Origin of the sequence: Mesorhizobium sp. STM 4661 (assembly GCF_000359125.1) — a bacterium.
Classification (GTDB): domain Bacteria; phylum Pseudomonadota; class Alphaproteobacteria; order Rhizobiales; family Rhizobiaceae; genus Mesorhizobium.
On sequence record NZ_CAAF010000007.1, the window covers coordinates 1 to 51254 of the forward strand.

Consider the following 51254-nt stretch of genomic DNA (forward strand, 5'->3'; position numbering starts at 1 on the left):
TGCTGGAAGAAGCGCGGCGTCAAAATATCGAATTATTTGAAGCGCTTATCTCTTCAAGGCAGTGATCCTTCCAACACCCCTCATCCGACCGAGCTTCGCTCGGCCACCTTCTCCCACAGGGGGAGAAGGGGAAGCAGGCGCTACTTCATCACCTTGCCATCGACCCCGAACCGATAAGTCTTCGCTGGATCCGGCGTCGCGTAGAGCGTGGCGCCAGGTTCGGCGTTGTAGACGCCGAAGATGCGCACGGTAATCAGCCCGGCCTTCTCGCAATCGAGATAAAGATTGGTGTCGGCGCCGAGATGCTCGGCATGCACCACCGTTCCCTTCCAGGTGCCGGATCTCGGATCGACGGTCAGATGCTCGGGGCGGACGCCGATGGTCTTGGCCGTCTCGCCAAGCCTGGCGCCATCGACGAAATTCATCTTCGGCGAGCCGATGAAGCCGGCGACGAATTCGTTAGCCGGCGAATTGTAGAGTTCCATCGGGCCGCCGATCTGCTCGATCCTGCCGGCGTTGAGTACGACGATCTTGTCGGCCAGCGTCATCGCTTCGACCTGGTCGTGGGTGACATAGATCATCGTCGCCTTCAGCCGGCGATGCAGCTGCGCGATCTCCAGCCTGGTGTTGACGCGAAGTGCGGCATCGAGGTTGGACAATGGTTCGTCGAACAGAAAAAGCTTGGGTTCGCGCACCACGGCGCGGCCGATGGCGACGCGCTGGCGCTGGCCGCCGGAGAGTTCCGCCGGCCGCCTCGAGAGATAAGGCTCCAGCGACAGCATCGAGGAGGCGATGCCGATGCGCCGCTCGATCTCGGCCGCCGGCGTACCGGCCTGCTTCAGTCCGAGTCCCATATTGTTCCTCACCGTCAGATGCGGGTAGAGCGCATAGGTCTGGAACACCATGGCAATGCCGCGTTTGGCCGGCGGCGTGGCCGAGACGTCCTGGCCGTCGATGACGACACGGCCCGAGGTCGAATCCTCGAGCCCGGCGATGACCCTGAGCAAGGTCGACTTGCCGCAGCCGGAGGGGCCGACGAAGACGACGAATTCGCCATCCGTCACTTCGAGGTTGATGCCCTTCAGCACCTCGACCGGCCCGAAAGCCTTCTTCACGTTCTCGATGTTCAGCGAGCCCACGGCGTTCCTCCGGATTGGAATGTGGGCGCGAATGCACCCCCCTCTGGCCTGCCGGCCATCTCCCCCTCAAGGGGGGAGATTGGCAGCTTCACGGCCGCGCGCCATTTTGCGGCGCTGGAAATTGGCGAAAGCAATGCCGACAGCTGATCTCCCCCCTTGAGGGGGAGATGGCCGGCAGGCCAGAGGGGGGCGCCGTAGAGCGCAATCCCTGACGAAAATTCCCTTGTCACAGACGCACCGCCTTTCCGCTGCGCACGCTCTCGTCGGCGGCAAGGCAGACGGCGAGCGACTTCACCGCGTCGTCCATATGTCTGTTAAGATCGAGATCCTCACGGACGGCCTTCAGGACAAAAGCCTGTTCGAGGTCGCAAAGATCCTGATGGCCGGGTTCGCCTTCCATCGACAGCATTTCGTCGGGCTTGGCGAACTTGCCGTCCGCCCCGGTCGCGGCACTGTGCAGACGGATGGTCGAGGTCTTGGTGTGGGTGTCGATGTCGTCGGACCTGACACCCTCCTTCATCACGATCGACACGCAGCCATTCGGCGAGATGACATCCTTCACGAAGAAGGCCGTCTCCGAAATCATCGGACCCCAGCCGGCTTCGTACCAGCCGACCGACCCGTCATCGAACAGCACTTGCAGATGGCCGTAATTGTACATCGAAGGCGCGACCGCGTCGGTCAGCCGCAATCCCATGCCGCGCACCTCGACCGGCCTGGCGTCCGTGATCTGCAGCATCACGTCGATATAGTGCACGCCGCAATCGACGATCGGCGACGTCGTCTGCATCAATTGCTTGTGCGTCTCCCAGGTATGACCCGAGGATTGCTGGTTGAGGTTCATGCGGAACACGTAGGGGCCGCCGAGCTTGCGCGCCTCGGCGATCAGCCTGATCCAGGACGGGTGATGGCGCAGGATATAGCCGATCACCAGCTTTTTGCCATTGGCCTTGGCGGCCGCGACGACGCGCTTTGCGTCAGTGACTGTGGTTGCGAGCGGCTTTTCGACGAAGACATGGCAGCCGGCCTCGAACGCCTTCACCGCATAGTCGGCATGGCTGTCGGAATAGGTGGCGATGCAGGCGACATCGGGCTTCTCGTCGCGCAGCGCCTCGTCGAACGAGCGCCTGATGCCGTAGCCGGAAAGTCCGCCCGGCAACGGCACGTCGGAACGGTTGACGAGTGCTGCGATCTCAAAACCCGGATTGCTGTAATAGGCCAGCGCATGGCTGCGGCCCATATTGCCAAGGCCGGCGACCACGACGCGAAGGGGTTTTTGCGAACTCACTTGACGGCTCCCGACGTGATGCCGCGGATCAGTTGCCGCGAGAAGATGACGTAGAGGATCAGCACCGGCATGATCGCCAGCGAGAGTGCTGCCAGGATCGCGTTCCAGTTGGTGACGAACTGGCCGAGGAAGAGCTGCGCGCCGAGCGTCACCGTCTTGGTCTCTTCCGATGGCGCCAGGATCAGCGGGAACCATAGATCGTTCCAGATCGGGATCATGGTGAAGACGGCGACGGTTGCCATCGACGGCCGGACCAGCGGCAGCACCAGCCGGAAGAAGATCGTGTATTCGGACAGCCCGTCGATGCGGCCGGCATTCTTCAAATCGTCGGACACCTGCTTCATGAACTCCGACAGGATGAAGACGGCGAGCGGCAGGCCTTGCGCGGTGTAGACCAGGATCAGCGCCGTCAGCGTGTTGACCAGCCCGCTCGCCACCATCAATTGCAGGATGGCGACAGTGCCGAGGCGGATCGGGATCATGATGCCGAGCGCGAGATAAAGCCCCATCAGCGAATTGCCGCGAAAGCGGTATTCCGACAGCGCGAAGGCCGCCATGGCGCCGAACAGAAGCACGAAGAACAGCGAGGCGACGGTGACGACGAGACTGTTCTGGAAATAGTGGATGAAATCGCCCTGGCCGATGACGGTGGTGTAGCCGATCAGGTCGACGGTTTTTGGCGTCGGCGGCGTCAGCGGCGCGCCGAAGATGCCGGCGCGGGATTTAAACGAATTCATGATCACGATGATCACCGGGAACAGCGCGATCACCGTGTAGGTCAACAGGATCGCATGGGCGCCGATGGTGCGGGGAAGGGAGCGGGTTGCGGTGCTCATCCCAGAGTCTCCCGATTTCGCGCCAAGGCACCCCCCTCTGTCCTGCCGGACATCTCCCCCTCAAGGGGGGAGATTGGCGGCTCCAGCCCGGCGACTTCTCTTGCAACGCCGAAAAGTGGCGAAAGCAATGCGGCAGTCCGATCTCCCCCCTTGCGGGGGAGATGGCCGGTAGGCCAGAGGGGGGTGCTCAAGCTCAACATCTCGCCCCTCAGAACTGGTAGCGACGCAGGCGCGTCTGCACGAGGAACAGGTAGACGCAGACGCCGCCGAGGATGATCAGGAACATCATGGTGGCGATCGCCGCGCCCATGTTGGGATCGCCGACCTGCAGCTGGAAGCCGAAGAAGGCGCGGTAGAGGAAGGTGCCGAGGATGTCGGTCGAATAGTTCGGACCGGCGAGCGCGCCTTGCGCGGTGTAGATCAGGTCGAAGGCGTTGAAATTTCCGACGAAGGTGAGGATCGAGATGATGCCGATCGACGGCAGGATCAGCGGCAGCTTGATCTTCCAGAATTGCGACATGCCGGTGATCCCATCGCATTCGGCCGCCTCGATCACCTCCTCGGGGATGGACAGAAGTGCGGCATAGATCAGCATCATCGGGATGCCGACGAACTGCCAGACCGAGATCAGGCTGAGCGTGGTCAGCGCGTATTCTTCCTTGCCGAGCCACGGCGTGAACAGGCTCTTGAGCCCTATAAGGTCGAGCAGGTTCGGCGCCACGCCCCATAGCGGCGACAGGATCAGTTTCCAGGCGAAGCCGACGATGACGAAGGACAGGATGGTCGGCACGAAGATCGCCGTGCGGTAGAAGGCCGCGAATCTGAGCCGCGGGCTGGAAAGCAACGCCGCCAAAAGCACGCCGATCGGGTTCTGCACCAGCATGTGGATGATGAAGAACCAGACATTGTTCCCCAGCGCATTCCAGAAATTGACCGACCAGTTGGGGTCGCCGAGCAGCATGCGGAAGTTTTGCAGTCCGACGAAGACCTGCGACTGGTCGATGTTGCGGAACAGCGACAGCTGCAGCGTGCCGGCCAGCGGCAGGATCATGATCGCCGTATAGACGAGTACCGCCGGCGCCAGGAAAACGCCGATGTGCCAGCGGAACGGTCGTTTCGGTGCTGCGGCCATGAGTTCGGTCCCCGCCGATCAGGTTCTTGCAATTGCCGCCAAAGGCGCGGCGCCTCCCTCCCCCTCGAGGGGAGGGTGCCTCGCGAAGCGAGGCGGGTGGGGTCGGCCAAGGCAGCGCGCCATCATGGTCTCGACCGTGCTTTCCAGCAACAAGCAGTGGCCTGCCTCCACCGACCCCCTCTGTCGCCTTCGGCGACATCTCCCCCTCGAGGGGGGAGATAGACGCGCTCCGCCAGGCTCTTACTTGCCCGCCCTGTACCAGCTGTCGAGGCCGTCCTGCAGCTTCTTGGCGGCAGCTTCCGGCGTATCGGTGCCGTTGATGACGTTGGCCGATTCGACCCACGTCTCGTTTTCGAGGTTCGGCGTGCCGCGCGACAGGACCTGGTAGGTCGAGCGGATCGTCGACTTGCACTTGCCGCGCCAGGAAACAAATTCCTGCGCCAGCGGGTCTTCCATCTTCACCGGCGTGTTGTTCAGGCTGAAGAAGCCCGGCAGCGCGTTGGCGTAGATGGTGGCGAAGTCCGGCGAGGCGACCCAGGACAGGAAGGTTTTGGCCGCGTCGGCATTCTTCGAGGCTGCATTGAGACCCATGCCGATATCGGTGTGGTCGGAGATGTAGCAGGTGTCGCCGGCTTTCTCGACCGGCGGCGGGAAGGCGCCCATCTTGAACTGCGCCTGGGTGTTGAACAGGCTGATCTCCCACGAACCGGCCGGGTAGATGGCGGCGCGGCCGAGCGTGAACAGGTTCTGGCTGTCCGGATAGGTCTGCGCCTCGAAGCCGTCGCCGAGATACGGCTTCCACCTGGCCAGCTCTTCGTACGGCGCGACCCAGTTCTTGTCGGTCAGCTTCTGTTCGCCCTTGATCAGGGCTGCGCGGCCTTCCTCGCCCTTCCAGTAGTTCGGACCGATGTTCTGGTAGCCCATGGTCGCGGCTTCCCAGAGGTCCTTGGTGCCCATCGCCATCGGGATATAGGTGCCGTCGGCCTTGATCTTGTCGAGCGCGGCGAAGAACTCGTCGCGGGTCTCAGGCACCTTGATGCCGAGCTTGTCGAAAGCGTCCTTGTTGTAGATGAAGCCGTGGATGACCGAGGCCATCGGCACGCAGAAGCTCGTCTTGCCGTCGTCGGTCTGCCAGGCGGCCTTGGCGACGTCGGAGAAATTCTCCATGCCGGGCAGCGTCGACAGATCGGCGAGATTGCCCTTCTTGTAGAGTTCGAGCGACTTGTCGAAGGGACGGCAGGTGATCAGGTCGCCGGCAGAACCGGCGGCGAGCTTGGCGCCGAGGGCGGCGTCGTATTCGGTCGGCGCCGACGGCGCGAACACCACCTTGATGCCCGGGTTCTTGGCCTCGAAAGCCGGGATCAGCTTGTCCTTCCAGATGGCAAGGTCGTCGCCGCGCCAGCTTTCGATGTTGAGGGTTACGTCTTGGGCATAAGCAACTCCGGCGGAGCCGAGAATGCTGGTGCCGAGAAGAAGTGCCGTCAGTAGTTTCGTTGTCATGCTCAGTCTCCCTGTTGACCTTTTTCAGGTTCGGTTTTGATGAGAACAGAGGCATTGCGCCCCTTGCTCCCCTCGATCGCGGAAAGCGCCGGTCGCAGCTTGTGGCCGGTCCCTTCCAGTATCTTCTCGGCTGCATCGGCGCTGGCGGCACCGGCGGCGAGCAGAATGGCGGTCTTGACGGCGCCGCCGCTCTTTTCGAGCAGGCGCGCCGCATCGTCCCTGCCGCGCCCCGAGATGGCGGCGACGATGCGCGCCGCGCGGTCGCGCAGCTTGATGTTGTCGGCCATGAGGTTGACCATGTAGCCGTCGTGCACGTGGCCGAGATGGATGGCGGTGAGCGTCGACAGCATGTTGAGCGCGATCTTCTGGGCGGTGCCGGCGCCCATGCGCGTCGAGCCGGCGATCAGCTCCGGCGGCGTTTCGAGCAAAATGGCGACATCGGCCAGCCGCAACAGCGGCGCATCGCTGTTGTTGGCGATGGCGATGGTGGCGGCGCCGCGCCTGCGCGCCTCCTCCAGCGCCCTGACCGCATAAGGCGTCGAGCCGCTGGCCGAAACAGCGATCAGGCAATCATCCTTGCCGATGCCGGCCCCGGCGACCGCCGACACGGCTTCGCCGGCATCATCCTCCGGACCGCCGGCCAGCGTCCTGAAGGCTTCGTCGCCGCCGGCGATCAGGATGGCGATGCGGTCGCGCCTGATGCCGAAAGTGCCCGGAAGTTCCAGCGCGTCGGCCAGCGCCATCAGGCCCGAACTGCCGGCCGCCGCATAGGCGAGCTTGCCGCCGCCGTTCAGCCGGCCGGCGATGATCCCGGCCGCATCGGCTATTGCCGGAATGGCGCCGCGCACGGCCCTGGCGGCCTCGATCTGGGCATTGGCCAAAGAGGAAAGGATGGCGTCCGGGGCCTGGATGTCCAGCCCCTCGGCATTCTGGTGATGCGCTTCGGTGCGCTTCTCGGCCATACCGTTCCCTCCAATCCACAAAACAATACCAAAAAAATACCACTTGTCCACACGCATTAACGAATTTGCGGGTCGGAATTCGATGAGCCGGCGAAATGCTTAGATTTTTCAATAAAATACGCCTTAATCTTTTTGAAACGGAAATTAACTCTTGGCTATTGGTATTTTATTGGTATTATCCGACCGGAGGAGAATTCGCGTGAATTTCGTGCTCGGCATCGATGGCGGCGGCACAAGCTGCAGGGCGGCCCTTGCGACAGCGGACGGCAGCGTCGTCGGCCGCGCCAAGAGTGGTGCGGCCAACATCCGCACCGACCTCACCGGCGCCAGGGCCAACATCGTCGACGCGGCGAGGCAGGCCTTTGCGGCTGCCGGCGAGAATCCGGATCTGATCCCGCAGACGCCGGCCATTCTCGGGCTCGCCGGCGCCAATGTCGGCACCTACAGGCAGCAACTCGAAGCGATCCTGCCGTTCAGCACCAGCCGTGTCGAGACCGACGCCGAGATCGCGCTCGAAGGTGCCGTCGGATCGGGCGACGGCGCCATGGCCATCCTCGGCACCGGTACCGCCTATATGGCGCGCAAGGGTGGCAAGTCACGCGCCATCGGCGGCTGGGGTTTTCAGGTCGGCGACCAGGGCAGCGGCGCCCGCATCGGCCGCGACCTGCTTGAACAGACGCTGCTTGCCTATGACGGGATTCGCGAAGCCTCGCCGCTGACCGAGGCCATGCTCGCCATCTTCCGCAACAATCCCGAGGACGTGGTCGAGTTCACCACCAACGCCAAGCCGGGCGATTTCGGCGGCTTCGCGCCCAAGGTCTTCGACCATGCCGAAAAGGGCGACAGCGTCGCCAACTGGATCCTCGACAAGGCGGCCGCCGATGTCGAGGCAGCGCTCGGCGTGCTCGACCTCAGCGACGACGCTCCGCTTTGCCTGCTAGGCGGACTGGCGCCGCTCTACGCGCCGCGCCTGTCGGCGCGCTACCGGGCGCTCTTGAAGCCGCCGCTCGACGATGCGCTCGGTGGCGCGGTGCAAATGGCGGTTCGCATTTTCGCGAAAGCTGCGGAGGCGGCGCGATGAGCGAGGCCGCCGACCAGATCTTCGCCACGCTGAAACAATCCTCGCAAAGCGGCGCGCCACTCTATCTGCAGCTCAGGAAGAGCATCGAGGACGCGGTCAATCGCGGCCTGATCGGGCCAGGCGACGCGCTGCCCTCCGAGCGCGACATCGCCACCAAGGCCGACATTTCGCGCGTCACCGTGCGCAAGGCGGTGCAGGACCTGGTCAAGGGCGGCGTCCTCGTCCAGCGCCATGGCTCCGGCACTTTCGTTGCACCGCGCATGGAGCGCGTCGAGCAATCGCTGTCGCGGCTGACATCCTTCACCGAGGACATGGCGCGACGCGGCATGGCCGTGCGCTCGGCATGGCTCGACCGCGGCCTCTATGCACCTTCGCCCGACGAGATGATGGTGCTCGGCCTGTCGTCGGACGAACTGGTGGCGCGCGTGGCGCGCCTGCGCATCGCCAACGACACGCCGCTGGCGATCGAACGCGCGGCGCTGTCGGCAAGCGTGCTGCCCGACCCGGCGGGAATAGGCTCCTCGCTGTACGCGGCGCTGGAATTGACCGGCCACCGGCCGGTGCGGGCGGTGCAGCGCATCTCCGCCGCCAATCTCGGCGACGGCGACGCGCGCCTGCTGGAAGTGCCGCCCGGCATTGCCGGCCTGCATATCGAACGCATTTCCTATCTGGCGAGCGGCAAGGTGATCGAGTTCACCCGCTCCATCTACAGGGGCGACGCCTATGATTTCGTCGCCGAACTCCGGCTGAGCGGGCCGGGAGAAGAGGGCCGGCAATGAGCGCAACCAAAACACATATGCGGCGCGAGATAGAGGAGATCCCGGAAGCCACAGCACGCCTGCTCGACGGTTCGGCAGCGGTGCTGACCGAGGCCGGACGCGGCATCCGCGAACGGGACCCGCATTTCATCGTCACCGTTGCACGCGGCTCGTCCGACCACGCCGCCACCTTCATGAAATACGCCGTCGAGCTGACCGCCGGCCTCGCCGTTGCATCAGTCGGCCCGTCGATCGCCTCGATCTATGGCGCCAAGCTCAAGCTCGCCGGCTCGGCCTGCCTCGCCATCTCGCAGTCGGGCAAGAGCCCGGACATCGTCGCTATGGCGCAGGCGGCAAGGGCCGGTGGCGCGCTGACCGTAGCCATCACCAACACCGCCGATTCGCCGCTCGCGCGAGCCTCGGATTACGCCATCGATATCCTGGCCGGGCCGGAGCTCAGCGTCGCGGCGACCAAGACCTTCGTCAACTCGGCGGTCGCCGGCCTCGCCTTGATGGCGCACAGCACCGGCGACGACAAGCTGCTCGCCGCACTTGCCCACCTGCCGGAGCATTTCCGCAAGGCGATCGCCTGCGACTGGATGGCGCTGGCCGGTGCGCTGGAGACGCCAAGATCGCTGTTCATCCTCGGCCGCGGTCCCTCCTCGGCGATCGCCAATGAGGCGGCGCTGAAATTCAAGGAGACCTGCGCCATGCATGCCGAGGCCTATAGCGCGGCCGAAGTCATGCATGGCCCGCTGGCACTGGTCGGACCGGGCTTTCCGGTGCTGGCGCTGGCCGCCCGCGATGCTTCCGAGCCGTCGGTCGCCGAGGCCGCGGACGCTTTGGCGGGCAAGGGTGCTGCCGTCTTCGTCACCTCGGACAAGGCAAGGAGCGCCCAACCCCTGCCGCATGTCGCCACCGGCCATCCACTGACCGACCCGCTGACGCTGATCGTGTCCTTCTACGGCTTCGTAGAGGCCTTTGCCCGCCATCGCGGCCTCGACCCGGATCTGCCGCCCAATCTGCGCAAGGTGACGGAAACAGTATGAGCGAGCGTTTTGCCCTGCGCGGTGCCCGGATATTCGACGGCGACGACTGGCACGACGATGCGGCCCTTGTCGTGCGCGACGGCCTGGTCGAAGCCATCGTTCCCAATGGCGCCATTCCATCCGGTGTCTCTCGCATTGAGACCAACGGTGGCATACTAACGCCGGGGTTCGTCGACCTGCAGGTCAATGGTGGCGGCGGCGTCATGGTCAACGATCATCCCGATGTCGGCTCGATCGAAACCATTTGCCGGGCGCATGCGCCCTTCGGCACGACAGCGCTGCTGCCGACGCTGATCACCGATACGCCTGAAATCACCGCCGCGGCGGTTGCCGCAGGGGTTGAAGCCGCGCGGCAAAAGGTGCCGGGATTTCTCGGCCTGCATCTCGAAGGACCGCATCTGTCGATCGCCCGCAAGGGCGCGCATGACCCGGCGCTGATCCGGCCGATGACGGATGCCGACCAGGCGATGCTGATCGCCACGCGGCGGAAACTGCCGGTGCTGCTGACGACGATCGCGCCTGAATCCGTCGAAGCCGCCCGCGTTTCAACGCTGGCCGAGGCGGGCATCGTCGTCAGTCTCGGTCATTCCGACACCTCCTATGCCACGGCGCGCGCCTTTGCCGAGGCAGGCGCCACGATGGCCACGCATCTGTTCAACGCCATGAGCCAGATCGGCAATCGCGAGCCGGGGCTGGCGGGTGCTGCCATCGACATCGGCACCTTCCATGCCGGCATCATCGCCGACGGCATCCATGTCGATCCCGCCACCATGGCGATTGCGTTGCGCGCCAAAAAAGGACCGGGCAGGATTTTCCTCGTCACCGATGCCATGGCGACGATCGGCACCGACATGACCTCGTTCACGCTGAACGGCCGCACTGTCTACCGCAAGGACGGCAGTCTGCGGCTGGCCGACGGGACGCTGGCGGGCGCCGATCTCGACATGATCTCCGCCGTGCGCTTCGTCCACCGCGCCGTCGGGCTGGAGCTGTCGGAGGCGTTGCGCATGGCTTCGCTCTATCCGGCGCAGGCGATCGGCCAGTCGCACCGGCTCGGGCGCTTCGCCAACGGCACCGCCGCCGATATCGTCGCGCTGTCGGACGATCTCGACGTCAAGGGCGTCTGGATCGGCGGCGACAGGGTTTTTGGAGCAGACGCTGGGTAGGTTCCGCGTATTAGAGTTAGCCGGCTTTGGGCGGGCTGTAGAGATCCTTGTAGGTTTCCCGCAGCAGGTTTTTCTGCACCTTGCCCATCGTGTTGCGCGGCAGTTCGTCGACGAAGATGACCTGCTTCGGGTGCTTGTACTTAGCCACCCGTTGCGTGATAGCGCCGACGATATCGGCAGCGGTGATGGCCGAGGCTGGCGTCCGCACCACGATCGCGGTGACGCCTTCGCCGAAATCCGGGTGGGCAACGCCGATGACGGCGCTTTCGCTGACGCCGGCAAGGGCGTCGATCTCGCTCTCGACCTCTTTCGGATAGATGTTGTAGCCGCCGGAGATGATCAGGTCTTTTCCCCGCCCGACGATATGGACATAGCCGTCGGCGTCGATCAGGCCGAGATCGCCGGTGATGAAGAAGCCATCGGCGCGGAACTCGGCCCTGGTCTTTTCCGGCATGCGCCAATAGCCGGCAAAGACGTTGGGGCCTTTCACCTCGATCATGCCGACTTCGCCCTGGGCAAGCGTGCCACCGCCGTCGGGATCGGCGATGCGGAGCGCGACGCCGGGCAAGGGAAAGCCGACCGTGCCGCCGCGGCGCTCGCCATCATAAGGGTTCGACGTGTTCATGTTGGTCTCGGTCATGCCGTAGCGCTCGAGGATCGAATGGCCGGTGCGCTCACGCCAGGTCTTGTGCGTCTCGGCAAGCAGCGGCGCCGATCCGGATACGAACAGGCGGATGTTTTTTGCAGCCTGGCCGTTCAAGCCGTCCTGCTGCAACAGGCGCACATAGAAGGTCGGCACGCCCATCAGCGCGGTGGCGCGCGGCAGCAGGGAGACGATACGGGCTGGGTCGAATCTGGTTTCGAACAGCATCGAGGCGCCGGCCATCAGGATGACATTGGTCGCGACGAAGAGGCCGTGCGTATGGAAGATCGGCAGCGCGTGGATCAGCACATCCGCGCTGGTGAAGCGCCAGTGCTCGACGAGCACAAGCGCGTTGGAGGCGAGGTTTTCATGGCTGAGCATGGCGCCCTTCGAGCGACCGGTCGTGCCCGACGTGTAGAGGATCGCCGCCAGATCGTCCGGTCCGCGCACCACGTCATGAAAATCCGCCGACTGCCGCGAGGCCTGCTCCGTGAGCGAGCCTTCGCCATTGCGGCCGAGCGTCACCGTCGTGGCGCCCGATGCCTGCGCCAGCGGCTCGATATCGGCTGCTTTCAGCGGATCGCAAACGACCAGGCGTGGCTCGGCATCGCCGAAGAAATAGCCGAGCTCGGTCAGCGTGTAGGCGGTGTTGAGCGGCAGGAAGACCGCTCCGGCGCGCAGGCAAGCGAGATAGAGCAGGACCGCTTCGGGGCTCTTCTCGACCTGGACGGCGACGCGGTCGCCCGGTTCGACACCCAGTTGCAGCAGCGCGTGCGCCAATTGCGCCGACCGCGCCAGCATGTCGCCATAGGTGAGCACGCGCCCGTCATCCGTCTCCATCAAGAGCCGTTTTGGCGCCGGCATCCGGGCGCGAAACGCATCGAACAAATGATTGCTCATGTATCCCTCTAGGGTTGGGCGGATCGGCCAGGCGGCAAAAGCCGCGGCGTGGCCGGCCTTACTACGGCTTTCGGCAGCAGGCGGCGCACGGTGGGTGCGGCCGCCACATCGTTTTTGGCGGCGAAAAGCTCGTGGTTCTTCTCGATGTCGTCGAGCTTGTAGCGGTAATTGACCATCAGGCCATGCGCCTGCCGCAAGGCGCGGGGCGACAGGTCGCCGAGAAGGTTGATCCGCTCCAGCCGCGCGCCATTGCCGAGATGGAAACGCGCGACCGGGTCGATGACCTTGCCGGAAGTGGTGCGGGCCTCTAGGAAATACTGCGCCGCCAGGGCAAGCAAGACCTCGCCTGCGCGGTCGCGCTGAGCGGCGTCCGCATGCCAACCCTGGTTGGCGACGAGGTTCTGCGCCTCGGCGGCGGATGGGCCGGCCTGTTCGGCGAGCCAGCGGGCAAAACCCGGCACCGGGGACAGCGTGACGAAATCGGTCAGGCCGGGAAGGTCGCGGCGCAGATCCTCGACCACCTGCTTGATCAGGAAATTACCGAAGGAGATGCCGCGCAGGCCCTCCTGGCAATTGGAGATGGAATAGAACACCGCCGTCGTCGCCTGCCGCGGCTGCACCGGCGGCCGTTCGTCGGCAAGCAGCTCGGCGATGGTCAAGGGCATGGCGCGGGTGAGCGCTACCTCGACGAAGATCAACGGCTCGTCGCCGAGCTGCGGATGGAAGAATGCGTAGCAGAGCCGGTCGGCGGGCTCGATGCGGCGGCGCAGATCGTCCCAGGTGTGGATGGCGTGCACCGCCTCGTAGCGGATGATCTTTTCCAGGATGTTGGCCGGCGTCGACCAGTCGATCCGCCGCAGCACCAGGAAGCCGCGATTGAACCATGACGACAGAAGATGCGTGAAGTCGGCATCGACGATGGCAAGGTCGGGCGATGTTGTCAGCCGGGCAAGCAGATCCTCGCGCATGCGCACCAATGTCTCGATGCCGCCGGGCGCCAGGTTCAGGCGGCGCAGCAGCTCCTGCCTGGCCGGTTCGGCTGCGTCGTGCAAAGCAAGTGCCGTGTGATCGTCAGGCGCGTCGCGATAGGCATCCACCGCATCGGCGAGCCTGCCATGATCGGTGCCGAAACGATCGCGCAGCACATGCAGGAAGGCCAGCCGGCCGTCGGCATTGAGGGCGCGCCAGCGCTCGAGGATTTCGCGGGCATAGGCGACGCCCGATGCCTCACCCTGGCTGGAAAGCAGGCGCGTGCACAGACGCGCCAGGCTGTCGGCCGAGACCGGCTCGTCACCGCGAACGAGGTTCAGCATCATCCGGCCGCGATCGGCGATGGTGTTCAGGAGATCGGCGAAGAAGAGGCTGCGATTCATCGATCCGACCGTCGAAGAGGAGCCTGCGGGAGGGTCCGGAGAGGCATGAGGACGAGACAGAGAATATGGGACAGTCTTTCATGAGCACAAGCGCACCGGCGTCGGCCAACGAATTCCTGATCGGCCGAAGAGACCGTGTGTGCTGGTGACGCGCCGCACACGCCCGTCAGCTGGCGGCCCCTCTACCCAACCGCAGTGTCCGCCGCCGTCCTGATCGCCTCGATATTCGCCCGGTAGGCTTCTACGCTGTCGCCCTTGAAGATGGCCGCACCCGCGACCAGCACGCTGGCGCCCGCGGCGGTGACGAGCGGTGCCGTTTCGGACGAGACGCCGCCGTCGATCTCGATGCGGATCGGCCGGTTGCCGATCAGCGCCTTCACCCGCTTCACCTTGTCGACGATCGCCGGGATGAAAGCCTGGCCGCCGAAGCCCGGATTGACGGTCATGATCAGGATCAGATCGAGCCTGTCGAGCACATATTCGATTGCACTTTCCGGCGTCGCCGGGTTGAGCGACACGCCGGCCTTCTTGCCGAGATTCCTGATCGTCTGCAGCGAACGGTCGAGATGCGGCCCGGCCTCGGCGTGAACCGTCATGCCGTCGCAGCCGGCGTCGGCGAAGGCCGCCAGATAGGGATCGGCTGGCGCGATCATCAGATGGCAGTCGAAGAACGCCTTGGTGCGGTTGCGGATCGCCTTGATGACCGGCGGACCGAAGGTGATATTGGGCACGAAATGCCCGTCCATGACGTCGAGATGGATCCAGTCGGCGCCGGCCGCGGCCACCGCCTCGACCTCGTCGCCGAGCCTGGAGAAATCCGACGCCAGCACCGATGGCGCGATCAGGGTCTTCTTGCTCATGATGCGGCCTTTCCAGGCGCCCTTGCTTGCGGGGCGCACTGTCTGGACGACTGCCTAGACCATGATCCGGAAAAGGGGAAGCCGGTTTGTCCCGCGTCGATCCCAAGGAAAACCCGCCGGATCGCTCCGGCGGGTCTTTGTGGGCGCGGATGGTCAGTTCAATTTGTCGTTGCGCGCCGGATCCTGCTGCCGGGGAATCCGTTGCTTTTGCCTTGGCACAAGCTGTTGCAGGATGTCCGGGTTCAAGAGGTTCGGATTGATCTCCAGGCCCGGCCTTCTGCGGATCGGGGTGCAGTCCGGATACCGTCCGACCGTCCCGACCGGGCAGCGCCGCTTGATGACCGGCTGGCACTGGCCGTCGATGAACCGCGATCCGGGCGCGCATTCCACCTGAGCCCGGCGGCATGCGCCTCTGATCACCTCGGTGCCGCGCGGGCAGACACAGGCGCCGCGCTTGTTGTTGACCTGGCCGCGTATGGTGCACTGTTCCACTTCGGGCTTCTTGCGGATCGGCACGCAGGCCTTGCCTCGCAGTTCCGTCCCGCGCGGGCAGATACAGTCGCCGCTCTGGGTGCGGATCTGGCCGCGCAGCAGCTTGCACTGTTCCTCGACGGGCGGTTTCTTGCGGATCGGCCTGCAGGCGTCGCCTCTCAGTTCGGTTCCGCGCGGGCAGATGCAATCGCCGTCCCGGGTCCGGATCTGGCCCGGCAGCAGCTTGCACTGCCGGACGGGCGGCTGGTCGGTCGACACGCATCTGCCGTTCTCCAACGCGGTGCCGCGCGGGCAGATGCAACGCCCGTCTTCGGTACGGATCTGTCCCTTGAGCAGCACGCAGCGCTGTGGGTCTTTCGGCTTTGGTATGATGACCGTGCCGCCACCCGACGAGCACTGGCCGTTGCGGAAGCTCGTGCCTTGCGGGCAGACGCATCGGCCGGCATCGTTCATGACGAAGCCTTGAGAGCATTCCTTCTTCACCTCATCGCCGATGGTGAAGGGGTGGCAGGCATAGGCTTTGCCGCGATCGCCCTGCATGTTGGCCTGAGCGCCGGAAAGTGCGTCGCCGCCGCCTTGCACCCGCGTGTCGGGAGAGAGCACGCCGACGCAGTTCTGGCCATTGACCGTGCCCTGCGGATTGGCCAGGCGGCCGTCGTCGGGAAGCACCACGGTCATCTTGTGGGCGCGGCTTTCCCCGGCGCCGAGCGCCAAATTGGCAATGCAGGACAAAGGCAAGGTCGCCGGCTCCGGTGAGCAGCCAAAGGGCGGTTCGATCGAGGTGATCGAAACACCTTCCAGCCGGCCGAGGCCTTCGAGGCCGATCGCATCGCCGATGCGAACCGGACCGGAGAAGGGGCTCGTCCCTTCATTGGTGATGGTGATCTCGAACGAGCAGGGCTGGCCTGGCCGGCATTCGGCGTCGCCGGTCTTCTCGACACGGATGGCGGACGTGCCGCCGCCCTTGGCGCAGGCCTTGCCTACGGGATAGACGATGTCGTCGCCTGGCGCCGGGCCGTAGGAGCCGCGGGCACAGTTCTCGAACTCGCCATTGCCGGCAACCGTCACGTCGAAGTGGCGGCTGGTTCCGGGCGTCATGACGGCGCCGGGAATCTGGCACGACAGCGTGTTGGCCGGAACCGGTCCGCACGCCCATTCCGCGCCGTCGGGTATGACGGTCTGGATCTGGACAGGCGCGCCGCCGGCGACCAGCGTGGCGGCATCGTTGACCCGCACCGGACCGGTTGGGGCAGCAGTGCCGACGCTGGTGACGGTGATGCGGCAGGAAACCGCCGCGGCGCCCGCCAGCGAGCCGTTGCACATTTTGGTGATGCGGAGCGCCGGCTGGTCGCCATTGGGACGACGGATGCGTTCCTTGGCGCAGGCCCTGTTGTTGGTAAGGTCGTTCTCACCGGGAATGGCCTTGACCTCGGCGCAATTCTCGACCGTGTCCGGCCGGTAGCCGGCCGGCATCACCGCCTTGACGAAGATCGGCGTCGAGGCGCCCGGCATCAGCACGATGCCGGCATTGTCGCAGCGGAACTGGCCGGGGCCATTGGGTCCGCAAGCCCAGGGCGGGGTCGGGCCGAAGGTCGAGGATGCCGGCGCGCCGCCGGGATAGGTGTCGATGACCGTCAGCGGCCCGTTATGGGGGACGCTGCCATTGTTGATGATGTCGATCACGAAGGTGCAGACGCCGTCGGCCGAGCAGAATTCGGTGCGGGCGCGCTTCTTCAGGATGAGATCGACCTTCTTGTCCACCGGCGGCCGGCAGTCGCGGTCGCCGCGCCGGCAGATCTGGATCGAGGCGCAGCCGCGATCGTTCTGCTGGCTGCCGAACAGCGGCTTGCCGCTGGCCCCATAATTATAGCTGGCGCAGTTGCGCAAGGCCCCACCCTGCCAGCCTGCGGCCGGCTTGAAGCCGAGCTTGAGGTCGACGGAGGCGCCCGGATTGAGCGTGGTCACCGGATGGGTGCAAATCATCGGGGTTGCTCCGGGCACGCAGGCCCAGGGCGGGTTCGGCCCTGAATCCAGCGTCGAACCCGCAGGCAGCGTCACCTCGTCGAGCACGATCTTGCCGTTATAGGGGCCATCGCCGACATTGGTTACCCGGATGGTGAAGTCGCAGCCGCCGGCCATCGTGCAACGCGTCACATCGGCGCGTTTTTCGACCTTGAGATCCGGCTCCTTGTCCTTCGGCGGGCACCTCTGGTCACGCGGGATGACGATGTCGATCGTCTGGGTGCAGCACAGGCCCCAGCCTTGCTTCGGACCGGCATAGGTTTCGATGCCGGTGACGATCAGCTGGATGACGTCTCCAGGCGAGGCGCCGACGATCTTCCAGTCGAGCACGCCGCCGCCCGCCGGCACCAGTTGCGTGTTGGGAATGATGGCGATGCCGGGCGTCGTCGTCGAAACCTGCACCCACTTGCCGCCCATCTCCGCGCCGACCGGCATGTGGTAGATGAAGGCGCCGCCACCGGGCACGCAATCGACCGTGCCGCGTTCGACCTTGAAGCATTCCTTGCCGGGAGGTGGCGGCGGCGGGTTGCACTTGGTCAGGTCGATCCTGATCGAGGTCTTTTCGCCGGTGAGGAAATTGCCATCGTCCGGCTTGCCCGGATCCTGCGACGGGATGATGGTCCCCGTGCCGGGTCCAACCGTCACCTTGATCATGCCCTGGTTGTCGACCAAGGCCGGTACAGGGAACGACGCCTGGTCGATCCTGGCGGTGATCTGGAAGGTGATGACGCGTTCGTTCGCGGCACCGATGCCATCGAGATCGCTGGCGGAAATCCGGAAATCGGATACGTCAGCCGTATCGTCGGGACCGGCCGAGCTGCTGATCGTGGCGGCGGGCAACGCTCCGCCGGCGGCGTCCGTGCCGTCGCCGGAGACATTCACGTTGACGATCTTCAAGCCAAGCGGAAGCTGGTCCTTGAAGTCGAGCTTCGCCTTTTTCAGCGCGGCCGCAAATGCCGGATTGGCAAAAGCTTGCGCATTGCCGCGCAGACCGAAACTCAGTGTGTAGAAGACATAGTCGCAGCTTCTCTGGCCGCCCTTCTTGGTGAAGAAGGGCACGATCCGCCCGGGTTCTGGATTGACGACACGCGGATTGTCGAGTTCGAGCTTCGGCTCCGGGCCGGCGATCACGATCGAATCGGGATCGATCGGCTGCGGCTTGTCGATGTCGGCCTGGGCGGTCTTGACTAGTGCAATCTTGGCCGGCGCAATATCCTCGGCGAAGCCGTGCACCGGGGTGAGCATGGCGACCGCGATACCGGCCGCCATCAGCCAGCGCGCGCCGCGCCTGGCATATGACAGGGGTTTCATGATCTTCTCCATGGCGGGTGTATTCGTTGCGAGTGGGGACAGGGCAAGAATGTTCATCTTTCCCTCCTCAACGTTCGCAACTGACGGCAGGCGTTCTGAGCGGCACGGTCATCTTGCAGCATGGGTAGTAGCCCCCCTTGTCGCGGTCGGACTGCCTGTAGAAGCAGAGCCCGACATCGACCGTATCGCCAGGGTAATGGCCGGTGATGTTGACCGTGTAGGGAGAGCCGGGAGCACGCGACAAGGGTGCGCTCACCCCGACCCCTGGCGTCCTCGACTGCGCCTTGATCGAATCGCCGCCAAAGCCTGAGCGGTCATGGAGATAGAGATCGGCCTCGAGGCCGGAGGGCGTGCAGAAATACCTGACATCCTCGACATCGAGACAGGGAGGCAGATTGCCGGGCGGTGGAAAATCAGGCGGATAGAAGGGTGGCAGATAGCCGCCGCCGGGTAGCTCGTCATAATAGCCGGCACGGCCTTCGCAGGGCCGCCAGACCTCGACATCGCCGACATGGCCTTCGACCTCCGGGTCTTCGAAATAGCCGTCGAAGTCGACGAACCACGAGCCGAAGGGCGGCACATTGGCCGGCTTGACCAATGGCGTCGGCGTTACTTGCACGCCGTGCACGGCAAGCGGCCCACCGGCGGCAAGCTGCTCGGCCAATGCCGGATTGTCGCGCAATTTGTCGCCTGTGTTGACCAGAGTGTCGGTGCAGACCGATGTGTCGAGATTGCCGTCGGAATCATAGCCATATTGCAGGTCGAGGCCGCCGGCCGATTGCCGGTTGCCTTCGGGGAAGCCGACCGCATATTCCTGCGGCGCCTCCACCCAGACCGATTCCGTCGCCGGATCGTCCGGGTTTTCGCGCCAGTAGCGAATGACCTCGCCCCTGCCGGAATCGGCGAACTGGCTGTAATCGTAGCGGTTTTCGACCGGCCCGCGCTGTGCAAGGTACATGAAGCCCTTGTTGTCGAAGGCGATGTCGGTGACGGCGTAGGCCTTGTCGGCCTTGACCGTCAGCTCCCAGCGCGGATCGCCGGCGAAACTGCCGTCGCGGGCAATGCCCACCGACCAGATCTCGGCTTTTTCACCGACCGAATAGTAAAGCCTGCCGCCATGATAGGCGACGGACCAGACGCGGCGCTCGTCCTGCGTATAGCCCCAAGTGTCGGGATCCTCGCTGTCGAAGGCGGCGCCCTGAATGTCCATCACCGAGCCGTCGTCGGCGACAGGGGCCAGTCCGCGCGCCGGGCGCCCGGCAACGCCATGGTCGAAATTGTCGACCGGCGTGCCGTTGGCGTCGAGGCGGTGGATCAGGCCGGTGTCGAGGTCCGAGGCGAAGAACTGGCGGTGGATGTTGTCGAAGCTGATGTCGCCGATGCCGGGACCGCTATTGGTGTCGAGGTCGGCGAATTTGGACACGGCGCCGGTGATGCCGTCGATCTTCCAGATCGTGCCCGGTCCGCCGCCGTTTTCGGTGCCGAACTGGCCCTCCATGAAGGTGGCACCTGCCGCCCCGCGGCGCTGGCGCTCGGGCCGCCTGTCATTATCGGCGTCCGGGGTGACGATGCGGATGCCTTCGAGCGAGGTGGCGCCGGCATAGAGGTTCGGAACCCCCGAGGCGACGCCGTCGCGCACGCCGTCGTCGTAGGTGATGGCGAACACCTGGCCGATCTGCCCGGCGGCCACCTCGAAAGGCGGCGGCGTGTAGACGAGCTGGCCCGAGGCCGGCCCGCCCAGCCCTGAAACGTCGAAAACGCGCAAGGTAGCGCGCGCGGTGTCGATGAAGGTCTCGTCGACCGGATCGATGCCTGGCGGCAGGCCCTCCTCGAAATTGGGGATGACGGTGCCGGAAAATCCGGTCACCGCCATCGACCCTGGGTGGAGGATCTGCGTTTCCTGCGCCCGGGCCGCAGTGCCAAGCCACAGGCTGGCGGCGATCGCCAGGAATCCGATGGTTTTGTGCATCGCGCGGCGCAAGCGGCCGGCGTGCACGAACGAGCCGTGTTCACAACACATGAGATTTCCCCCGCGGCCTACGGGAGAAACATCCGGCCCTGCCGCGCAAATCAGGGCAAGGCGCGGGGTTCCGGCACGTTTTTCCCTGATCGAATTGCCTGCTTTCCTCACGCTGACGATACGCCTGCACCTCGGCAGGGTCAACGCAATCAGCGGAAAGCCCAGCGCATCGACCCCGTCTCGAAGGTGGTGGTCGCGCCGAGCTCCTGTTGCTTCCGCAGACCATGGAGCCTCTGGTTTTCCAGTCATGGGGCTGTCCTTTCCGGGCCGCGCCATGCGACGCCTGAGCATCAGTCGCGGACGGAGGCGGAAAGGTTCATGGGGATGTTGTAGCAAAGGGTGATAAACGCCTTGCGCAGAATGCTTGCGCGTTGCGCAGCCTGTTCTTATATACGCGCCAAGCCGTTCAGCGCCGGTACGCCGGTCGCCGGAGCGGAATTTCTTGTGAACAGGGGCTTTCGTCGGAACGCCTTACGGGTCCTGAGAGCCTGCTTAGCGGAGAGACTAGAACAATGGCAAAAGTAATCGGTATCGATCTGGGAACGACCAACTCCTGTATCGCCCTCATGGATGGCAAGGAGCCGAAGGTCATCGAGAATGCGGAAGGCGCGCGCACCACCCCTTCCATCGTCGCCATCAACAGCGACGGCGAGCGCCTTGTCGGCCAGCCGGCCAAGCGCCAGGCGGTCACCAATCCTGAAAACACCATCTTTGCGGTCAAGCGCCTGATCGGCCGCCGCTATGACGATCCGGTGACGGAAAAGGACAAGAAGCTTGTCCCCTACAGAATAGTCAAGGGCGACAATGGCGATGCCTGGGTCGAGGCCGGCGGCAAGAAGCAGTCGCCCAGCCAGATCTCGGCGATGATCCTGCAGAAGATGAAGGAAACGGCGGAGGCCTATCTCGGCGAGAAGGTCGAGAAGGCGGTCATCACCGTTCCGGCCTATTTCAACGACGCCCAGCGCCAGGCCACCAAGGACGCCGGCAAGATCGCCGGCCTCGAAGTGCTGCGCATCATCAACGAGCCGACCGCGGCCGCCCTTGCCTATGGCCTCGACAAGAAGGAAGGCAAGACCATCGCCGTCTATGACCTTGGCGGCGGCACGTTCGATATTTCGGTGCTCGAGATCGGCGACGGCGTCTTCGAGGTGAAGTCGACCAATGGCGACACCTTCCTCGGCGGCGAGGATTTCGACATGCGCCTGGTCGAATATCTGGCGGCCGAGTTCAAGAAGGAACAAGGCATCGACCTGAAGAACGACAAGCTCGCCCTGCAGCGCCTCAAGGAAGCGGCCGAAAAGGCCAAGATCGAGCTGTCGTCCACCACGCAGACCGAGATCAACCTGCCGTTCATCACGGCGGACGCCACCGGGCCCAAGCACCTGACGCTGAAGCTGACGCGGGCGAAGTTCGAGAGCCTGGTCGAGGATCTCGTCCAGCGCACCATCGACCCCTGCAAGGCGGCGCTCAAGGATGCCGGCCTGAAGGCCGGCGAGATCGACGAGGTCGTCCTGGTCGGCGGCATGACCCGCATGCCCAAGATCCAGGAGATCGTGAAGCAGTTCTTCGGCAAGGAGCCGCACAAGGGCGTCAACCCGGATGAGGTCGTCGCACTGGGTGCCGCCATCCAGGCCGGCGTGCTGCAGGGCGACGTCAAGGACGTGCTGTTGCTCGACGTGACGCCGCTGTCGCTCGGCATAGAGACGCTGGGCGGCGTGTTCACGCGCCTCATCGAGCGCAACACGACGATCCCGACCAAGAAGAGCCAGGTGTTCTCGACGGCGGAAGACAGCCAGTCGGCCGTGACCATCCGCGTCTTCCAGGGCGAGCGCGAAATGGCCGCCGACAACAAGGCGCTCGGCCAGTTCGACCTGGTCGGCATTCCGCCGGCGCCGCGCGGCGTGCCGCAGATCGAGGTCACCTTCGACATCGACGCCAACGGCATCGTCAACGTCTCGGCCAAGGACAAGGGCACCGGCAAGGAGCACCAGATCCGCATCCAGGCGTCGGGTGGTCTGTCGGATGCCGACATCGAGAAGATGGTGAAGGACGCCGAGGCCAACGCCGAGACCGACAAGAAGCGGCGCGCGCTGGTCGAGGCCCGCAACCAGGCCGAAGCGCTGGCGCATTCCTCGGAGAAGTCGCTGAAGGAATATGGCGACAAGGTTCCCGAGGCCGACCGCACGGCGATCGCCGACGCGATCGCGGCGCTGAAGGCCGCTGCCGAAAGTGATGACGCGGCCGAGATCGAGGCCAAGACGCAGGCGCTCGCCGAAGTCTCGATGAAGCTCGGCCAGGCCATGTACGAGGCTTCGCAGAAGGAAGCCGCGGAAGCCGATGCCAAGGCGGACGCCGCCAAGGACTCGGACGTGGTCGACGCCGATTTCGAGGAAATCGACGAGGACGACGACAAGAAGAAGTCGGCCTGAACCGTCTGACGGTAATTAAAGCAGAGAGCCCGGCGCACAGCCGGGCTTTTTTGCAACCCTCGCCGAAAAAATGCGGACCTTGTCGAAAAAATGCGGGCAACCCCTTCTCGACACTGGCATCCCGGCGCCATCGCACCTAAATCGGAACGACGTGCCGGCAAACGACGCAAGAAGCCTGAAGACGTTGAGTATCCGGACTGCGGGAAAAGATGAAAGCTGATTTCTACGAAACGCTGGGTGTCGAGAAAGGCGCCGACGACAAGGAGCTGAAGAGCGCTTTCCGCAAGCTCGCCATGCAGTTCCATCCCGACCGCAATCCCGGCGATCATTCCTGCGAGCACAAGTTCAAGGAAATCAACGAGGCCTACGAGACGCTGAAGGACCCGCAGAAGCGCGCGGCCTATGACCGTTTCGGCCACGCCGCCTTCGAACAAGGCGGCATGAATGGCGGGGCGCAGGGCTTTGGCGCCGGCGGCTTTGCCGACATTTTCGAGGATATTTTCGGCGACATGATGGGCGGGCGCCAGCGCCGTTCGTCCGGCGGGCGCGAACGCGGCGCCGATTTGCGCTACAACATGGAAATCACGCTGGAGGAGGCATTTGCCGGCAAGACCGCGCAGATCCATGTGCCAGCCTCGATTTCGTGCACGGAATGCTCCGGCAGCGGCGCCAAGCCTGGCACCCAGCCGGTCACCTGCTCGATGTGCAACGGCCATGGCAAGGTGCGGGCCACGCAAGGCTTCTTCTCGATCGAGCGCACCTGCCCGCAATGCCAGGGGCGTGGCCAGACCATCAAGGAACCGTGCCCGAAATGCGCCGGCCAGGGCCGCGTCACCGAGGAGCGCTCGCTGTCGGTCAACATCCCGGCCGGCATCGAGGACGGCACCCGCATCCGGCTTGCCAATGAGGGCGAGGCCGGCCTGCGCGGCGGCCCGTCCGGCGATCTCTACATTTTCCTCGCGGTCAGGCCGCACGAATTCTTCCAGCGCGACGGCGCCGATCTCTATTGCAAGGTGCCGATCTCGATGACGACGGCAGCCCTTGGCGGCTCCTTCGAGGTGGCGACGCTGGACGGCACCCAGACCAAGGTGAAAGTGCCGGAAGGCACCCAGAACGGCCGCCAGTTCCGCCTCAAGGGCAAGGGCATGCCGGTGCTGCGCCAGCCCAATGTCGGCGATCTCTATATCCAGACCGCGGTCGAGACGCCGCAGAATCTATCGCGCCGCCAGCGCGAGCTGCTGGAAGAGTTCGAGCAGCTGTCCTCGCAGGACAATTCGCCCCAGTCGAGCGGCTTTTTCGCCCGCATGAAGGACTTTTTCGAGGCCTTCGGCGAACGCTGAAGCAATTCCCGCCGGCAAGGTGTAGAATAGGCCTGCTCGCGAGGCTTCCCAAGCGTCATCAACACCTTATGCGGGCATTCGCCTTGCCTTGGACTGCTTAACTGCTAAGTAGCGTCCCGGGGGAGCGTTCAGGAGAACTTGCATGGCACGTGGTCCCGGATTGCGAAAAGCGCTGGCGGAAAAGTTCGACGACGAACTGAAATTCTTCAGGGGCTGGATCGACAAGCCGAAGGCTGTCGGTTCGATCGTGCCCACCAGTTCCATCACCGCCCGCAAGATGGCCTCGATCGTCAATCCGAAATCGGGCCTGCCGGTGCTCGAAGTCGGGCCTGGCACCGGCGTCATCACCCGCGCCATCCTCGCCCATGGTGTGCGGCCTGAAAATCTTTACGCGGTTGAATATTCAACCGATTTCGTGCGCCATCTGCGCCGGCTCTATCCCGGCGTCAACGTCATCGAGGGCGACGCCTTCAATCTCGACGCCACGCTTGGCGACAGACGCGACATGGTCTTCGATTCCGTCGTCTCCGGCGTGCCGTTGCTCAATTTTCCTGTCGCCCAGCGCATCGCCTATATTGAAAGCCTGCTCGACCGCATCCCCGAGGGCCGCCCGGTCGTGCAACTGACCTATGGCCCGCTATCGCCGATCCCGCCCGGCCGCGGCGACTACACGGTCAAGCATTTCGATTTCATCATCCGCAACATCCCGCCGACGCAGCTGTGGATCTACCGGCGCGAGGCGCATTAGTTTCTCGGCGCAGAGCCGTTCGCTCCTCCTGGAGCTGACCGCATTCGATTGGCGTAACCATCCATCACTTCGTCATCCACGGGCGGAGCAAGGAGCGTAGCGACGCAGCGCAGACCCGAGGATCCATGCCGTGACTTCTGTGCGCCGCTACGGTGCAGATTCTGCTCCGCTGCGCTCCATGGCCAGGGTCACGGAATGGATCCCAGGGTCTCCGCGACGGAGCTGCGCTCCTGCTCCGCCCAGGGATGACGAAAGTCGAGGGGCTCGGCCAATCCCGAGCGTTTTATGGTTCCGGTGCGTTGATTTGAATGATTCTTGGCTGTACCTGTCCGGAGACAAGGTTGGCCAATGGCAGTGATCCCGAAAATTCTCGTCTTCGCCGGCTCGGTCCGATCAGGCGCTTTCAGTGGGAAGACCGCCGATGTGGCGCAGAAGGAACTTGCCATGCAGGGCGCCGAGGTGACCCGCATCTCGCTCGCCGACTATCCGCTGCCGATCCTGGACGAGGACCTGGAAAAGGAAAAGGGCATCCCTGAAAACGCCATGACGCTCGGCCGGCTGATCGCTGCCCATGACGGGCTGCTGATCGCGACGCCCGAATATAACGGCTCGATCCCGCCATTGCTCAAGAACAGCATCGACTGGGTGAGCCGGGTGCGCAAGGATGGCAACCGGTCATTCAGGCCGCTTGTCGGCAAGGTCGCCGGCCTCTGCTCGTCTTCCAAAGGGAACTTCGCCGGGATACGCTGCATCAACCACCTGCGCGCCGTGTTGGTGCGTTGCCAGATGGAGGTGGTGACGCCGGAATGCTCGGTACCTGAGGGCGGCAACGCCTTCGACGAGGCCGGGAATTTCAGGGACGAAAGACTGCGCAAATCGATGGAGCACCTATGCCGCACGCTGATCGAAACCTCGCGTTTGCTGTCCACCCGGATCGAGGCATGATCCTGGAACAGGCCGATACCATGCAGGACAGGCTGATCGTCGGCCTTGATGTGCCGACGCTGAAGGAAGCCGAGAAGGCGGTGCGCGAGCTCGACGGCGTGGTCTCCTTCTACAAGATCGGCTATCAGCTCGCCTTCGCCGGCGGGCTGGATTTTGCCCGCGAACTCGCCAGCGGCGGCACCAAGATCTTCCTCGACATGAAGCTGCTCGACATCGACCATACGGTTGCCAGGGGCGTCGAGAACATCGCCAAGATGGGCATGACCATGCTGACGCTGCATGCCTATCCCAAGACGATGCGGGCGGCGGTCGAGGCTGCCAGGGGCAGCGATCTCTGCCTGCTTGCCGTCACCGTGCTGACCTCGATGGACGAGCAGGACGTGATCGACGCCGGCTATGAATACGACCCGCACACGCTGGTGCTGAGGCGCTCCGAACAGGCGCTCCATGCCGGCATGGGCGGCATTGTCTGCTCGGCCGAGGAAGCGGAAGCGGTGCGCCGGATCGTCGGACCCAACATGGCCGTGGTGACGCCGGGAATACGGCCCAAGGGCAGCGACCATGGCGACCAGAAGCGCGTGGTGACGCCGCGCCAAGCGATCCGCAACGGCTCCAGCCATCTCGTCGTCGGCAGGCCGATCGTCGGCGCGGCCGACCGGCGGGCGGTCGCGGAAGCCATCCTTGAGGAAATGCGCTCCGCTTGAGTGCAACAGGACGTTCGGAGAAGAAGAATGCCCAAGGGATACTGGATCGCCCGCGTCGATGTGCGCGACGCCGAAGGCTACAAGGACTACGTCGCCGCCGCCAAACCGGCTTTCGAGCGTTTCGGCGCCAAATTCCTGGCGCGCGGCGGCGAGCATGAGAAGGCCGAGGGGCCCGGCCGCGCCCGCAACGTGATCATCGAGTTTCCATCGCTCGCCGACGCGCATGACTGCTACCACTCGCCGGAATATCAGCGTGCCGTTGCCATCCGCCAGAAGGTGGCCGACGGCGAGATCGTGCTGGTCGAGGGAATTTAGAGCAATTCCAGGAAAAGTGTGAAACGGTTTTCCTGGGAAAAGCGCGTAGCGCTTTCCCTTGGGAATTGCGCAAAAACAAAGAGATAGAGCCTGTGCCATCCCGATGAAATCGGGATGGGGCGACCACAACCGCCGCGACGCTCAGACCGAATGCAGGATGTAGAGCTTCCGCGTTTTCTCGTGAATGGTCCATTCGCCCTCCCAGCCAAGCGGCAGGACAAGCAACTCGCCGGGTCCGACATCCCTAACCGCGCCGTCAGGACCGTGCAGCGTCACACGACCGGTGACGATGTGGCAAATCTCGGAATTCGTCTCCCGGCGTGCGGTGAACCGGCCCTGCGAACATTCCCAGACACCGACCTCGATCTTGCCGTCATCCGAAGTCCAGAGGGTGTTGGCCGCTTCGAGCTGATCGCCCGCCACCGAGGTGGGTTTCAGCACGGGCTCACCGAGGTCGATATGCGCAAGGTGCGCGAAGGTCTTGAAGTCGATCATTCCTAAGTCCTCAGATGGTGCGGTTCAATGCCCGGTGATGCGATCGGCCAGGGCCGCCAGCCGCGATGTGCGCGGCAGCCCCTTTGCTTCCCGCTCGTCGGCAATTCGATAGAGCTGATACATGGAATGGACGCCCAGCCAGCGCAGCGGCTCCGGCTCCCATTTACGCACCGTTCGATTGACCCAGGGCAGCCGCGTCAGGTCGGTGTCGTTGCCCAGCAGCAGATCCCTCAGTGTGCGTCCCGAGAGATTCGAGGTGGAAACGCCGAGGCCTACATAGCCGCCTGCCCACCCTATTCCGGTCTGCTTGTCAAAGCCTACTGTCGTGCACCAGTCCCGCGGCACGCCCAGCGTTCCACACCACGCATGGTCGAGCTTGAGCCCCCTGGTCTGCGGCAGAAGCGTCGTCAGGATCTTGTGCAGCTTGTCGATCGTCGCCTGCTGAGTGACGCCTCGAACATCGGTCTTCGAGCCAAATCGATAAGGCACCCCGCGTCCACCCATGGCAATGCGCCCTTCCCGGGTGCGCTGCGCGTAGCAGTATGCGTGCGCGGCGTCGCCAAGAACCTCATAGCCATCCCAGCCGATTTCGCTCCACAGCTTTTCGGACAACGGCTCGGTCACCACGATGGCGCTGTTGAGCGCCAGCCAAAGCCTTTCGTGACCAGCGATACCCGCGGTAAAGCCTTCGGTTGCACGTATGATTTTTTCGGCGCGCACCACGCCTCGATTGGTTGCGACCTTGCCCTTCTCGATCGACAGCACGGTCGTCTGTTCGTAGATCGGGACACCGAGGCGCTCCACGGCCCTGGCGAGCCCCTGCACCAGCTTCGCGGGCTGAATCCGCGCAACTTTCTTGATGACGAAGGCGCCGCGCGCGTTGTGTACCGCTATGCGCCGGCGCATCTCCGCCGCATCGATATACCCCACGCGTTCGTCGCTCAGCTCCCATGACCTGGCATGGGCATACATCGCCTTCGCGCGCTGCTCCTGCGCCTCGTTGGTTGCGACCAGCAATTCGTCGGTACGGCGAATGTCGGCGTCGATGCCTTCGGTCTCCGCCACCGATATGACCTCGTTGACCGTGCCCATCATTGCCGCCTGCATGGCGATGACCCCGGCGCGGGACGACGCCTTCTCATATTTTTCGCGCGACCATGAGAACCCGCCGGACAGCCAGCCGCCATTGCGCCCCGAAGCGCCGAAGCCGGCGAACTCCTTCTCGACGATGACGATGTTGAGGTGCGGCGCCGCCCGCTTCAAATAGTAGGCGGTCCAAAGGCCAGTGTAGCCGGCCCCGACGATACAAACGTCCGCCACGATATCGCCCTGCAACGGCGGCCGATAGCCGGGTACGCCGCCGATGTCGGCATACCAGAATGAAACGTCGCCGTTCTTCTTCACATCCATTGCCGCGATTTTCCCAGATTCAGGTCAGATTCAGGTCGGCCTTGTCGTCGTCCGCCAGCAGCTTCACGTCGCTGCCGGCAAATATGAGGTCGACTTCGTCGCCGATGGCGAAGGTCTCGGCATCCAGCGTCGAGCGCACGATCGCCTTGGACATGTCAGCCAGAACGACCTCGTATTTGGAGCCCGATCCGAGATAGATGGCCTCGCCAATGCGCCCGGGCAGAGTGTTTTTATCCCTTCCGCCCATCCCCCGCCTGGCGAGGCTCAGCTTCTCCGGCCGCAGCAGCATCGCGGGTTTGGCGCCGCCGGGAAGGCGTTTGGCGGTGGTCACTTTCCGTCCGGCTATGTCGATGGCGGTCTCGTCGCCCGAGGTGGAGGGTGCGCCACGCAGTATGGTCGAGTCGCCTACGAACTTTCCGACGAACAAGGTCTCGGGCTCGTCGTAGAGTTGGCGGCCGCTGCCGATCTGCTCGATGCGTCCCTGGTTGAACACGGCGATGCGGTCCGAGAGGACCAGGGCCTCCTCCTGGTCATGCGTGACGTAAACGAAGGTGGTGCCCAGTTCCCGGTGGATTCGCTTGATCTCGAGCTGCAGCCATTCACGCAGCTTCTTGTCGAGCGCCCCGAGCGGCTCGTCCATCAGTAGCAATGGCGGGTCGAATACGATGGCGCGGGCCAGCGCGACGCGCTGCTGCTGCCCGCCGGAGAGTTCGCTGGGGAAGCGGTGGCCGAAATCCGTCATCTTCACCATGTCCAGAGCCTTGCGCACCCGGGCTTCACGATCGGGATTGGCGATGCCGCGCAGGCTCAGCGGATAGGCGACGTTCCTGCTGACCGTCATATGCGGAAACAGCGCGTAGTGCTGGAAGACCACGCCGGTATTGCGTTTGTGCGCCGGTACGCCGATGACGCTCTTGCCGCCGACATCAAGCGAACCTGAACTCACCTCGGTGAAGCCGGCGATGATGTTCAGCGTGGTCGTCTTGCCCGAACCGCTAGGCCCAAGCAGCGTCATGAATTCCCCCGGCTCGATGCGCAGCGAGACCTCATCGAGGGCGATGAAGCTGCCATAGTGTTTGCTGACCGATTTGAGATCGATGGCTGCGCCGCGGGTTGATGGTGAGGCCATGTCAGCGTTTTCCCTGCCGCGAACCGATGAGAAGTCCCGCCCCGATCACCAGCGACGTCGCGATGAAGAGCAGCGTGCCCACGGCCGCAACGGTGGGGTCGGCGTCCCGGGTAATGCTGGAGAATATCTGGACCGGCAGCGTCTTCAGGTAAGGGCTGGTGATGAACAGCGCGACGATGATCTCGTCGAATGAGGTCACGAAGGCAAACAGCAGACCCGACAGGATGCCCGGCGCGATCAGCGGCAACGTCACGGTCCTGAACGCCGTCAGCTGGGTGGCGCCGAGACTGGCCGCGGCAGTCTCCAGCCGTTTGTCGAAGACTTCCAGGCTGGCGGAGACGGCGATGATGACGAAAGGAACGGCGAGCATGGTGTGGGCCATCACGAAACCGGTCATGGTGCCGACCAGCTGCGTGTCGAGATAGACGGCATAGATGCCGACGGCGAGCACCACCCCTGGCACGACCATTGGCGTGATCAGCAGTGCGCGCAGCACGCCGCTGACGCGGCTTTTCATGCGATCGAGGCCGAACGCCGCCAGCGTGCCGATGATTGTGGCGAACACTGCCGTGACGACGGCAACCTTGAGCGAACTGACCAGGCTCGCCGACCATTCGGGGTTGGTGAAGAAGTTCTGGTACCACTGCCAGGAGAAGCCGGACGGCGGAAAGGCCAGCGACTTCTTGTCGTTGAACGACATCGGCACGACGACGATTGTCGGTGCGATCAGCCAGACGGCGACGAGCAGGCAGAACAGACCAAGCAGGATTCGACCGGGCAGTTTCATCAGCGCCTCGATCCCGTCTTGTGCGGCTGGCGCGACAGCGGCGCCGCGAGCGCCAGCAGGACGAAGGTCGCGATCAACAGCACCACACCCATGGCGCCGCCGCGGCCCCAGTTGAGCAGGCTGAGTACCTGGTTCTGGATCAGGGTCGAGAGCATGGTCGAGCGCGGACCGCCGAGCAGTGCGGGCGTGATGTAGAAGCCGAGTGCCAGAATGAACACGATGATGGCGCCGGCGTAGACGCCCGGAAGCGAGAGCGGCAGATAGACCTGGGCAAAGGCGCGCGCAGGACTCGCGCCCAAGCTTCGTGCCGCCTGCAAGAGCCGCAGGTCGATCGCCTTCATCACCGAATAGAGCGGCAGGATCATGAACGGCAACAGCACCTGCGCCATGCCGATCACGACGCCCGTCTGCGTGCGGATCAGCTTGACCGGGCCGAGGCCGACGCTCCGGATGACGGAGTTGATCACGCCGGAGTCCTGCAACAGGATAACCCATGCCAGGGTGCGCACCACTCCGCTTACCCAGAACGGCACCAGCACGCACAGGATGAGGACGAGCCGCATCTTGGGTCCGACCACGGTCATCACATAGGCATAGGGGTAGCCGGCAATGAGACACACCAGCGTCACCCAGGCGGAGATCGCGAAGGTCCGCTGAAGTACCGTCAGGTTGACCGGCGTTCCGAAGAACCAGACATAGTTCTGCCATCCCCATTGCGGCTCGGAAAAGCTGCGCAGGGTCACGATGGCGAGCGGCAGGCCCAGGCAGACGACGAGCAGCAGCAGCGCCGGTGCGACGAGCCAGAATGCCTGTCCCCGAAACCAGCGCCACCGATCGTCCGCCGCGGCAGCCGGACCCGTGTCCCGGCTGCCGGTTGCGCTCGCTGCCACGGTGGCGGACCTAGTTGCCCGCCATCAGCGCGTTCCACTTTTCGTTCGCCACCTCGAAGTTTTCCACCCAGAACTTGATGTTCTGATGATAGCCAAGCTTGAGCTTGTCCGGCGTGTTGGTCATGAACGATGCCGTAATCTCGTCCACTTGCGGCTTCGCGTCTTTGTGGATCGGCGTATACGAGGTGGTTTTGGCAAGCGTCTCCTGCGCACTCTTGCCGACATAGGCGTTGATCAGCGCATAGGCCGCGTCGGCGTCCTTGACGCCCATCGGAATGGTCATCTGGTCCATCACGACCAGCCAGTCCTGCCACACCGGCGTGTACTTGGCGCCATTCTTCACCGCGGTCATGGCACGTCCGGTCCACATCGCGATCATGTCGGCTTCGCCGGATTCGGCGAGTTGCTGGGAATCGGCGCCGGTCTTCCAGAAGATCGTATCCGGACCGAGCGACTTCACCTTCTCGACAGCCTTGTCGATGTCGGCCACGGTCATGTTTTCCACCGAACCGCCGGCCGCGAGCAGCGCCTGCTCGACCATACCGCCGGACAGATCGCCGCTGCCTTCCAGAGCGCGCGAGCCCGGGAACTTCTCGACGTCGAAGAAATCCTTCCAGCTCTTGGGCGGATTATCCTTGTACTTTTCGGTGTTGTACATCAGCACCACGCCATAGTTCATGGCCGGCACGCTGCATTCGCTGATCTGGCCTTCTGGAATGTTCGAGGTGTCGATCTTCGAGAAGTCCAGTTTCTGAAACAGCTTGCCGCAATAGACGTAGGGCGGGAAATCACCGGTATCGACGACGTCCCAGGTCACGTTGCCGGACTCGACCTGCGCCTGCAGTTTCGAGATTTCGGTTGGCCCGTCGCTGAGCAGCTTTACACCGGACTTGTCGACGAATTCCTTTAGCGCGGCAATCTGACCATCCTGATATATGCCTCCATACGAGACGAAGGTGAGCGTCTTGTCCTTCAGCGAACCCTCGGCCACCTCGCCCGCCACGGGCTTGCTCTGTGCGAGCGCTGCGGTGGTCATCATCAGCAACCCGAATGCTATCCCCTGTCCAATCCTGGTCTTCATGTTGCATCTCCCATTTACGTGCACCCGCGTTACTTCAGTCCGCCCGGCTGCGAGCCTTGTCCGGGCATATACTGATTGAGCTCCGCCGCGCCGCTGGTTGGCGGCGCAATGATCCAGAGCACCTGTGCCGGTGTCTCGCCGATGTTCACCGTGCGATGCGGCGTCGAAGTTGCGTACTCGATGCTGTCGCCCTCGTTCATGACGAAGCGCTCGTCGGCCAATGTCAGTTCGACTGTTCCCTTCAGGACGACAAACATCTCGTGCTTGCCGCCATGCGTGTAAGCGTCGTCGCCGGTCGAGCCGCCAACGTCGAAATCTCCCGAATAAACCTCGAATTCATGGATCGGCCGCCGCGACAGCAGCGTCTTTCGGCAACCCTGGCTGACCGGCAGCAGGGGGCGGTCGGCTCTGGTGAGCACCTTGTGGAAGGCGCCTTCGGTCTGCTCGAACAAATCATTGATGCCAAGGTCCAGGGCAGCCGCGATCCGCATCAGCGTGCTGGCGCTGGCTCCGCTCAGATTGCGCTCGAACTGGCTGATAAAGCTCGCCGTCGTGCCGACCATGTCGGCCAACTGGCGAAGCGAAATGCGTCGGGCCGTGCGTATGGCCTTGATCCGTCCACCGACATGCTTCGCCTTGCGCGCTTCCGTCGCCAGCGCGGCCACCTCCGGATATGTCGCAGGGTCGACTTTCACCGCGTTGCTCCCTCACTTAACACACTATTAAGTGGCGTGTTGGAACGCAAGCCATTTGTCGAGACACCCAAAGGTGCTGGGTCGCCGGCGGCTATGGAGCCTGGCCGACAACCGGCCGGAGCCGTTTGACAACAACCGATACATGGCCGGCGCATCCAGCAATCGACCTCCAAGTCCGAATAGCCTCGTCGAACAATTGCGAGGCGGAAAGATCGACATTGACATGCAGGTATTTACCTGCATATTAGCCTCATAACAGAGTGAGGCCGATGGACGCCGACAAGGTTTTCAAGGCGCTGGGCGACCCGACACGCAGAAGGCTGCTTGACCTTCTGTGTGAGAAGAACGGGCAGACGCTCGGCCAGCTTTGCGAGAACCTGGACATGGCAAGGCAATCCGCCACCCAGCACATCGACCTGCTGGAGGCGGCCAATCTGGTGAACACGGTCAAGCGCGGCCGCGAAAAGCTGCACTTCATCAATCCGGTGCCGCTGCACGACATCTACGAGCGCTGGGTGCGAAAATTCGAACGGCAGCGGCTCAGCCTGCTGCACGACCTGAAGCAAGAACTCGAAGGAGACGACCAATGACCAGAGCGACGACCAGTTTTGTCTACGTGACCTATATCCGCTCGACGCCGCAAAAGGTGTTCGAGGCCATAACCAGGCCCGATATCGCACGGCGCTACTGGGGCCACGAGAACGTCTCCGACTGGAAGGCGGGATCGAAATGGGAACATATCCGCGCCAATGACGAGCGCACCGTCGAACTCGTCGGCAAGGTCGTCGAAATCTCGCCGCCGACCCGTCTCGTGATGACCTGGGCGAACGCCTCGCAGGCCGACGACCCGTCGAAATACAGCCGGGTGACGTTCGGCATCGAGGAATACGACACCATGGTGCGGCTGACCGTTACCCATGACGAACTCGAAGCCGGCAGCGGCATGGCGAAAGGCATCAGCCAGGGCTGGCCGGCGGTGCTGTCGAGCATGAAATCCTTCCTCGAAACCGGCAGCGGCATCGATCTTTTCGCCAAGCCGAAATCGGCCCGATCCTAGAGCAATTCCAGGAAAAGTGTGACGCGCTTTCCCTGGGGAATTGCGCAAAAACAAAGAGATAGAGCGGGAGTATGACAGTGACCAAGCGTTATACCGGCGGATGCGCATGCGGCGCGATCCGTTATGAAACAAGCGGCGAGCCGATCTTCCAGAACCACTGCCAATGCCTCGATTGCCAGAAGCGCAGTGGCACCGGGCACGGATCCTATGTGACCTTCGCCCAGCGCGCCGCCGCGACAATTACGGGCGAAGCAAAAACCTGGCGGATAAAGGGCGACAGCGGCAACGAAAAGGTCCACGCCTTCTGCCCGACCTGTGGAACGCCGGTTTACCTGACATTCGCCGCCATGCCGGACCTGATAGCGATCCACGCGACCAGCCTCGACGATCCGGGCCAGTTCCAGCCGCAAGCGCTCACCTACAGCATCCGCGGCCATGGCTGGGACACGATGGATCCCTTGTTGCAGTCATTCGAGCGAATGCCGCACGGGTAGAGTCGGCCGGGAACAACCCCGGGGACGAATGCCGCCAGTCGGCCCGGAATCCGGCCCGTTTAAGCGGTCAGTCGGCTTGCCGCTGTCTCGGCCATAGCATCCGCCAGGCTCAGGCCCCATTGCTTGTGGCAATAGTCGCGAAAATCGAAGCAGGGCAGGCCGGGGCAGACTTCGAACTCGATGAGGTGAACATGGTCGTCCGCCTCGACCCTGAAATCGATGGAAAACACATCACGCAGGCCGAGCCCGGTCACCAGCCGCTCGGCGATGCGGCGGATTGTTGCGGCGGCGCCCGGCTGGGTGGCGGCAACCGACTCAAGCACCGGCTCCGTATACTCTCCCGCCGCCTTGGCGGCTTCGCCGGTTTCGCCGTAGAGCGCAAGGCTGTCCGCCATGGTCTGGAAATCGCCGCCCGAATCGACAAAGGCGATGCCGAGCGCCTCGACGCCGGTATCAAGCTTCACGCCGAGAAAACTTGCGCGCGCATTGCGCCCGGCGACATAGGGCTGCACGACGACATCGTCGCGATAGGCGGCAAAGACGCGCCGGCTAAGCTCCAGCGCGTGGCCTAGATCGCTGCTGCGTGAATCCGGCCAGATGCCGATCTTGGCGCCGAGCCGGTTCGGCTTGACGAACCAGCCGGCGTCCGAGGCCGGCGGCTCGACCAGCCAGCGGCCGTCGCGGGCAAGCCCGGCTTGTGGCACCGGCAGACCGAGCGCGCCGAGCACGGCGCCGGCGCGGAACTTGTCCTGGCAGAGCGCAAACAGCGCATCGTCGGCGCCGATAATCTTCAGGCCGTTCAGCCGCGCCAGAGCCGGTGCTGCGCCGCCGCGGAAATAGGCGATGCCGTCGGTCAGCGTCCAGACAAGCGTGGCCCTGGGGTCCTCGCCGGCGAGCGCGCTCACGGCATCGTCGAGCGCCACCGGCGCAAAGGACAGGCCGCGCTTCAGACAGGCCGCCGCCAGCGCGTCGAATTCGGGCGCGATGTCGGTCGATTGTGCCAGATAGGAGCCAATCTCGGCGGCGCGCTCCGGCAAATGGCCATCGGCGACCAGCCGCTCGATGCAGACCTTTTCGGGCTCATGGACGAGGATCAGCTTCGGCTTGCGGCTTGACATGGGGTGAGCGATTCCTGGCGGCGCGATCGCCTAGCATCGCATGGCCAATATATCAGGCTTTCGCTGAGCCGACACAGGCCGGACGCCCGCACGACAGCGCAAACATACTCATGCAATCAGCACGCGCGGCTCGAAGCGGCCATTGACTGGAATGTCGAGCAGAAATGTCATGCCGCCCTGCAGGTCGAGAAGACGCTGTTTCTCACTCTTGCCCGACCAGGCGGAGGTGACCGCCAGCCGGTCGGCATTCCTGCCGACAAAGGCGGGACAGGATGGCTGGGTCACCGGCATGGCGACCGTGCGGACAAGCTTGCCGTCGGGTCCGTAGCCCTCGATGACGCTGCCGCCCCAGCAGGCGTTCCACAAGATGCCGTCGCGGTCGAACACCGAGCCGTCGATATAGCCCTTGGCCGAGCGGTGATCGACGAACACTTTCGGCTCGCCGACCGGCAGGCCGGTTGCCGGATCGCAGCCGACGCGCATCAAAAGGCCGGTGCTGGTGTCGGTGTAGTGGGCGACCGTTCCATCCTGCGAAAAACAGATCGAGTTCGACACGGTGATATCGGAATAGAGCCGCCGCAGTTCCCCCTTGAAAAACCAGTAGATCGAGCCGGCGCCCTTCTCCTCGCCCTTGCCCATCGTGCCGACCCAGAAGGCGCCGCAGGGATGGACGCGCGAATCGTTCGAGCGGGTGACCGCATTGTCGGCCTCGATCGGCGTGTGCAGCGTCAGCTTGCCGGTCGCGACATCGCGGACAAAGAGACCGGTCTCGGTGGCGATCAGCTGGCGCTGCCCGTCGATGATGGCGATGGCGCTGGCCATCTGGCCAAGGTCGTGGGCGGTGGTCGCGCCGCCGGACAGGCTTTTTTCCAGAAGCTGGCCGTTGACGATGTCGAACCAGTAGAGCGTATCGGTGGCGGGGTCATAGCTCGGCCCCTCGCCAAGCTGGCAGACATGATCGGAAAAAACCGAAACGATGGTCTCGTTCATTGTGCCGCTCCAAACGCCGCGTCCCAGGCCGCGACGGCGGCCCGCGCGCGTGTCGCCACCTCATCGACGCTCATGCCGGGCTTGAACAGGCTGGACCCCAGGCCAAAGACGCTGACGCCGGCCGCCTTATAGCCGGCAAAATCCTTGTCCGAGACACCGCCGACCGCGCCGACCAGCGTCCTGGCGGGCAAAACCGCGCGCATCGCCGCGATGCCGGCGGCGCCAAGCACGCTGGCCGGGAAGAATTTCAGCGCCGAAGCGCCGAGCCGGATGGCCTGGAACGCCTCGGTGGGGGTGAACACGCCGGGCATCGTCACCATGCCGTAGGTCATGGCGCGCGCAAGCACCTCGGCGTCGATGTTGGGGCTGACCAGCAGCCGCCCGCCAGCCTTGTGCAGGCCATCGACATCGGCTGGGCTCAGCACCGTGCCGGCGCCGACCAGCGCCGTGTTGGGCAGCGCTTGGACGATGCCGGCGATGGAGACAAACGGGTCCGGCGAATTGAGCGGCACTTCGATGGCTTCGATGCCGGCCTCGAAGACTGCCTTGCCGACGGCCACCGCCTCGTCCGGCCTGAGGCCGCGCAGGATGGCGACGAGGCCGCGCCCGAGCTTCGGAAAGGGTGCGGTCTCGGTCATGCGGCAACTCCAGTTCCGGCGATCATGCCATTCTCGCGCGCCGCCTCGACCAGGCCGGCGCGCACCGCCTCGTCGGCGTCGACCGTCCTGATTTCAAGCCCGGCGAGGCCGAGCGCTTCGGCATAGAGCGTGCCGAGCGCGCCGGACGCGATCAGTACGATTGGCGCGGCACTTTTCCCATAGCGGCGGCTGGCCGAGGCGATCTCGCCGCCGATCAGCAGGCCGGACAGGCAAGCGGCGGCATCTTCGGCCTTCAGGTCCTGCAGCAGACCGGCGGCGCGGATGGCGAACAGTCTCGAGGTGACATCGCCATCCTCGGCAAGCGCGCGCTCGCACCAGCGCCGGAAGTACGGATTGTCCGATGTGACCGGGCTGGGCTGCTCGCCCATCGAATGGCGCAGGATCGAATGCGCCGCCAGCACCGAATAGAGCTCGCCGGTCGGCCAGGTGCCGAAGCCGGCGACCGCGCCGTCCTTGACGGCGACCCATTTCGAATGAGTGCCCGGCATGCATACGAGATGACGGCCCTTTGCCGGCAAATCGGCGCCGGCAAGCTGCGTTTCCTCACCACGCATCACATCTGGCGCATCGATCTCTCGCTGGGCGAGGCCCGGCACGATGCGGATGTCGCGGCGCTGGCCCTCTATGCGGACCGCTCCCGCCAGGATGGCGCCGATCGGGGCCGGCACGGTGACGTAAGGCGCCTCCAGCCAGCCCTGGCGCGAGCCGGCCATGCCGCAGATGATCACCGGCAGCGTCGCCGAGGCGCCCATGGCGGCGAGGTGGTCTTCGAGTACGGCCGAAAAGCCCTTTTCGCGCGCGGTGATCAGCCCGTCGTCGCCGCGGCGTTCGGCAAGCACCGTGCCGGCACCGTCGAGCAGCCAGGCCCTGAGACGGGTGGTGCCCCAGTCGATCGCCGCGACCGCCGGCGCGTTGCCCGCAATCCCTGGACTCACAGATAACCCCCGTCGACGATCAGCATTTGCGCCGTAAGCATGCGCGAGGCATCCGAGGCCAGGAACAGCACCGTGCCGACGATGTCGTCGGGCTGCATGACGTCCTTGATGCATTGTTTGGCGACATGGGCGGCGAGCCCCTCTTCGGTGACCCAGAGTTCTCTCTGCCGCTCGGTGATCACCCAGCCCGGCGCAACGGCGTTGACGCGGATGCGGTCGGCGCCGAGCTTGCCGGCAAGGCCCTTGGTCAGGCCGACAATGCCGGCCTTGGCCGCGGTATAGGCCGGCATGTCGGGGAAATTCATCAGAAACGATGTCGAGGTGAAGTTGATGATCGAGCCGCCGCCGGCCCGCTTCATGCCCGGCACCACAGCCTGCGCGGTGAAGAAATGCGGACGCAGATTGACCGCGTGGTTGTTGTCCCAGAATTCCACCGTGACGTCTTCCACGGCGTGGCGATCGTCAAGGGCGGCATTGTTGACCAGCACGGTGACGTCGCCATGCGCTTGTACCGCCTTGGCGACAGCGGCGCGCAGCGCCTCGATGTCGCGCAGATCGGCCTTGAGATAGAGCGGCCGCCTGCCGAACTCGTTTTCGATGCGGTCGGCCAATGCCGTGCTCGGACGCTCGGCGATGTCGATGAAGGCGACCTTCGCGCCCTGGCGGGCAAACCCTTCGGTCAATGCGGCGCCTATGCCGGAGCCGCCGCCGGTAATCAGCACCGAAGCGCTCTCAAGGTCGGCAAAACGCGCCGATGGCATCATTTTTTCTCTCCCGATCCGGGCCCTGTCCGGCCGGCGCGCATCCTATCCAGTAGGGTCGGGGGAGCAAGGGCGAAAAACAGATTCGCTGGCTTGTTTTTATGCAAGTCGTTATCGCAAACCGCTGCGCGCTTTTGCGCAACATGCATTATGTCTGACAAAATCGTCGCGCCGCGGCGGCGACGCGACCGGCCGTCAGATCACTGTTGCGCGCATGGCGCCGCGCAACGAATCTCTGAGATAGCCGAGCGTGGCGTCGGCATCGGCCGGCCTGCCGAACAAAAACCCCTGCCCGCCGGCGCAACCGAACTGGATGAGACGCTGGGCTTGCGCCTCCTCTTCGATGCCTTCGGCGACCACGTCCATGCCGAGCCCTTCGCACATGGCCAGGATTGCCCGGATGATATGTTCCGACGGGCGATCGTCGAGAATGGAGGCGACGAAGGCGCGGTCGATCTTGAGCTTGTCGAAATGGAATTCGCGCAGCCGCCCGAGCGAGGACTGGCCGGTGCCGAAATCGTCGAGCGACACGCGGATGCCGACGCGGCGCAGATCCTCGACGATCTTCTCGGCGGACGCCGGATCGTTCATCAGGCCGGTTTCGGTGATCTCTATCTCCAGCCGGCGCGGATCGAAGCCGGTGCGGTCGAGGATCGCCAATATGTGCAGGCCGGTGTTCTGGTCGACGAGTTGCGACGGCGACAGGTTGAAGGACAGGAACAAGTCCTTCGGCCAGTTCCTGGCCGCCTCGGCGGCCTTGCGCAGCACAAGCTGCGACAAGGGACCGATGATGCCGCGTTCCTCTGCGATCGGGATGAAGACCGTCGGCGAGACCGAACCCAGGTCGCGATCGGTCCAGCGCGCCAGCGTCTCGAAGCCGATGGCGCGCCGCGTCCTGAGATCGACGATCGGCTGGAAATGTGGCTCGACCTCGCCGGCCGAAACCGCGCGGCGCAGCGCCTGCTCGATGCGGGTGACGCGTTTGGCCGCCTCTTCCATCTCTCTGCTATAGACGACGACCCGCCCGCGGCCCGAACGCTTGGCATGATAGAGCGCCGTCTCTGCCTTGCTGACCAGGATCTCGGTGGTCTCGTCGCCCGAGTAGAAGAGCGAACAGCCGACCGAGGCCGAAAGCCTGGCGGTGCGCTCGCCGACATCATAGGGCGCCGAAAGTATCTCGATCAGCATGCGCGATCTTGCGGCGGCCGCCTCCTCGCTGAACACCATCGGATAAAGAAAAGCGTATTCGTCGGCGCCGATGCGGCAGACGGTGGAATAGCTGTCCATCGAAGCGCGCAGCCGCATCGCCACCTGGACCAGAATGTCGTCGCCGGCCTTGTGGCCGAACAGGTCGTTGATCGGCTTGAAACCATCGAGGTCAAGGATGCCGACGGCGAACGGCGCCGGGTCGTCGGCGCGGTCGCTGATCAGGCGATCGACCTTGTCGAAGAAGCGGCGATGATTGCCGAGGCCGGTCAGCGGATCGGTGAAGGCCTGATCCGTGCTGTCCCTGCCTGTCTGCCCGGTGCCAAACAAAGTTTGCATCGGCGTCCCTGTTTTCAAGTCGGAATAAATTCCGACACTGGCAGCAAACCGTTTAGGAAACGTATCGCTGCGCCAAGCGAAGCATGCGTCACAGGAGCTCTGGCCAATTGGCAGAAGGCGCCGAGTTCCGTATATCGCTCTCGATGCATCGGCCCGATCTTCGGAAAGCACGATGCATGGATTCAAAGTTTTGGAGACCTGCCGTGAAGCTGAAAGTCGCCGTCCAGATGGACCACGTCTCCACCGTCTCGATTGCCGGCGACACCTCGTTTGCGCTGTCGCTGGAGGCGCAGCGGCGCGGCCACCAGCTCTACCACTACACGCCCGACCGGCTGTCGATGCGCGACGGCAAGGTGTTCGCGCGCATCGAGGAGATGAAAGTCCGCGACGAGAAGGGCCACCATTATTCGCTGGGCGAAAAGGTGCGCACCGACCTGTCCGAGATGGACGTCATCCTGCTCAGGCAGGATCCGCCCTTCGACATGAACTACATCACGACGACGCACATCCTCGAGCGCATCCATCCGGGGACATTGGTGGTCAACGACCCGGCCTGGGTGCGCAACAGCCCGGAGAAGATCTTCGTCACCGAATTCCCGGATCTGATGCCGCAAACGCTGATCACCAAGGATCCTCTGGAAGTCGCCGCCTTCCGCAAGGAGTTCGGCGACATCATCGTCAAGCCGCTCTACGGCAATGGCGGCGCCGGCATCTTCCATTTGCACGAGGCCGACCGCAACCTTGCCTCGCTGCTCGAAATGTTCGGCCAGATGTTCCGCGAGCCCTATATCGTGCAACGCTATCTCAAGGACGTGCGCAAGGGCGACAAGCGCATCATCCTGATCGACGGCGAGGCGGTCGGCGCCATCAACCGGGTGCCGGCCGAGCACGATTCCCGCTCCAACATGCATGTCGGCGGACGCGCCGAGAAAACCGAATTGACGGAACGTGAGCGCGAAATCTGCGCCCGCATCGGACCGTCGCTGAAGGAGCGCGGTTTTATCCTGGTCGGCATCGACGTGATCGGCGACTACATGACCGAGATCAACGTGACGTCGCCGACCGGGGTGCGCGAGGTGCAGCGTTTTGGCGGGGCGGATATTGCGGGCCTGTTCTGGGATTGTGTCGAGAGCAAACGCAAATAGCTGCAACTGCTTCGCCGAACCGGCCATATTCCGGCTCGCGGCGCTGGATTGTTCCCGTAATGTTCTTGCTTGATGCCAAAATCTATGGTTGTCTGCGGTGACGCCGTTCGCGGCATGATCGCATGGGCTTCGGGCGAGCCCGTATCCGGGGGCTTGAAAAATGGTGGCGCGGGTTCGGACGGTGGCTTTCCAGGGCATCGAGGCCGTGCCGGTCGACGTGCAGGTGATGATCGCGCCGGGCAAGGTCGGCATGCATATCGTCGGCCTGGCCGACAAGGCGGTGGCCGAAAGCCGCGAGCGGGTGCAGGCGGCACTGCACGCCTCCGGCCTGTCGATGCCGTCGAAGAAAGTCACGGTCAATCTGGCGCCGGCGGATCTCCCCAAGGAAGGCAGCCATTACGATTTGCCGATCGCGCTTGGATTGATGGCGGCACTCGGCGCCATTCCGGGCGACATGCTGGCCGGCTATGTCGTGCTTGGCGAATTGTCGCTCGACGGCACCATCACCGCCGTGGCCGGCGCGCTGCCGGCGGCGATCGGCGCCAATGCCGAGGCCAAGGGCCTGATCTGCCCGTTCGCCTGTGGGCCGGAAGCCGCCTGGGCCGGCAAGGAATTCGACATATTGGCGCCGCGCAGCCTGATCGCGATCGCCAACCATTTTCGCGGCACGCAGGTGCTGTCCAGGCCCGAAGCCGGCATCAAGCTGGCTGCGCGCGACCTGCCCGACCTCTCCGATATCAAGGGTCAGGAAAGCGCCAAGCGGGCGCTGGAAGTGGCGGCGGCCGGCGGACACAATCTGCTGATGGTCGGGCCGCCAGGGTCCGGCAAATCGATGCTGGCGCAGCGGCTGCCGTCGATCCTGCCGCCGCTGGCGCCGAAGGAGCTTCTGGAAGTTTCGATGATCGCCTCGGTCGCGGGCGAGCTCGGCGAAGGCAAGCTGACCGACCGGCGGCCGTTCCGCGCGCCGCACCATTCGGCCTCGATGGCGGCAATGGTCGGCGGCGGCTTGCGCGTGCGGCCGGGCGAGGCCTCGCTCGCCCATCACGGCGTGCTGTTCCTCGACGAATTCCCGGAATTCTCGCCGCAGGCGCTCGACGCGCTGCGCCAGCCGCTGGAGACGGGCGACTGCATGATCGCGCGGGCCAACCATCGCGTCACCTATCCGGCGCGCATTCAGCTGGTCGCGGCGATGAACCCGTGCCGCTGCGGCATGGCCGGCGAGCCCGGCTATCGCTGCCTGCGCGGCGACCGCTGCCGCACCGATTACCAGGCGCGCATATCCGGTCCGCTGCTCGACCGCATCGATCTCAGGATCGAGGTGCCGGCGGTCTCGGCCGGCGATTTGATCCGGCCGGACCGGGCGGAGAAAAGTGCCGCCGTGGCGCTGCGCGTGGCGCGTGCCCGCACCATCCAGCGCGAGCGCTTCGAACGGCTCGGCGTCACCTCCGCCACCACCAACGCGCATTGCTCGCCGTCGGTCATCGAGGAGATCGCGATGCCGGATGCATCGGGCCTGTCGCTGCTGAAAGATGCCAGCGAAAAACTTGGGTTCTCGGCGCGGGCCTATCACCGCGTGCTGAAGGTGGCGCGCACGCTGGCCGATCTCGACACCAGTGAAACGGTCGGCCGCATCCATCTGGCCGAGGCGATCTCCTACCGCATGATGTCGGAGCGGATGGCGCAGGCGGCGTAGACTTCTGGCGCCCGCCGGAAGTACGCTTGCGGAATGTTCAGGCCATGCCCGATCGCGGCATATGTTACGGTCATGGACCTAACCGGGTTGAGGTGGGATGATTTCGGTTTTGCCGGCGCGCAGTGCCGAGGACTTCGAGGCCATGGCCGGACTTTGCCGCAAGCTTGCGCAATGGGACGCCGATGCGGTGGCGCCTTACGGTGTCTCGGAGGCAGACGTAAAGGCCATCTTCCACCCCGAAAGGAGTGGCAGTTCGGTGGCGGCGAAATTCGGCGTGCCGGATGCCATGGCGTTCATCGCGCGATCAGCCGGCCTGCCGGCGGGTTGCCTCGCCTTTGACCAGTTCGACGACAACAATACGGAGATCCACAAGTTTTTTGTCGACGCACCGTTTCGCGGAAAGGGGAACCGGCCGTGCGCTGATGGGGGCCGCGCTGGCGGAGATCGAGAAGGGCCGGAGCCGGACGGTGCTGATCCACACGACGTTCTACATGAAAAATGCCATTGCCGTTTATGAGTCGTTCGGCTTCAGGCCCTGCCCGCCCTTCCGTGAAACCCCGGAGCATGTCAGGCATACCGACATTTTCATGTCGTGCTCGATCTCGCCTGCATGAGGTTGGAGGCAGCGCGATGTGGGGGCGGCGCGGCGTTCCCCTCCCCCTTGAGGGGGAGGGGGACGTCGGCGTTTATCCCGCCTGCTCCTTCGCCTTCAGTTCCAACCTCCGCGCGTGCAGCACCGGCTCGGTGTAGCCGTTGGGCTGCACGCGGCCCTTGAACACCAGATCGCAGGCGGCGAGGAAGGCGATGGAGCTGTCGAAGTCGGGCGCCATCGGCCGGTAGAGCGGGTCGCCCTCGTTCTGGCGGTCGACGATCGCGGCCATGCGCTGCATCGTCTCCATCACCTGGTCCGAGGTGCAGACGCCGTGGTGCAGCCAGTTGGCGATATGCTGCGAGGAGATGCGCAGCGTGGCGCGGTCCTCCATCAGGCCGACATCATGGATATCAGGCACTTTGGAACAGCCGACGCCCTGGTCGATCCAGCGCACGACATAGCCGAGAATGCCTTGTGCGTTGTTGTCGAGCTCGGCCTGGATGTCGGCCGGCGACCAGTTGGGCCGTACCGCCACCGGCACCGACAAGATGTCGTCGAGCTTGGCCTTGGGCCGGCTCTTCAGCGCCGCCTGCACGGCGTGGACATCGACCTTGTGATAGTGGGTGGCGTGCAGCGTCGCCGCCGTCGGCGACGGCACCCAGGCGGTGTTGGCGCCGGCCTTGGGGTGGGCGATCTTCTCAACCAGCATCGCCGCCATCAAATCGGGCATCGCCCACATGCCCTTGCCGATCTGGGCGTGGCCGGCCAGCCCGCATTCCAGCCCGGTGTCGACATTCCAGGCCTCGTAGGCGGCAATCCAGGCGGCCTGCTTCATGTCGCCCTTGCGGATCATCGGGCCGGCTTCCATCGAGGTGTGGATCTCGTCGCCGGTGCGGTCGAGGAAGCCGGTGTTGATGAAGACGACACGCTCTCTTGCCGCGCGGATCGCCTCCTTGAGATTGACGGTGGTGCGCCGCTCCTCATCCATGATGCCCATCTTGATGGTATTCTTCGGCATGCCGAGCAGCGCCTCGACACGGTCGAATATCTCGACGGCAAAGGCGACTTCCTCGGGGCCGTGCATCTTGGGTTTCACGACATACATCGAGCCGGCGCGGGAGTTCTGCCGGCGTCCATTCGGGCCGACATCGTGCAGCGCGATCAACGCCGTCATGGCCGCATCCATGATGCCTTCCGGCACCTCGTTGCCGTCGCGGTCAAGGATCGCCGGATTGGTCATGAGGTGGCCGACATTGCGCACCAGCATCAGCGAGCGGCCGGGCAGGGTCAGCGCGCCGCCATCAGGCGCGGTGTAGGCGCGGTCGGGATTGAGCTTGCGGGTGAAAGTCTTGCCGGTTTTGGTGATTTCTTCCGCCAGGTCGCCCTTCATCAGGCCGAGCCAGTTGCGGTAGACCACGACCTTGTCCCGCGCATCCACCGCCGCGACAGAATCCTCGCAGTCCTGGATGGTGGTCAGCGCCGATTCCAGGATGACATCGGCAATGCCCGCCGGATCGGTACGGCCGATCTGGTTGGCGCGGTCGATGACGATTTCGACATGCAGCCCGTTCCTGACCAGCAGCACGGTTTGCGGGTTGACCGCGTCGCCGCGATAGCCGGCAAATTGTTTTGGGTCGGCAAGCGTGGTGGCGCCGGCGCCGGCGCTGAGCTTCAGCGCGCCATTGGCGATCGAAAGCCCATTGACGCCCGCCCATTTGCCCGAGGTGAGCGGCACGGAGTCGTCGAGGAAGCTCTTTGCCCAGGCCACCACCCTGGCGCCGCGCGCGGGATTGAAGCCTTTGCCCTTTTCGGCGTCGTCGGTCTCGGGAATGGCGTCGGTGCCATAGAGCGCATCATAGAGCGAGCCCCAGCGGGCATTGGCGGCGTTCAGCGCATAGCGCGCATTCATCACCGGCACGACGAGCTGCGGCCCGGCAACCCGTGCGATCTCCGGATCGACATTGCCGGTGGCGACCGAGAAGGCCGGCCCTTCCGGCACGAGATAGCCGATCTCCCTCAGGAAATTTTTGTACGCCTCCATGTCGACGGGCGCGCCATTGTGGCGGTACCAGCGGTCGAGCTTGTCCTGCATGGCATCGCGCTTTTCCAGCAGCGCCCGGTTCTTCGGCGCCAGATCGTGGACGATGGCCGCAAAGCCGGCCCAGAAGGCGTCCGCCTCGATGCCGGTGCCCGGCAGCGCTTCGTGCGCGACGAAGTCGTGCAATTCGCGGGCAATCCGCAATCCGGCGATCTCGATGCGATCGGTCATCAGGGCTTCTCCAGGCGAAGGCTTGGCGCGCCTTTGGCATGTTGGGGTGGCAGGGTCAATTCAGCTTAGGGTGAAGGGGCGGATTTTGGGGGCGGCGAAGCTGCTAATCTCCCCCCTCGAGGGGGAGATGGCCGCGAAGCGGCCAGAGGGGGTCGGTCCGACCGGGCTCGGCCTCCCTGCGATAGAAGGAAGTTGCGCTCCACGCGAGGCGACCCCCTCTGTCGCCTTTGGCGACATCTCCCCCTCAAGGGGGGAGATTGCGCGCTCACACCGCAATCCTTGGCCGGCCCGACGCCACCGCCACGACATGCGCCTCGATGAACATGCGCTGGGCTTCGACGGTGGAGACGCGGAACTCGGTGGCGACCTCGATCTCGGCGCTGTCGGTGCCGGCTTCCCTGGCCCGCCCGGCGGCAAGCGCGCGCACATCGGCCTCGGCCGCCGCGATCGCCGCCGCCTCGTCGAGAAAATCGCGCACCGTCTCCCCGGACGAAACGCGGAACAGGCCTTCCTGGGGCTGGCTGACGCGGGCCTCGGCCGAGACGCGGACCTGGCCGACGACGGCGCCGAGCGCGTTGGCGACGTCGGTATCCTCCGGCACGACGCAGTCATTGCCGACCAGCTCGGCCAGGCCGGCATAATGCAGCGGCGCCGAGGCGCCGAGGCCGATGACCGGACGGTCGAGCGCGACGCTGAGGCGGGCAATGCCCGGATGAGAATCGACGGCGCGCTGCACCAGCGCGTGCGCCACGGTGGCGGCGCCGTCCAGCCCATCCTCGGCGAAGGCGGTTTCGAGGATGTATTCCGCCGACCAGCGCGTCAGCGTCACCAGCACCCGTTCAGAGATCGCTTCCGGCGATGCGGCGATGAACTGGCCGCGGCCGTCGCGCTTGCGGGCGAACAGTTCGGCGCCGAGCCGGGCGGTTGCCGCATCCCAATTGGCCTGCTTGCCCAGCACATGAGCGGCGTCCGAAGGCGTGAAACCTGAAATATGCACCAGGCCGCGCGACACCAGCCGGTTCAGGGTGGCGTTCTGGGCGTTCGAGGTGAGCAGCCTGTCGAGGGCGAGCGGCACGCTGCCAATCGCCTCGTAGAGTTTTGCTTCCGGAGCGGTGAGGCCGGCGGCGAGCCGCTCCGGCACGCCGGTGCGCACGGCGAAGCGGCCATCCATGCGGCCGGGGTTCGGCGCGCGCAACTGGCGTTCGAGCTCCGATGTCACCGCCTCGCCATGCACCATGCCGGCCAGCGCCAGCGGCACTAGGCGGCGCGGCCCGAGCAGGATTTTCGGGTTGAGCGCGCCATCCTCCAGCGCCACTTCGGAATCGCCGCCCAGCCCAAAGGTGCGCATGGCCACCGCCTCGACCATGGTGCGGAAACCGCCGACGGTGGCGCCTTCCGGGTCGAGCCGGGGACGGCCCCCGTCGAGCACGGCGACATCCGTGGTGGTGCCGCCGATGTCGGAGACCATGGCATTGTCGAGCCCGGTCATGTGGCGGGCGCCGACCAGACTGGCGGCCGGGCCTGAAAGGATGGTCTCGATCGGCCGCTGGCGGGCAAAGGCGGCCGAGACCAGCGCGCCGTCGCCACGCACCACCATCAGCGGGGCGGCGATCTTGCGGGCGGCCAAGAACCCTTCGGTCGCCGCCACCAGCCGGTCGATCATCGAGATCAGCCGGGCGTTGAGCAGCGTGGTGAGCGCCCGGCGCGGGCCGCCAAGCTTGGCCGACAGTTCGTGGCTGGCGGTGACCGGCAGGCCGGTCTTTTCGCGGATCAGGTCGCGCGCGGCGAGCTCATGCGCCGGGTTGCGGGTGGCGAAATAGGCGCAGACGGCAAAGCCCGACACCGAGGCACCGAGTTCCGGCAGTGCGGCCTCCAGCCCGGCGAGGTCGAGCTTGGCGGCATTGCCATGGACATCATGGCCGCCGGGGCAGAACACGACCGGGTCGGTGCCAAGTGCCGCCTTCAGCCCGTCGCGGGCAAGGTCGCCTTCGGAAAAGCCGATCATCACCAGCGCGACGCGCCCGCCCTGCCCTTCGACCAGCGCGTTGGTGGCGAGCGTCGTCGACATCGACACCAGTTTTATCGCGGCCGGGTCGGTGGCGGATTTCTCCAGCACCGCATCGACCGCGCCGGATATGCCGACCGCCAGATCGTGACGGGTGGTCAGCGCCTTGGCCTTGGCGAGGACTTTGCCATTGGGACCGCCGGCCTCAGACCACAGCACGGCATCGGTGTAGGTGCCGCCGGTGTCTATGCCGAGGAACAGGGGGGTGGATTTGGGCTTGGCGGTCATGTTTGGCAGCGGTCCGGAGATCTTGTTCCCCGCCCTTAGCCGATACGGGCCGGCCGATAAAGCCGCTAGCGCTGGGCCAACAGGCGATGATCATGGTGACGGCTAATCTCCCCCCTCGTGGGGGAGATGTCCGGTCCACCCTCCGCAGCTGCTGCGGGGACGGGCAGGACAGAGGGGGGCGCTGTCCCGCCGGCCTTGCCGTGGTTCAGCACGCGCTTCCAAGCCCAGCCGCAATCACAATGTGCTGGCAGACATTGTCGATGTCGCGAATGATGTCGTCGTTCCAGAAGCGCAGGACGGTCCAGCCATCCTGTTCCAGACGCACTGTCCTTGCCGCGTCGCCGGCAACAGCATCGCCTTGCGCATGCTGGGAGCCGTCGACCTCGACGATCAGTTTCTTCTCCGGGCAAGCGAAGTCGACGATATAGCCGGCAATCGGAAACTGTCGCCGGAAGCCAAGCCCCATCAACCGGTGTGCACGAAGCTCGTTCCAAAGCTTCAGCTCGGCATCGGTCATGACCTTGCGCATCGATCTGGCGTTCGCGCGATGTTTTGGAGGCAGTGGCGTGTGAGGCATTGTGCTTGTGAAATTAGCACTCTACGGCGCCCCCCTCTGTCCTGCCGGACATCTCCCCCACGAGGGGGGAGATCAGATGTCGCCCACGCTTGAGCAAATTTTTCAACGCTGCAAATACCGCGTCGGCAGCGGAGTTCCAATCTCCCCCCTCGTGGGGGAGATGCCCGGCAGGGCAGAGGGGGGCGCGAAGGAACGCCAACGTCGGGAACTAACCGATAAACCCCACCCTTTTATGCGAGCCATCGCAGAACGGCTTGTTGGCCGAATGGCCGCAGCGGCAGAGGAAGGTGCGTGTCGTGCGGTCGACCGTGTGGCCGGTGCCGGTGACGATCTCGACATTGCCTTCGAGCTTGAGCGGGCCGTTGGTGGTCGGTGTGACCGTGAGTGGGCCGTTGCGCGCGGCCAGCGCCGGCGTGTCCTTCAGCGCAGGCTCGCCGGTGGCGGCGAAGCCTGCCTTGCTGTGACTGCCGTCGCAGAACGGCTTGTTCTCCGAAGCGCCGCAGCGGCAGAGCGTGGCGCGGAAGGACGTCTCGCCGCCAAGCACGATCTCGGCATGCACCGCCAGCGGGCCGTTTTCCCTGAGCCGCACGGTGTTGACCACCGGCGGCTTTTCCTGCGGGCCGCCATCCTTCCTGACATAGGTGATGGCGCCGGACGGGCAGCTTTGGGCGATCGCCACGATCTTCTCGACGCTGGCCGCCTCGGGATGGATCCACTCACCCGGCGCGTTGGGCACGAAGACATGTGGATCGCCCAGCACGCAATTGCGCGAATGGATGCAGCGCCGGCCGGAAAAGCCGACATCGATTTCTTCGCCTTCGACCGTGCCTGCCATGGGTGGGGTCTCCTGGGTTACAGGCAGGCTGCGGCTGCTGCGCGAAGGGCGTCAAGTAGCGATCTCCCCCTCGTGAGGGAGATGTCCGGTCCACCCTCCGCGGCTGCTGCGAAGGACGGGCAGGACAGAGGGGGCGTGAAGGATCGCCTACATTGCCGCAATCTACCCTCGGCGAGCCGGGCAGCAATCATGCTCCCCCCTCATCGGCCTTCACCAAGGTCCAGATCCAGCCGATGAAAGTCAACACCAAGAACGGATAGCCGGCGGCGGGCAGCGGCGCCGAGGTCGGCAGCAAGGGCGCGCCCCACAGCACCATGGCCACCGTCACGACAAACAGGATGGCGGCGATGAGGCCGGTGAGCCGCATCCACAGGGCAAAGGTGTTCGCCGCGCCGATCAGGACGAGTGCGGCCGCCCACAGCGAAATGCCGCCGACATAGGAGGGAACGCTGGCCTCCAGCCCCGCCGCGTTGCCGGCCAGCAACAGGCTCTCGCCGGCGAGGAAGGTGAGGAACCCGGCCGCGACGCAGTCATTGCCCAGCCGCTGGTATTTCATCGTCAGCAGCGCGGTGGCCACCACAAGCGCCACGCCGTCGATCGCCCAGAGCGTTTCGCGGAGCGGGGCGCTCGCCACAAAGGTACCGGCCAGGCCGAAGGTGCCGCCGATGGCGAGGCCGATCGCGGCGGCGGTGTCTGAGGTGGAACGCATCGGGATGTGTCTCCAAGCCATGTGAAGGATACGCCAAGGTTGGGTGTTGTTGAAGAGTGGTGCCAATAGTCACGATCTGCGA

45 protein-coding genes are annotated in these 51254 nt (G+C 64.6%); 16 read left to right on the plus strand and 29 right to left on the minus strand.

Features of this window, described 5'->3' with window-relative positions; genetic code table 11:
• Positions 1-140: 140 nt before the first annotated feature.
• The 6 genes from MESS4_RS02665 to MESS4_RS02690 all read right to left on the minus strand — a co-directional run bounded on the left by MESS4_RS02665 (position 141) and on the right by MESS4_RS02690 (position 6857).
• Positions 141-1139: an ABC transporter ATP-binding protein gene (locus MESS4_RS02665; protein ID WP_006326233.1), complete on the minus strand. Its 999-nt coding sequence runs from the start codon at positions 1137-1139 to the stop codon at positions 141-143.
• Between the two features lie 226 nt (positions 1140-1365).
• Complete coding sequence (locus tag MESS4_RS02670) at positions 1366-2427, minus strand: Gfo/Idh/MocA family oxidoreductase (RefSeq protein ID WP_006326237.1); 1062 nt, start codon at positions 2425-2427, stop codon at positions 1366-1368.
• On the minus strand, positions 2424-3263 hold the full coding sequence (locus MESS4_RS02675) for a carbohydrate ABC transporter permease (protein WP_006326238.1): 840 nt from the start codon (positions 3261-3263) through the stop codon (positions 2424-2426). The genes MESS4_RS02670 and MESS4_RS02675 overlap by 4 nt, the downstream gene beginning before the upstream one ends.
• A gap of 208 nt (positions 3264-3471) precedes the next feature.
• The gene (locus tag MESS4_RS02680; RefSeq protein WP_006326240.1) at positions 3472-4395 is read right to left on the minus strand and encodes a sugar ABC transporter permease; all 924 of its coding nucleotides are present in this window, start codon (positions 4393-4395) and stop codon (positions 3472-3474) included.
• A gap of 240 nt (positions 4396-4635) precedes the next feature.
• Positions 4636-5895, minus strand: coding sequence for an ABC transporter substrate-binding protein (locus MESS4_RS02685; RefSeq protein ID WP_006326242.1), 1260 nt, complete (start codon positions 5893-5895; stop codon positions 4636-4638).
• Positions 5896-5897: 2 nt separating this feature from the next.
• Positions 5898-6857, minus strand: coding sequence for an N-acetylmuramic acid 6-phosphate etherase (locus MESS4_RS02690; RefSeq protein WP_006326244.1), 960 nt, complete (start codon positions 6855-6857; stop codon positions 5898-5900).
• Positions 6858-7056: 199 nt separating this feature from the next.
• On the opposite strand from MESS4_RS02690, the gene MESS4_RS02695 reads away from it, so the two are divergent.
• From MESS4_RS02695 to nagA, 4 genes are read left to right on the plus strand one after another with little or no spacing between them, the layout of a single operon-like run.
• Entirely contained in the window at positions 7057-7938 is an 882-nt protein-coding gene (locus MESS4_RS02695) for an N-acetylglucosamine kinase (protein ID WP_006326245.1), read from the plus strand.
• Positions 7935-8717: a GntR family transcriptional regulator gene (locus tag MESS4_RS02700; protein WP_006326246.1), complete on the plus strand. Its 783-nt coding sequence runs from the start codon at positions 7935-7937 to the stop codon at positions 8715-8717. Before MESS4_RS02695 ends, MESS4_RS02700 begins: the two co-directional genes overlap by 4 nt.
• Complete coding sequence (locus MESS4_RS02705) at positions 8714-9745, plus strand: SIS domain-containing protein (protein ID WP_006326247.1); 1032 nt, start codon at positions 8714-8716, stop codon at positions 9743-9745. The genes MESS4_RS02700 and MESS4_RS02705 overlap by 4 nt, the downstream gene beginning before the upstream one ends.
• Positions 9742-10911, plus strand: coding sequence for an N-acetylglucosamine-6-phosphate deacetylase (gene nagA, locus MESS4_RS02710; protein WP_006326248.1), 1170 nt, complete (start codon positions 9742-9744; stop codon positions 10909-10911). Before MESS4_RS02705 ends, nagA begins: the two co-directional genes overlap by 4 nt.
• A 16-nt stretch (positions 10912-10927) precedes the next feature.
• Here the strand turns inward: nagA and MESS4_RS02715 are convergent, their stop codons facing one another.
• The 5 genes from MESS4_RS02715 to MESS4_RS02735 all read right to left on the minus strand — a co-directional run bounded on the left by MESS4_RS02715 (position 10928) and on the right by MESS4_RS02735 (position 20808).
• Complete coding sequence (locus MESS4_RS02715) at positions 10928-12454, minus strand: malonyl-CoA synthase (RefSeq protein ID WP_036240513.1); 1527 nt, start codon at positions 12452-12454, stop codon at positions 10928-10930.
• 8 nt (positions 12455-12462) lie between these two features.
• A complete protein-coding gene (locus MESS4_RS02720; RefSeq protein WP_006326250.1) occupies positions 12463-13827 on the minus strand; it encodes a malonyl-CoA decarboxylase in 1365 nt (454 codons plus the stop codon).
• Between the two features lie 182 nt (positions 13828-14009).
• Entirely contained in the window at positions 14010-14687 is a 678-nt protein-coding gene (gene rpe, locus MESS4_RS02725) for a ribulose-phosphate 3-epimerase (protein ID WP_006326251.1), read from the minus strand.
• A 153-nt stretch (positions 14688-14840) separates the two neighbouring features.
• Positions 14841-18569: a hypothetical protein gene (locus tag MESS4_RS02730; protein WP_036240516.1), complete on the minus strand. Its 3729-nt coding sequence runs from the start codon at positions 18567-18569 to the stop codon at positions 14841-14843.
• A 10-nt stretch (positions 18570-18579) separates the two neighbouring features.
• Positions 18580-20808, minus strand: coding sequence for a hypothetical protein (locus tag MESS4_RS02735; RefSeq protein ID WP_036240519.1), 2229 nt, complete (start codon positions 20806-20808; stop codon positions 18580-18582).
• A gap of 236 nt (positions 20809-21044) precedes the next feature.
• Here MESS4_RS02735 and dnaK point away from each other — a divergent pair, with 236 nt between their 5' ends.
• The 6 genes from dnaK to MESS4_RS02765 all read left to right on the plus strand — a co-directional run bounded on the left by dnaK (position 21045) and on the right by MESS4_RS02765 (position 27013).
• Entirely contained in the window at positions 21045-22961 is a 1917-nt protein-coding gene (gene dnaK / locus MESS4_RS02740) for a molecular chaperone DnaK (protein ID WP_006326254.1), read from the plus strand.
• A gap of 209 nt (positions 22962-23170) precedes the next feature.
• Positions 23171-24301 carry a molecular chaperone DnaJ gene (gene dnaJ / locus MESS4_RS02745; RefSeq protein ID WP_006326255.1) on the plus strand — a complete coding sequence of 377 codons (1131 nt, stop codon included), beginning with the start codon at positions 23171-23173 and terminating at the stop codon, positions 24299-24301.
• 142 nt (positions 24302-24443) lie between these two features.
• Positions 24444-25049 carry a phospholipid N-methyltransferase PmtA gene (gene pmtA, locus MESS4_RS02750; protein WP_006326256.1) on the plus strand — a complete coding sequence of 202 codons (606 nt, stop codon included), beginning with the start codon at positions 24444-24446 and terminating at the stop codon, positions 25047-25049.
• A 348-nt stretch (positions 25050-25397) separates the two neighbouring features.
• Positions 25398-25994: an NADPH-dependent FMN reductase gene (locus tag MESS4_RS02755; RefSeq protein ID WP_006326261.1), complete on the plus strand. Its 597-nt coding sequence runs from the start codon at positions 25398-25400 to the stop codon at positions 25992-25994.
• Positions 25991-26698, plus strand: coding sequence for an orotidine-5'-phosphate decarboxylase (gene pyrF, locus MESS4_RS02760; protein ID WP_006326262.1), 708 nt, complete (start codon positions 25991-25993; stop codon positions 26696-26698). The genes MESS4_RS02755 and pyrF overlap by 4 nt, the downstream gene beginning before the upstream one ends.
• A gap of 27 nt (positions 26699-26725) precedes the next feature.
• Positions 26726-27013, plus strand: a complete 288-nt coding sequence (locus MESS4_RS02765) for a DUF1330 domain-containing protein (RefSeq protein ID WP_006326263.1) — start codon at positions 26726-26728, stop codon at positions 27011-27013.
• 141 nt (positions 27014-27154) lie between these two features.
• Here the strand turns inward: MESS4_RS02765 and MESS4_RS02770 are convergent, their stop codons facing one another.
• The 7 genes from MESS4_RS02770 to MESS4_RS02800 are packed head-to-tail and all read right to left on the minus strand — an operon-like array spanning position 27155 to position 33500.
• A complete protein-coding gene (locus tag MESS4_RS02770; protein ID WP_006326264.1) occupies positions 27155-27508 on the minus strand; it encodes a cupin domain-containing protein in 354 nt (117 codons plus the stop codon).
• Between the two features lie 24 nt (positions 27509-27532).
• Positions 27533-28918 carry an FAD-binding oxidoreductase gene (locus MESS4_RS02775; protein WP_006326265.1) on the minus strand — a complete coding sequence of 462 codons (1386 nt, stop codon included), beginning with the start codon at positions 28916-28918 and terminating at the stop codon, positions 27533-27535.
• A gap of 19 nt (positions 28919-28937) precedes the next feature.
• Positions 28938-30047 carry an ABC transporter ATP-binding protein gene (locus tag MESS4_RS02780; protein ID WP_006326266.1) on the minus strand — a complete coding sequence of 370 codons (1110 nt, stop codon included), beginning with the start codon at positions 30045-30047 and terminating at the stop codon, positions 28938-28940.
• Between the two features lies 1 nt (position 30048).
• On the minus strand, positions 30049-30834 hold the full coding sequence (locus MESS4_RS02785; RefSeq protein ID WP_006326272.1) for an ABC transporter permease: 786 nt from the start codon (positions 30832-30834) through the stop codon (positions 30049-30051).
• Complete coding sequence (locus tag MESS4_RS02790; protein ID WP_006326273.1) at positions 30834-31724, minus strand: ABC transporter permease; 891 nt, start codon at positions 31722-31724, stop codon at positions 30834-30836. The genes MESS4_RS02785 and MESS4_RS02790 overlap by 1 nt, the downstream gene beginning before the upstream one ends.
• Before the next feature lie 10 nt (positions 31725-31734).
• Positions 31735-32805 carry an extracellular solute-binding protein gene (locus MESS4_RS02795; RefSeq protein WP_006326274.1) on the minus strand — a complete coding sequence of 357 codons (1071 nt, stop codon included), beginning with the start codon at positions 32803-32805 and terminating at the stop codon, positions 31735-31737.
• A 29-nt stretch (positions 32806-32834) separates the two neighbouring features.
• Complete coding sequence (locus tag MESS4_RS02800; RefSeq protein WP_006326275.1) at positions 32835-33500, minus strand: XRE family transcriptional regulator; 666 nt, start codon at positions 33498-33500, stop codon at positions 32835-32837.
• A 269-nt stretch (positions 33501-33769) separates the two neighbouring features.
• Between MESS4_RS02800 and MESS4_RS02805 the strand changes: the two genes are divergently transcribed.
• The 3 genes from MESS4_RS02805 to MESS4_RS02815 all read left to right on the plus strand — a co-directional run bounded on the left by MESS4_RS02805 (position 33770) and on the right by MESS4_RS02815 (position 35051).
• Positions 33770-34090 carry a helix-turn-helix domain-containing protein gene (locus MESS4_RS02805; protein WP_006326276.1) on the plus strand — a complete coding sequence of 107 codons (321 nt, stop codon included), beginning with the start codon at positions 33770-33772 and terminating at the stop codon, positions 34088-34090.
• Positions 34087-34557 carry an SRPBCC family protein gene (locus MESS4_RS02810; RefSeq protein WP_006326277.1) on the plus strand — a complete coding sequence of 157 codons (471 nt, stop codon included), beginning with the start codon at positions 34087-34089 and terminating at the stop codon, positions 34555-34557. The genes MESS4_RS02805 and MESS4_RS02810 overlap by 4 nt, the downstream gene beginning before the upstream one ends.
• A gap of 77 nt (positions 34558-34634) precedes the next feature.
• Entirely contained in the window at positions 34635-35051 is a 417-nt protein-coding gene (locus MESS4_RS02815) for a GFA family protein (protein WP_006326279.1), read from the plus strand.
• A 59-nt stretch (positions 35052-35110) separates the two neighbouring features.
• On the opposite strand, the gene MESS4_RS02820 is transcribed toward MESS4_RS02815, so the two are convergent.
• The 6 genes from MESS4_RS02820 to MESS4_RS02845 form a co-directional block, all read right to left on the minus strand.
• Positions 35111-36169, minus strand: a complete 1059-nt coding sequence (locus tag MESS4_RS02820) for a D-alanine:D-lactate ligase-like protein (RefSeq protein ID WP_006326280.1) — start codon at positions 36167-36169, stop codon at positions 35111-35113.
• A gap of 108 nt (positions 36170-36277) precedes the next feature.
• The gene (locus MESS4_RS02825) at positions 36278-37159 is read right to left on the minus strand and encodes an SMP-30/gluconolactonase/LRE family protein (RefSeq protein ID WP_006326281.1); all 882 of its coding nucleotides are present in this window, start codon (positions 37157-37159) and stop codon (positions 36278-36280) included.
• Positions 37156-37797, minus strand: coding sequence for a 2-dehydro-3-deoxy-6-phosphogalactonate aldolase (locus MESS4_RS02830; RefSeq protein WP_006326282.1), 642 nt, complete (start codon positions 37795-37797; stop codon positions 37156-37158). The genes MESS4_RS02825 and MESS4_RS02830 overlap by 4 nt, the downstream gene beginning before the upstream one ends.
• Positions 37794-38753: a 2-dehydro-3-deoxygalactonokinase gene (locus MESS4_RS02835; protein ID WP_006326283.1), complete on the minus strand. Its 960-nt coding sequence runs from the start codon at positions 38751-38753 to the stop codon at positions 37794-37796. The genes MESS4_RS02830 and MESS4_RS02835 overlap by 4 nt, the downstream gene beginning before the upstream one ends.
• Positions 38750-39517 carry an SDR family oxidoreductase gene (locus MESS4_RS02840; protein ID WP_006326285.1) on the minus strand — a complete coding sequence of 256 codons (768 nt, stop codon included), beginning with the start codon at positions 39515-39517 and terminating at the stop codon, positions 38750-38752. Before MESS4_RS02840 ends, MESS4_RS02835 begins: the two co-directional genes overlap by 4 nt.
• A gap of 192 nt (positions 39518-39709) precedes the next feature.
• Positions 39710-41059 carry an EAL domain-containing protein gene (locus MESS4_RS02845; RefSeq protein WP_006326286.1) on the minus strand — a complete coding sequence of 450 codons (1350 nt, stop codon included), beginning with the start codon at positions 41057-41059 and terminating at the stop codon, positions 39710-39712.
• Positions 41060-41262: 203 nt separating this feature from the next.
• Here MESS4_RS02845 and gshB point away from each other — a divergent pair, with 203 nt between their 5' ends.
• The 3 genes from gshB (at position 41263) to MESS4_RS33205 (ending at position 44414) form a co-directional block, all read left to right on the plus strand.
• Positions 41263-42204 (plus strand): glutathione synthase, encoded by a 942-nt coding sequence (gene gshB, locus MESS4_RS02850; protein WP_006326287.1) that lies wholly within the window; start codon positions 41263-41265, stop codon positions 42202-42204.
• 160 nt (positions 42205-42364) lie between these two features.
• A complete protein-coding gene (locus MESS4_RS02855; protein WP_006326288.1) occupies positions 42365-43897 on the plus strand; it encodes a YifB family Mg chelatase-like AAA ATPase in 1533 nt (510 codons plus the stop codon).
• 97 nt (positions 43898-43994) lie between these two features.
• A complete protein-coding gene (locus tag MESS4_RS33205; RefSeq protein ID WP_006326289.1) occupies positions 43995-44414 on the plus strand; it encodes a GNAT family N-acetyltransferase in 420 nt (139 codons plus the stop codon).
• Positions 44415-44583: 169 nt separating this feature from the next.
• On the opposite strand, the gene MESS4_RS02865 is transcribed toward MESS4_RS33205, so the two are convergent.
• The 5 genes from MESS4_RS02865 to MESS4_RS33875 all read right to left on the minus strand — a co-directional run bounded on the left by MESS4_RS02865 (position 44584) and on the right by MESS4_RS33875 (position 51172).
• Positions 44584-46758 (minus strand): malate synthase G, encoded by a 2175-nt coding sequence (locus MESS4_RS02865; RefSeq protein ID WP_006326291.1) that lies wholly within the window; start codon positions 46756-46758, stop codon positions 44584-44586.
• A gap of 265 nt (positions 46759-47023) precedes the next feature.
• On the minus strand, positions 47024-49051 hold the full coding sequence (locus MESS4_RS02870; RefSeq protein WP_006326292.1) for a hydantoinase/oxoprolinase family protein: 2028 nt from the start codon (positions 49049-49051) through the stop codon (positions 47024-47026).
• Between the two features lie 205 nt (positions 49052-49256).
• Positions 49257-49628, minus strand: coding sequence for an endonuclease domain-containing protein (locus MESS4_RS02875; protein ID WP_081609623.1), 372 nt, complete (start codon positions 49626-49628; stop codon positions 49257-49259).
• A gap of 208 nt (positions 49629-49836) precedes the next feature.
• Complete coding sequence (locus MESS4_RS02880) at positions 49837-50463, minus strand: CDGSH iron-sulfur domain-containing protein (protein ID WP_006326299.1); 627 nt, start codon at positions 50461-50463, stop codon at positions 49837-49839.
• A gap of 187 nt (positions 50464-50650) precedes the next feature.
• Positions 50651-51172, minus strand: a complete 522-nt coding sequence (locus MESS4_RS33875; protein ID WP_006326301.1) for a hypothetical protein — start codon at positions 51170-51172, stop codon at positions 50651-50653.
• Between the last annotated feature and the right edge of the window lie 82 nt (positions 51173-51254).

Bases quoted from the DNA above. Each gene is read 5' to 3' on its own strand.
- MESS4_RS02675 (WP_006326238.1), bottom strand. From the start codon at position 3,263: ATGAGCACCGCAACCCGCTCCCTTCCCCGCACCATCGGCGCCCATGCG.
- MESS4_RS02680 (WP_006326240.1), bottom strand. From the start codon at position 4,395: ATGGCCGCAGCACCGAAACGACCGTTCCGCTGGCACATCGGCGTTTTC.
- MESS4_RS02685 (WP_006326242.1), bottom strand. From the start codon at position 5,895: ATGACAACGAAACTACTGACGGCACTTCTTCTCGGCACCAGCATTCTC.
- MESS4_RS02690 (WP_006326244.1), bottom strand. From the start codon at position 6,857: ATGGCCGAGAAGCGCACCGAAGCGCATCACCAGAATGCCGAGGGGCTG.
- MESS4_RS02700 (WP_006326246.1), top strand. From the start codon at position 7,935: ATGAGCGAGGCCGCCGACCAGATCTTCGCCACGCTGAAACAATCCTCG.
- MESS4_RS02705 (WP_006326247.1), top strand. From the start codon at position 8,714: ATGAGCGCAACCAAAACACATATGCGGCGCGAGATAGAGGAGATCCCG.
- nagA (WP_006326248.1), top strand. From the start codon at position 9,742: ATGAGCGAGCGTTTTGCCCTGCGCGGTGCCCGGATATTCGACGGCGAC.
- MESS4_RS02715 (WP_036240513.1), bottom strand. From the start codon at position 12,454: ATGAGCAATCATTTGTTCGATGCGTTTCGCGCCCGGATGCCGGCGCCA.
- MESS4_RS02720 (WP_006326250.1), bottom strand. From the start codon at position 13,827: ATGAATCGCAGCCTCTTCTTCGCCGATCTCCTGAACACCATCGCCGAT.
- rpe (WP_006326251.1), bottom strand. From the start codon at position 14,687: ATGAGCAAGAAGACCCTGATCGCGCCATCGGTGCTGGCGTCGGATTTC.
- MESS4_RS02730 (WP_036240516.1), bottom strand. From the start codon at position 18,569: ATGAACATTCTTGCCCTGTCCCCACTCGCAACGAATACACCCGCCATG.
- MESS4_RS02735 (WP_036240519.1), bottom strand. From the start codon at position 20,808: ATGGCGCGGCCCGGAAAGGACAGCCCCATGACTGGAAAACCAGAGGCT.
- dnaK (WP_006326254.1), top strand. From the start codon at position 21,045: ATGGCAAAAGTAATCGGTATCGATCTGGGAACGACCAACTCCTGTATC.
- dnaJ (WP_006326255.1), top strand. From the start codon at position 23,171: ATGAAAGCTGATTTCTACGAAACGCTGGGTGTCGAGAAAGGCGCCGAC.
- pmtA (WP_006326256.1), top strand. From the start codon at position 24,444: ATGGCACGTGGTCCCGGATTGCGAAAAGCGCTGGCGGAAAAGTTCGAC.
- MESS4_RS02755 (WP_006326261.1), top strand. From the start codon at position 25,398: ATGGCAGTGATCCCGAAAATTCTCGTCTTCGCCGGCTCGGTCCGATCA.
- pyrF (WP_006326262.1), top strand. From the start codon at position 25,991: ATGATCCTGGAACAGGCCGATACCATGCAGGACAGGCTGATCGTCGGC.
- MESS4_RS02765 (WP_006326263.1), top strand. From the start codon at position 26,726: ATGCCCAAGGGATACTGGATCGCCCGCGTCGATGTGCGCGACGCCGAA.
- MESS4_RS02770 (WP_006326264.1), bottom strand. From the start codon at position 27,508: ATGATCGACTTCAAGACCTTCGCGCACCTTGCGCATATCGACCTCGGT.
- MESS4_RS02775 (WP_006326265.1), bottom strand. From the start codon at position 28,918: ATGGATGTGAAGAAGAACGGCGACGTTTCATTCTGGTATGCCGACATC.
- MESS4_RS02780 (WP_006326266.1), bottom strand. From the start codon at position 30,047: ATGGCCTCACCATCAACCCGCGGCGCAGCCATCGATCTCAAATCGGTC.
- MESS4_RS02785 (WP_006326272.1), bottom strand. From the start codon at position 30,834: ATGAAACTGCCCGGTCGAATCCTGCTTGGTCTGTTCTGCCTGCTCGTC.
- MESS4_RS02795 (WP_006326274.1), bottom strand. From the start codon at position 32,805: ATGAAGACCAGGATTGGACAGGGGATAGCATTCGGGTTGCTGATGATG.
- MESS4_RS02805 (WP_006326276.1), top strand. From the start codon at position 33,770: ATGGACGCCGACAAGGTTTTCAAGGCGCTGGGCGACCCGACACGCAGA.
- MESS4_RS02810 (WP_006326277.1), top strand. From the start codon at position 34,087: ATGACCAGAGCGACGACCAGTTTTGTCTACGTGACCTATATCCGCTCG.
- MESS4_RS02820 (WP_006326280.1), bottom strand. From the start codon at position 36,169: ATGTCAAGCCGCAAGCCGAAGCTGATCCTCGTCCATGAGCCCGAAAAG.
- MESS4_RS02825 (WP_006326281.1), bottom strand. From the start codon at position 37,159: ATGAACGAGACCATCGTTTCGGTTTTTTCCGATCATGTCTGCCAGCTT.
- MESS4_RS02830 (WP_006326282.1), bottom strand. From the start codon at position 37,797: ATGACCGAGACCGCACCCTTTCCGAAGCTCGGGCGCGGCCTCGTCGCC.
- MESS4_RS02840 (WP_006326285.1), bottom strand. From the start codon at position 39,517: ATGATGCCATCGGCGCGTTTTGCCGACCTTGAGAGCGCTTCGGTGCTG.
- MESS4_RS02845 (WP_006326286.1), bottom strand. From the start codon at position 41,059: ATGCAAACTTTGTTTGGCACCGGGCAGACAGGCAGGGACAGCACGGAT.
- MESS4_RS02855 (WP_006326288.1), top strand. From the start codon at position 42,365: ATGGTGGCGCGGGTTCGGACGGTGGCTTTCCAGGGCATCGAGGCCGTG.
- MESS4_RS33205 (WP_006326289.1), top strand. From the start codon at position 43,995: ATGATTTCGGTTTTGCCGGCGCGCAGTGCCGAGGACTTCGAGGCCATG.
- MESS4_RS02865 (WP_006326291.1), bottom strand. From the start codon at position 46,758: ATGACCGATCGCATCGAGATCGCCGGATTGCGGATTGCCCGCGAATTG.
- MESS4_RS02870 (WP_006326292.1), bottom strand. From the start codon at position 49,051: ATGACCGCCAAGCCCAAATCCACCCCCCTGTTCCTCGGCATAGACACC.
- MESS4_RS02875 (WP_081609623.1), bottom strand. From the start codon at position 49,628: ATGCCTCACACGCCACTGCCTCCAAAACATCGCGCGAACGCCAGATCG.
- MESS4_RS02880 (WP_006326299.1), bottom strand. From the start codon at position 50,463: ATGGCAGGCACGGTCGAAGGCGAAGAAATCGATGTCGGCTTTTCCGGC.
- MESS4_RS33875 (WP_006326301.1), bottom strand. From the start codon at position 51,172: ATGCGTTCCACCTCAGACACCGCCGCCGCGATCGGCCTCGCCATCGGC.